This window comes from Rhizobium hidalgonense (assembly GCF_002914525.1).
GTDB classification, from domain to species: Bacteria; Pseudomonadota; Alphaproteobacteria; order Rhizobiales; family Rhizobiaceae; genus Rhizobium; species Rhizobium hidalgonense.
On the sequence record NZ_LODW01000047.1, the window covers coordinates 1 to 56166 of the forward strand.

A 56166-nucleotide genomic window follows, 5' to 3' on the forward strand; every position below is an offset into this window, starting at 1 on the left:
GGACGTCGAGCAGGCGATATCGGCGCGCATCAACGCCTATGCCCACGCGCATGACATTCTGCTGCAGAAGAACTGGCTGTCTGCGACCATGGACACGATCGTCGGGGCGGCCGCGAGCAATCTCGGACTTGAGTCGGTCTCAGAGCAAGTGGTCCGCCAGGCACACTGAACCCCCAGGCCGCGTTAGCGTTCGCCCTGGTGCTACACGAGCTTGTCACGAATGCGACGAAGTACGGCGCCCTGTCGGGGGATTCCGGGGTGGTCGAAATCGAGTGGTCCCTGCGTCGAGAAGCGGGCGGTGATCGCCTCGACGTCCGGTGGCGAGACCGCGGCGGCCCGACTGTGGAAGCTCTGAAAAGGAGGGGCTTCGGCTCCCGGCTCATCTATTCCAGCCTGTCTGCTTTCGGAAATGTCGCTGTTGATTATGCCCCGAAGGAACTGATACTCAGCCTCGACGCATCGCTCCAGAGCCTGCAAGATCAAAATTGCTCCGACTCTCCGACGTAGAACAGCGTGGTGCCGACCCTACAGATCAGGGTCCGTACAAGCGAGAAAGATGACGCCAACCACTCCGAACCACTGATGGGATTCTTCGCTAAGGCTTAGTGTCCGGCGAAGACCGTTCAGTGGAAGGTAGGCTCGCTCGCGACGCGATGCGTTCTTGCGCGGGCGTTTTTGGCTGCCATAGACAACGCATCCGCTATTCTTTCGGGGCAGGTCGGCTTGCTGATGGCAGGTCGCCCCTTCGGGTTTTCGATAAGGCCGGGGTTCACGGTAAAATACACCACCCCAAGTCCGAATCCAGAAAAGAGGGCTCGGGCGATCGACGGCCCGGTGAGCCCATCCCCCAGCCGGACGTCGATGATGGCGATGTCGGCCACCGAGCCGAGCTCCAGCGCCTCAGATTTGTTTCCCGCGATGCCCGCGATTTCGAATCCGGCGTCGATCGCGACATCCTCGATCGCCAGAGCAATTCCCAGTTCGTCTTCGACTATGAGCAGGCGCATGTTTCGTCTCCGGGGATGGCTCCAAAATCGGCACGGCACCCTCTGGCGTCGTCAATCGAAAACACTCCCCACCACAACCGGTTCCACGCGTAAGACTTGAGTCGCAGCCATCCCCAACCTAGGTCCGAGGTCGTCCGAGACCCGCCGACGACATGCAGGCGGCGCACCATGAGGCATGTTCATTTATAAGAATTCTGATATCTTCCGCGTTCGAACGGGAGTGAGCGTTATGTTTACCGCGAGTTTGATTCCGGAAGCCTATTACTGGGCGCGTTCAGCAAAGCACTTCGACGGGAAGCTCACTGTTGTGCAAGTCTCGACTGTCTTCGGAGAAGATCCCATCTATTGGACCCTTGCACTACTGGGCACAGACCAGCACGCAATGCCTTGCGATTTCGAGATCATCGGACCATTGGTGCTCCCGGACGAGAATCCCATGCGGCATGCCGCCGAGTAGTGTGTTCCTCCGGCTGCAGGCGAACGCCATCGCGAAGGACTCCCACGTCGGGCGATGAGAAGAGGGCAGCACGACTGAGTGGACCGACGGTCTCGCCCGGTCCGGGCTCGGGAAGCGGTGGCGGGAAGCTCGATCTAGTCGGGAGGACTCGGTCCACCTTCGGCGACGTTGACCACCAAGGTTCGGTCATCGGTTCCTGTGACGACGAAATCGACCCGATAGGTCTCGCCGCCATATGACAGCTCGACGCCTTCGCATGACCACCGGGCGACGTTCGGATCAACGTCGAGAAGACAGGCAAAGTCGCGGGAGTCCTGGCTCCGTAAGAACAGAGGCCCGGCGCGCTTGATAGTGGCGAGCGGATTATAGAAGCGAGGAGGCTGGTTCGCGGGACGACATCGCCCGGCGGCCTCTCGTAGGGAATGCTCTTCATGGCACCCTCGAAACACTACGGAATGGCGGACGCCGAACTATGTCCGGCAGTCGGTCAACGTGTCAGTGCCCAGGCGTAGCGAGCGATGTAAAACACGATAGCGAGAACGGATAGAGAACGGAAGACGCGGCGTCAAGGATCTTTCACCAGGATCGATTTTTTCTTTCACGCGAGTTGGTCCTTCTTCTCGCCGCGCCAATAGCTGTCGATGATATGACGACCGTTGCCCAAGATGCGCTCGCCCAGTTCGGGGTCGCCTCCTTGCAAGGTCTCGGGATCCCCACCGCATAGACGGACGAACGCAACCTGCTGGACGGTGAAGGTGAAGTAGTCTTGGTGGGTGGGTTCGAAGGCCAGCCTGGCGTCCCTGATGCCGTTCTCGACCTCGGCAGCAGCGTCAGAGATCGCCTTGAAGACGGTGTCGAGCATCCTGCGTTCGGCCGCCTCCCTTATTCCGAGGAAGCGTCTCTGATCGGGTGATGGCGGCGTGCAGGTGTTCTCGGTCATCGTCATCCTCTTTCACGTCAATCAGATATCGCGAGCCTCGTGAAGCACGCGCGGTGGCTATGCTTGCCTGGTATCGCGCACCGGTTTATGAATGCGCCTCCAAAAACCAGAGCATCGGAGAAGTTGGTGGCAAACGGCACGGTAAAGTTTTTCAATCAGGACAAGGGCTTCGGCTTCATCACGCCGGACAACGGCGGTCAGGACGTCTTCGTTCACATCTCTGCCGTTCAGGGCGGATCGCTCCGCGACGGCCAGGCTGTCAGCTACGAGCTCGGCCAGGATCGCAAGACCGGGAAGTCCAAAGCCGAGAACGTCCGGCCAGCCTGATCGCGGCCAACAAAAAAGGCCGGGGCGAAATCGCACCGACCTTTCATTCGTCTACCTATCCCTGCCAGTACATCCGTGGTCAAAGCAAGTCGACGAGGCATCGCGAGCGGCACTATTTCCAGCGCTCATCAGCTATGCCGATGGACGGTATGTAGTGGCGCAATCTGTCGATATCAAGGCAGATGTCTCATCTACCTGTTCGCTGACGGAGCGCCGCCGTTCCCTGGACTTCGCCGCGCTCCTTGCAGCGCGCAGCTCCTCGATCGTCGGCTGCCACCATCCATCCCCGCATTCTCTCGTATTCTCCCGGCTGCGCTCTCGCCGGCCACGTATGAACGAGTTCTTCAAGCGTCGCCGCCCTCCGTCCGGCCCAGACATGCTCGTCGTCCGCATCTGGATGATGCTCGGCAACAGACCGGCCGCTCCAATGGCGGGAGATCGTCGCTCGGGACAGGCAGACGCTTCCTCCGTTCGGACGTCCTGCGCTTTGTCTTCGCCTCTTCTTCCGTACCGTTGCGCGCCCTCCTCGGGATCGACGAGCTCGCCTGTTGTCTCTGTCAGGACGATAATCCCGTCGACAGTCGTGGCGTAGTCCGTTGATCACGGACGACTTGCGGAGTGCTTTAGGCACCTTGTAACCTGCTATTTTCTTCGGAATGCTGTTTTTCTTTGCCATTTCGACCTCCCTTCCCGCGAGCCAAAACGCCCGGTCATCCGGATCGTTTTCCTGTAACCGCAGCAATCTTGGGAAACTGAAGGAAAGACCAGAGATGGCCACTAAATTGAACGCGAGCTTCTCGTTACAGATGGTTAGGAAGGTTGCTCCCATGGTCCGGACGGTGAACGGGCAAAGCGCTGACTAAAGCGTTTTTGAGACTACAACCCCAACCCTCTTCAGGCCCCATAGTCGCAGCAATTCAGCTGGAGCCGAGATCTCTGCCGCGATGACGTAAGGGTCTCCGGAGAATCTCGAGCTCGTGGCGTCTGGCGTCTTGATTGGGAGCCCGTGCCCCATGTTCCTGACCGAATAGAAAGCTAACTTCAGACCGTCTGCGGCCCGCCACGACTGCAATCTGCCCCATGGTTTTTCCTCCGCACGTCCGCTTCTGTCGGCGATGCCCTGGACTTCGAGCCACTGAGCGACGCATGCAAGGGCGTTGGCCGGGTTCACGGTCCGATCGTCCATGCCCTGCCAGATGGCTATCGGCGGCCACTGCTTGATCTCGGAGGAGATTTCCGTGACGGGTCGCCCCCAGCCACCAGGCGGGGGCGTCGCGCCCGACTTCATCGCTCGTAACGCGGACATCGCATCTCGGGCCGATCCGAGGGGCATGCCGGCGATGATCGCGGCGCCTGCAAACAGTGCCGGATAATTGGCAACGAGCGCGCCCGTCATCGCCCCGCCTGCAGACAGACCTGTGACAAAGATCCTCGAGCGGTCGATGCGATGTTTTTCGCATGCATGTTCGATCATCTGCCGGATGGAGAGCACTTCTCCTCGGTCTCTGGCGACGGCGCTCGGGCGGAACCAGTTGAAGCATCGCTGCGAATTATTGGCGCTCCTCTGCTCGGGATAAAGGAGAACGAAACCGCGTTCCTTTGCGAGCCTAGAGAAGCCGGCGGCACCATCCAGGCTTTCGGGTGTCTGCCGGCAGCCATGAAGGACGACCACAAGCGCCGGGCGTTTCGGCAGCCGTGCTGCCGGCACGAAGGTTTTCATGATCAGCCGGCCGGGATTGCTTCCAAACGCGGTCGTCTCGACCAGAACCGGTTTCGCGGCACGCGGTGTCGGCCTCGCGCGTTTCGCCTTGTTTCCAGGCGCCTTGAAGGCCTTCTCGAGCAGCCTGCTGAACTTCTTCTGGGATTTGAGGGCACGCGCCAGTGTTTTGCCGAAGCCGAACTTCATACGCCCGTCGCCTCGAGCCGCGACAACTGCGTCCGCAGGCCCGGCTGCGCGGCTTTACGACTTGCATCCTTCAACAGGAACCACTGCGTCTTGCGAAATCCCGCTTCAGGAAACGTCGCGGCAATCCTGGAAACTTTCAAAAGATGAACGGTGACCGTGTAGCGGTTCGTACTACTGTCCTTTTGATAGGCAAAGCTGCCGACGGGGGTGCTGTCGACGTCACCGATGAACGCCTCCCTCAAGGCCGTCGCGCTACTCGTTTCGCGGCTCTCGATATGGCCTTTCGGAACGCCCCATCGACCGTTGCGTCGACTGCCGACCAAAAGCACTTCGAGACGTCCCTTCGCATTTCGTCGATAACAGATGGCGCCTGCCTGCGCGACATCGAGGCCGGTGTCATCGGTCAGAGCTTGGTTTTGTGTTGACTCCTGCACCATGAACGGCCTCCGATACGGCTCGCAAACTAGGGTGATGACACTGGCGGGTCCAGTTTTTTTCGTCTTACATTTGCGAAACTTGAACATGCCGCGGGGTTTCGGCGTTGGCGATGGTCAATCGAGAGATGCCAAGTTGTCCCGCCAGGCTTGAGACATCCCACCCTACCACTCGGCCCCGATCTGAGCTCGAGTAGGAGGCTTTTCTTCGCCGACGTCAGACGTGTGCGTTTCCTGTCCTCAAACGGTCGGGACGGTGCCACCGTCGACCACCAGCTCCGTGCCATGGATTGAGGAGGCGCGTTCGGACGCCAGGAACGCGATGGCTTCGGCAACCTCATATGGCTCGGCCCCGCGTCCGATCGGGATTCCGCCGATCCAGCCCATAACGGCTTGCCGCGCTTCCTCGTACGTGCCGCCATTGGCAGTCTGCATACTCTTCACCAACTCGACGGCACCCTCTGTCATGATCCAGCCGGGGCAGACGATGTTGACCCGCACACCCTTTGAACCGAGTTCTTTGGAAATGGACTTGCTGTAGGTCCTCAGAGCCGCCTTGGCGGCGGCATAGGCCGTGGTCGACTCGGGAAGGGGCAGCACCGACTGAGTCGAGGTAATGTGCACCACCGCGCCATTGCCCCGCTCAATCATCTGCGGGATCAGCAGGCGATCAAGACGAACCGTCGCTAGAAGGTTCAGGTTCAGTTCCGAGAGCCAGATTTCGTCTGTCAGCGCGACAAAGCCGCCGGGCGGCATGGCCGATCCCCCGAGATTGTGGGCCAGAATATCGATCCCGCCAAAACGCTCTAGCGCTGTCTTAGCCAAGGCTTCCCCGCCCTCGGCTGTAGTGAGATCCGCCTGGACGAACTCGGCGCCTTCGATGGGCTCAGCGGCTCCTCGGGCTGCAGTAATTACGCGAGCGCCGCCAGCCACGAAACGTTCCACGGCAGCGCGGCCTAGGCCTTTGGTGCCGCCGCTGACAAGTACGCGTTTTCCGGCGAATTCGGTCGGATTGGATTGCAGGCTCATATGGTTACCTCCAGAAATTTGATGGTGTCGTTTTCAAGCTCGAAACGGTAGGTGAAGCGGAGCGGGCTGCCCGGGAAGTCGCCATGCGCGGGGCCTTCAACTACGATCTGCCGACCTTCGTGGCGAACCGTGTCGGGAGTGAAGATCGCCTTGACCGGGATCACAGCCTCTTCGATCAGCTTGCGCACGGCGGCACGGCCCTGGAGGCGCTCTCCGACTTCCACGAAGACCGCGTCCTCAGCGAAGGGTTTCAACATGCCTTCCACATCGAGGCGTGCGTTAGCCTCGACGTAGGCAGCGATGGGTTCGGGCAATTCAATAGGCATTCAGCGGCTCCCTTGACATGATCACGTCAAAGTACGGATTAATGCCTCCTGCGATAACCGGGCCAATCCGGGACGTCGCATTGCGAAAAGCGGGACAATAGCAGAAGCAGTCTATCCAAATTTGATGCCGGCTTTGCGATTACGATGCATTCCGCCGGAGCGGGCCGCATTTCGCGACCCGGAAGCCGTCCGATAGGATGTTAGGCGGGATAATCGAGGATGAGACGTTACGAAAAGGGGGAAAAATGACGCGGTCCGCACTTGCCGATCTTGATGCTGTTCTTAGCATCGCACGGCTCGGGTCGTTCAGGGCTGCCGCCTTGGACCTCGGCATATCGACGACAGCCTTGAGTAATTCCATAGCGAAACTCGAACAGCGCCTCGGCATACGTCTGTTCAACAGGACGACGCGAAGCGTATCGCTCACCGATGCGGGAAAGACGTTCGTCGAGCGGGTCGGGCCGGCGGTGACCGACATACACGACGCCATGCTGGCGGCGCAGTCGCTTCAGGCAGTTCCCACGGGCACATTGCGCATCAACGCATTTGCCACGGCAGCTCGCGAAGTGATGGAGCCGCTCATCCTTTCGTTTCTGCAACGCTACCCACAGGTGCATGTCGATCTGGTCACGGAAGGGCGGATCGTCGATATCGTCGCGGCCGGTTTCGACCTCGGCCTGCGGCCTGCCGACCTGGTCCCGGCCGATATGATCGCCGTGCCTCTGGGCCTGAAGCGCAGCAATGCCGTCGTCGCCTCGCCGGAGTTCCTCTTCAAGCACGGTAGGCCCCTGGTTCCAACCGACCTTTACCGGTTTCGCTGCATCCGTGCGCGTCTTCCCAACAACGCGCTGTTCCGGTGGAAATTCGAAAAGGACGGGAACGCGGTACAGATTGATGTGCAGGGCTCTATCACGCTCGACGAGCCGAGCTTGGTTAAAATAGCTGCGTGGCACGGAGTTGGATTGGGATACGTCATGGAAGCAGACGTGCGCGAGGACATTGCGGCCGGCCGGCTTGTGCGCCTTCTGGAAGACTGGACACCAGCTCTGGCACCGTTGGCATTATATTATCCCGGAAGGAAAAACCCACCAGCTGCCTTCACCGCGTTTATCCAAGCTGCCCGCGAGTTCGCAAAGGCGTGAAGTTCTGGCGAACAACGGTCGTTATTCCAAGGGTTGGTCGACCGGCGGATTCCTAGCTCTTGTGGCATAAAGTCGTTATTTTGGAACATCCGCTGCTTCTGGTTCCGCCATTAGCTGCCGACCAAGATGGCTCAGCGCGCAAATTGCTGTATGTGATCTGCTCCTGCTCAAAGTCATGCCAGTCGCACGACGAAACAATCAGCTTTTCTACCAGACCACCCCTCTGGAAAAATTGTAAACTTCGTGCTACATATCCGACCAATCTGTAGTGCGAAGGTGGCAAATGCCGACACCTCATAACCCTCCGGCCGCTGTGCGGCGCGCGCTGCGCAAACTGGGCGCAGACATCCACGACGCACGTCGACGTCGCCGCCTGCCTATGGCGGTAGTAGCCGAACGTGCCTTCACCTCACGCTCAACGCTTCAAAAGATCGAGGCCGGCGACACCAATGTCAGCATCGGCATCTATGCAGGCGTCCTCCAGGCACTCGGCCTGCTAGATGGGCTAAGCCAAGTCGCCGACATCAGTAACGACAGCGTCGGCCAGGCTCTGGCCAGTGCGGAGTTGCCCAAGCACGCTCACCCAAAGCGATCGCCGGGATCGTCACGCGATGGCTGATTTTGAAATTCATCTCAACCTTCACGGCCGCACACGTCCAATCGGGCTGGCGCGGAGCAATCGCGTCCGTGGTGCCGAAACGATCATGTTTGAGTATGACCGTGCCTGGCTAGAGGACCCCGACCGCTTCTCGCTGGAGCCCGCTCTAGCTCTGAGCCGGGGAGCGTTCGCCCCACCCGCCGGCCTCGCAACATTTGGCTCTATTGGCGACTCAGCACCCGATACCTGGGGCCGACGTCTCATGCAACGCTCGGAAAGGCGCATGGCTGAGCGCGATGGCCGGGCCGTTCGCACGCTGGCCGAAAGCGACTATCTGCTTGGCGTCGCCGACGAGACACGGCTCGGCGCGCTCCGGTTCCGCTGGGTTGGTGACGAGGAATTCCAGGCGCCGATCCGTGCCGGCGTCCCCGCCCTCATCGAGCTCGGCCGCCTGCTGCAGATCACCGAACGTATTCTGCGCGATGAGGAAACCGACGAAGACCTCCAACTTATCTTCGCGCCTGGCTCCTCGCTTGGTGGAGCGCGTCCGAAGGCTTCTGTTATCGATCAACATGGCCATCTCTCGATCGCCAAGTTTCCTAAGGAAACCGACGACTACAGCATGGAGACATGGGAAGAGGTCGCTCTGCAACTGGCTGAACAAGCCGGCATTGTCACGCCCCTCCACAAGCTCATCGACGTCGCCGGCAAGAAGATCATGCTCTCGCGTCGCTTCGACCGCGATGGTACTGTCCGGATCCCCTTCCTGTCCGCGATGGCGATGATGGGCGCAAAGGACGGCGAGCGTGGAAGCTATCCGGAGATCGTAGACGCCTTGGCCGAACACGGCGCGCAGGGAAAGACCGATGCGCACGCGCTTTATCGCCGCGTCGCCTTCAATGTGCTGATTTCCAACGTCGATGACCACCTGAGGAATCACGGCTTCCTGTGGCTCGGCAAAGCCGGCTGGTCGTTGTCCCCTGCCTATGACCTCAATCCAGTGCCTACTGACGTCAAGGCGCGCGTCCTGACGACCAACATAGATCTTGATGAAGGCACCTGCTCACTTGATCTGCTGGAAGAAACTGCCGGGTTCTTCGCCCTCACGCTCGCCCAGGCTCGCGCAATCATTAAGGAAGTCGCGACCTCCACCGCAACGTGGCGCGAGACCGCAAAGGCGGTCGGCGCGCGGTCAGCCGAGATCAACCGTATTGCCAGTGCGTTCGAGCACGATGATTTGCAGCGAGCGCTAGCCCTATGACGAGAACCTTCCTATACAGTTTCGATCCGTCCTCGGCCAGCCCGGGAGCAACGCGCGAAGCTTGCCCCAAAGCTTCGGCGCTGTGCCATCTGGCGTAGTGAACCTGCGAAGTCTGAATGACGCACGGTTCGTGAGAGATGCGCTGACCTCCCCCAAAAACGTGGTGATTGTGGGTGCCGGTCTGATCGGAGGACGTGGCGTCAACGCTTGCGAGCATCGGATGTCGTGTAGCTCTCGTCGAGTTTCAGAAGTGCGTCATGGCTCGCTCATGCTCGCCACATATGGCTACGGAGATCGAGCGCCTCCATCGCACCGCTGGCGTCGAAATCACCTTGAGGCCGGAATAGATCCACGTGAAGGCGGGCCGACTAGTAGGCGTTACACTTACGAACGGGCTAAGGCTGGACCGATCCTAAACAGCAAGCTGTTCCACAGCAAAGGACAGATCTTGGGGCCGCCTTAATAAAGCTTTTGGGAAACGCGCTCCGCCATGAAATCAATGAAGGCACGAACTGTCAATCAGCGTCCAAAATTGGGTCTGACGCAATCTCGATGACATCAGGGCGCTCCGACAATACGTGCTTCGAGCAGATCCAGCTTTCCGCGGCCGTACATCTGCCGCTTGATGAGTTTGAGCTTGGTGATCTGGCCCTCAGTCTGGCCGTTCGACCACATCGAAGTTATTGCATTCTGGACCGCTGCCCGGTCGCGGATGACGCCGTTGGCGAATGACGCGACCAGGCTTCTTGCCGCGCGGTCGATCCAAGGTTCCAGATTATCTTTAGACTTGCTGCGCAGCATTTTGTGGAAGCTCTCGACGACATCCCTGGCCTCGACAAGATCCGGTAGCCTCTCTTCGATGGCGGCGACTGTCATCGTTTGAGCCGTGGTCAGGTTGTTGCGTTCAAGCGTCATCAGGCGGACGATAGTGCGTGCGGCCGGCGCATGTCCGAGTCCGTTCTCGGCCTTTTCGGCACGCCTTCGCCGCGTTGCCCATTCGGTGACAACACGGAGACCGCCGCCGAAGCCAGCCAACCGAAGCTGCCGCCAAAGTTCAGCGCCGTTCCGCAATCCGGCGTCCCATTGCGCTTCAAGCCAAGGGAGATGCGGTTCCAGGGAAGTTTGCCGGATCCGAAAGATGTCGGTCCGCTGACCACGGACGACACTGCGAACCAGCTTTCGGCTGTGCCCGGTTCTGCGCACGATCTCCTTGATGGATACGCCTTCGCTGACGAGACCACGGATGACGGCGTTTGCCTCTTCACGCCGCAGATATCCCTCATATTGCAGTCGCTCGGCGGCTGTCAGAAGCTTTGGATTTACAGTTGCTGTGCCGATTGCAATGCGGACCTGCCGCATCGACTTGCGAACGGCGTCAAGAAAGGCGTGGCTGGCGTTTTCCATCAGATGCCAGCGGTCGGCGACCTGTTCGGCGTGTGGCAGGGCTTGTGCAGCGGCCTGCGCATACCCGCCGCCGCGGTCTCGTGCGACGATTTCGATCTGCGGCTGCTCGACCAGCCAAGCCTTTGCGGTCGAGGGTTCTCGGTCGGGCAACAACGCGATCGTCTTTCGCCGTTCCAGATCGCAGATGATAGTGCCATATCGGTGATTGCGACGCCACGCCCAGTCATCAATGCCGATGACGGCTGGCGGCGGCGGTGGTGGGCGATCATATCGGCGAACGGTTCGAAGCAGCGTGTCATTGCTAACCGGTAACCCGAGACGATCTGCGAACCGTGCTGCTGGCCGACCACCCAATGCCAAAGCGAGATGGTGAACCAAGGTCTCCAGGCGCGCTGTCCGGCGGGCCATGGGTCGGATCACGCCATTACCGAAACGCTCGGCGAAAATCTTTCGGCGGCAATGGACGACATTGCAGACGAAGCGTCGGACCGTCAGGTGCAATTTGATCCTTCGGCCCGCACACGGCAGATCGGTAATAATCCGAGAATAGCGACTATGAACACGATGGGAGGTCGTGCCGCATTCGGGACACCTGCAACCTCGGGACTGACCATGTGCGGTGACGACGATCACATCGGGTCTGTGATGCACTGCCTCCACGTTCAACTCGGCAGGGATTAAATCGGAAGGCTGAAAATAGGCTCCCATGGCGCTGATTCTCCTTCAAGAACCAGGCCAGTAGAATCCGAAACATCATCGAGAATGAGTCAGACCCAAAATTGGACGCCGATTACCCCGCCAAGGGGGTCAAATTTGCACGCCGAAACACACACGCGAGGCGATCCGAACGATTGTCGAAGCCGAGGCACTGGTTGTTGGGTCACCAACCTACAAAGGAAGCTATACAGGTTTGTTCTAACATGTCGTAGATCTGCTCGATCCGTCAGACTTGCGGGGTAAACCGATCGTGCTAACAGCGACGGGCGGCGGGGATCGGCATTCCCTCGTTGTCGAGCACCAGTTGCGCCCCCTCTTCGCGTTCTTCGAGGCTTTTGTTCTGCCGACGGCGATCTATGCCTCAGCTCGTGATTTTAGCAACGGCGCACCCTCACCCGCCATCCTCGACCGCGTCGACCAGGCGCTTGCGGAAGCGTCCTTGCTTTTAAGCGCACGCTCGATCTCGGCTGCAATAGCGGCTGAATAGGCCAGCCTTGCGTTGGTTTCATTGCCGTAAAATTTGATGCCACGAACTCGACGACCGGTTTGCAGGCTCGCCGGCGAAACGAAGGCGGTGACCTGCGAGCACTTCAGCTCCATATACGAACCGCGGATGTTGAGATCGGCGATGCCAACATAGCGACCTATTATGTGGCTACCGAGATATTCCTTTGATGAAAGCGCAATGAATGCCCGAAATCCCGATCCGCGCTCGCAGGCGATCTTCTTTCCTGAAGCGGTCGATTTAGACAGACATTCTATTGCCGAGAACAAATTTGTATCGCTCTGGCCGGATAAAGAATTCCGACCATTCGGCGCAGGCGCCGTGATCAAAATATGAGGTTCGTTCGAGGACGAGCAAAACCGCATTCGCGGCAGCGCCGATCACGGATGAGATGCGAGGCGGCACTGCGCGCGCGCTGATGGCGATCTCGGCGGAGACAATATCGGCGCCGGCTTTGTCCTTGAGGAGCGCATAAGTCGGCCGTTGTTCGGCCGTTTTCAAATCCAGTTCCGACATGATGACGGGCAGGAGGCTTCGACCCAAGGCAATGGGCTCGTCGTCCACCATATGAAGACGCTCCAACAGCGCGCATTTTGCTCCGAACAACGAGACAAACGCCGGCGGCGTTTCAGTGGTGGTCAGTTCGACGATCCGCATCGTGGCATCGAAGCCCTGCACTTTCAGCGACTCGTGGAAACTGCGCAGGGTATCGATCTGATGGCGGACCTGCTTGCCGGCCACAAAAGTCCCCTTGCCTTTCCGGCGCTCGATCAGCCCGTCCTTATCGAGTTGATCGAGCGCGAGGCGGACGGTGACGCGGCTGACTTCGAAGCGCGCCATGATCTGCGCTTCCGACGGCAACCGCCCGGAGGGCTCGAATGTCCCATCGGCGATCTCGCGACGAAGGCGATCGGCGATCTGGAGATACATCGCCACCGGGTTGTTGCGTATCAGGCTCATCTATTTTCCATCGGGGTTAAAAAGACCACGGACTCTTGCGGCTTTGGAATAGCGTTCTCCTTTGCCGCCGGACAAGGAAAGGCTCCACGTTGATAGCCTGTATTATAATGTATTAAAACTGCGGGCAATTCCAACCCCAGACCGTTCGAACGCAATATGGCATCTGTTTCCCCAATTCGGCAGCATTCACCCGGCGCCACCTTCTCGGTGAATGGCATGGGTTTCGCCTATCCCGAAAGCCGACGCAGCATATTCGAAAAATTTTCGCTGGAAGCCCGTCCAGGAGAATTCGTCGCGATCCTCGGTCCGTCGGGCTGCGGCAAGTCGACACTGCTCAATCTATTGTCGGGCTTCCTGCGCCCGCAATCGGGTCATATCACCATAGACGGCGCGCCGGTTGCGCCGGAACATTCCGCACTCGGCTATGTCTTCCAGTCGCCCCACCTTTTCCCCTGGCTGAGCGTGCTGGAAAATGTCCGCTTCGGCCTCCGTATGAATCGCAGGGGATCGCCGCAAGAGCAAAGGGCGATCGCCCTGCATTTTCTGCGGCTTGTCGGCCTGGAAGAACAGGCGGAAGAGCCACCTCACCGATTGTCGGGCGGCCAACGTCAACGCGTAGCACTTGCGCGCTCGCTAGCGCTTGAGCCACGCCTTCTGCTCATGGACGAGCCTTTCGCAGCGCTCGACGCCATGACGCGCTCAGCCCTCAACGACGAACTGCTCCGCATCTGGTCGAGCTTGGGCAAGACCGTGCTGTTCATCACGCATGACATCGACGAAGCGATCTATCTGGCGGACCGGGTCCTGGTCCTCGGCCTGCCTCCGGCCGGCATCACGGCTGAAGTGCCAATCGGTTTGCCGCGTCCTCGCGACCAGCGAGCCACGCGAGCCAATCCTTTGTTCGCAGAACTGCGCGAACGCCTCGCCGAGCAGATCGCCATGGTCATGACCAGCAATCAACCCGCTACCTGAAGGGGACATCCGATGAAACGCATTCTACCTGCAGTCCTTTTCGCACTTGCTGCTGCCTGGCCCGCCGCGGCGCAGGAATCCCGGCCGCTTCGGATCGGCTGGGTCCAGGCCATGGCGAACGCGCCGGCTCTCATCGCCGAAGAGAAAGGCTACTTTCGGGAAGAGGGTTTGAACGTCGAGCTCAAGGGCTTTGGCGATGGCCCCGTCATTCAGCAGGCGGTGGCGGGAGGGGAAATCGACGTGGCCTATATCGGCGCCCCGCCCGTCTATCAATGGGCCGCGCGCGGGCTCGAAGCGAAGATCATCGCCAAGGTGAATTATGGCCAGGCAGCCTTGATCGCGAGGGCCGACGGCTCGATTCAGTCGCTCTCAGACCTCAGGGGCAAGAAGCTCGCCGGCGTCAACAGAGGAAGCGGCATGGACGTGCTGCTGCGCGGTTTCGTCCTGAAAGAGACTGCCGGTCTCAATCCGGACACTGACCTGCAACTATCGCAGATGCCGGTGGGCAACATGAACGCAGCGCTTGATACAGGCGTGGTGGATGCAGCCTTTTCATGGGAGCCCTTCATCAGTCAGTCGGTGCTCCGCGGCACAGGCCGTGTGGTCTTCGACGTGAACGGCGCCCTGCCCGGTTATCCGTGGTATGTCGTGGCAGCACCTGCAAAAACGCTGAAGGAGCGTCCGGACGATCTCGTCAAGCTGCTGCGGGCCAATGCCAAGGCCATCGCCTTTCTCCGTGAGCAACCAGCAGAGGCCAATCGGATCATCGCCCGCAGTTTCAAGCTGGAATCTGTGAAGGCTGCGGATGGAAGCGTCGTTCCGCCGGAAGCGATCGTCGCAGAAGCCAGGAAACGCCTTGGCTGGTCCGCCGAGATCGAACCATCCGACCGCGCCTTCATCCAGCGGCTCATCAATTACTCCGTCGATCTCGGCATTCTCAATAAGCCATTGAACGTCGATGACATCATTGACGACAGTTTTGCCGCGAAAGCGGCCGCTCAGCAGTGAGATCCGATCGATGAAGACATTGACAGCGCGGCGGCGTTTTCCGCAGCCGTCCTGGCGCTGGGCAGCGCTTCCCTTCCTGCTTGCCGTGTGGTGTCTCGCAGCCAGCAGGGTTCCGTCTTATGTGCTCCCACAGCCCTGGGAAGTGGCAGCCGAGGGACTGCGCTGGATCCAGTCCGGCGAACTCGGCCGCCAGTTTCTGGCCAGCTTGTTGCGTGAGTTCGGCGGCTTCGGAGCGGCGATCCTCGCGGCCCTTCTCATCGGCGTGTCTGCTGGACTCTGGCGGCCCTTCCGTGAGTTCGCCCAGCCGCTGCTCGCTCTGTTCATGGCGATCCCACCAATCGCCTGGGCGCCGCTGTCGCTGATCTTCTTCGGCCTCGGATATCTCTCGATCGCCGTTGTCATCTTCATCGCGTCGGCCTTTCCGATGGCGGTGACGATCCAGGAAGGCGTGCTGTCGATCGGCAGTGGGGAGGTGCGCGCAGCGCGCATCTTGGGCGCCAAACGGTTTCAACTGCTGGCCTATGTGTATTTTCCTGCCTCCCTCCCCTTCCTGACCGCCGCTTTGCGCATCGGCTTTGCCCAGGCGTGGCGCGCGCTGGTGGCGGCTGAGATGATCGGCGCCTCCCAAGGGATCGGCTGGATGGTCGCAATGGGTGGGCAGGTCGGCAATTCGGCGCAGGTGCTTCTCGGCATCACGCTGATCGGACTGACGGCGTGGCTCATGGAGAGCCTCGTATTTCAACGGATAGAGCGCCGCTACGAAGGCTGGCGCGGACAATAACGGACTTTTCCCATGACAGAGACTTTGCAGCACAACGCATCCGACGCCGCACATTCCCCAGCCGGCCTTGCCGCCTACTTCGACACGCTTCCGTTCCTCGGACGGCTCACCTGCCAGAGACAGACGCTGACCGCCGGCGAGTGGACCGAACTGGAACTCGTCTATGAGGTCGGTGCTGTCGGCCTTGCCGATGGCGCATGGCTGAAGCTGGCCTTCAAATTCTATTCCGATTGGGCACTGTTCCAGACAACGGATCCGACGGGCGCCAACTATGTTTCTGCCGAATATCATGCCGGTCCGCTGGTTGCCGGTCAAAGTCCGGCGACGGTGCAGGCGCTGAAAGTACGCTTCGACCAGAAGGGACACGAGCGTCCTTTCCAGAAAGCCGTTATCATCGATGTTGTCGATGGTTATATCAACCCCGGCGACAGGATCGTCATTCGTCTCGGTGATCGACGACAGGGCGGCGCCGGTACTCGGGTGCAGACGTTCGTCGAGAAAGCATTCCGGTTCCGGCTGTTCATAGATCCGCTGGGCAGCTCGAAATTTGCTGAGGTGCCGGGCGACTGCAAGCTCGAAATCCTGGCCGGCCAGCCCCACGCCCTTCAAGTCATTGCGCCGCGCCTTGTTGGCCTCGGCGAAACCTTCGATGCGATCGTACGCGTCGACGACATATGGGGGAATACCTGCCGCGACCGCGATCTGCGGGGCACGATCGTAGTCACCGCTCCGGACGCGACCCAACGCACGCAGCCGATCGCGCTGGCTGCCGATGACTGGACATTCGCGCGCATTTCCGGCCTTTCCTTCACCGAAGCCGGCGAGTCGAAACTGGAAGCACGGCTAGACGACGAACCTTTCGTCGCCGCAACCGTCGCCTATGTGCAGAGCGAAGAAGGCGCCTTGCGTCCTCTTTACGCGGATCTGCACGTCCATTCCGACGACACGGTTGGAACCAACGACGCGACGTACAACCTCACCTATGGACGAGACATCGCCGGGCTTGACGTGGTGGGCTACACTGTCAACGACTTCAACATCACCGAAGTGAATTGGGACAAGGCCGTGGAAATCATCCATGGCCTCAACGAGCCCGGCCGCTTCGTCTGCTATCCGGGCACCGAATGGTGCGGCAACTCCGCAGCCGGCGGCGACCGAAATGTTGTCTTCCTACGCGACGGCAAACCGCGCTTCCCGTTTGACAACGAGGGTCGGTCTCTTCGCTCTTTCGAATGGAACGAGACGACGGCCGGAACGATCCGACCCGGTGTGTGGCCTGTAGACCGGCTCCATGCCGCCTATGAGGATGATCCGGAGGGCCATTTGCTGATCCCGCATGTCGGCGGCCGACGCTGCATTCTGGATTGGAATCATCCGGAACTGGAGCGGCTCATCGAGATTGGCTCCGCCTGGGGACAATTCCATTGGCTTTACACCGAGGCGCTCGCGCGGGGATACAGGGTCGGCGCCTCCGCCGCCAGCGACGAGCACCAAGGCCGATGCGGCGGCGGCGCACCGGCGACCGGAACGTTCGGTTCGCGCGGCGGTCTGACGGGCGTCATCGCCGACCGCTTCGATAGGGCCGGCGTCGGCAGTGCGCTCAGGGCACGGCGCACCTTCGCCACGACCGGTGAACGCAGTTTTGCTGTTCTGTCCCAGGGAAAACATTTCATGGGCGAGGTGTTCCACGCTGAACCTGAGGCGCCACTCTCCTACCGTCTGCTCGGCCATGCCGGCTGGGAAGAGATTCAACTCTATGATGGCGATCGCCTCGTGTGGAGCCGCGATCTGCATGCGGAAGCTGGCCTCAGCGAACGCAGCGTGCGTGTTCGTTTCGGTGGCGCCCGCATCAAGGATCGCTACCGGGCAGCCTATTGGAGCGGCGCGGTCGCCGTGACCGGCGCGGCACTCCTGGCTGTTGATGGAGTCGGGTTCGACCATCCTGAACAGAGCGTGTGGCGCACGGGACTTGGAAAGCTCGGCTTTAAAACGGCAACGCACGGCGATGTTGACGGTATCGAGCTCAAGCTGTCCGACCTAAACAACGCTCACATCACGATTGTCGCCGACCTTCATGGCTACAGCAAGATCGGCGACCCGCTTCAGCCGCCACCGCATGTGCATGCGCCCGAAGCAAGGCTGGAAGTAAATGGGAAAGACTTGATCTCGAAGGGCTCGGTCACCCTCGATCTGCCGGGCGTCGAGCTGCGTCTTGTCGTGGAAAGGGTTACCGACCAACCGCTGCCGAGAGATCTTGCGGGTGAGATTTCGCTCAGCAAACTCGAACTCGATCCGGGACGAGAACATCCGTTGTTCCTGACGGCGCGTCAGCGCGACCAATCCCGCATCTGGACGTCTCCATTGTTCTTGATGCCCCATAGTTGATGCTGCTGGACTTCGTCGTGTCCCTATGAGCAAACCAGTGGCTTGATTGTCATGGTAAGCATGGTTAGAACAACGCCTACCGTGCAGGAGCTCCGGCACGAACGCAGAACAAGAACGCGGTTGAGGCGACGCAGGAAGAGCGTCGTCTGCGCAAGAGAAAACGAGGGCGGCCTCCGCGGGTTGCTCTAGCCGCTGACGGAGGCGGCACCACGAAGTGCCCAATAGCGACAGATCGCACCCGCAGCCGGTTTTTTCACGCTGATTTGGAGTTTTAAATGGATCAATTCGCTACCGACAATACCTCCGCAGCCGCTCGTCGCCGTGAAGCCAGGATTGCGAAAGGCTACAGCCTTGAGGACCTAGCCGTCGCCACCGGACTTACGGTCGAGGAAATCACCGCAGCCGAGGAACCCCTCCAGATCGTGCCTCAGCACCACCTCGAGCGCATTGAGCATGTGATCTCGTAGCCCATTCTCGCCGGCAAGATGTTGCCGCGCGACTTCCCCAAGGTCAAAATGGAGAAGATCGTTCATTTGGGCAAGCCGATCTGCAATCTGCCACTGTGAAGGATCATTCCAATACCTTCCTTTCTGATCGACGAAAAGCTGAGTATTTCTTTCTGTCTCGGATAGAAGACGACCTCTAGGGCTCAAAGCACGAAGGTCGGCATGATTCAGTTGGCCTAAAATATCGCGTGCTGCCTGTACCGCATCGTCCGTGAGCTTCTGGCAAAGCTTGATGACTTGAGCCACGATCAGAGCCTGGCGACGGCTGGCGTTGAAGTCGCTGGCAAGCCAGGCCGGCGTTGCGTTGCCCTCCCGGATCATCTGGTCCCACCGTCCAGATGACACGCGCGCCTGCAGTTCCGGATCGATCTCCAGCCGCCGCAGAAATGCTATTCGCTCGGTCAGCCCGACGAGGTTCGACGCAGCCGGCGCTTCTGGCGCCGAGCGCAGCCAGTGAAAGCGCGTCTGGCCGATCGACGGGTCAACCTCTAACAGCCTACCCATGATTGAAGCCTATCGAGTGGGATGTCTTCAATCAGAGTTCTTTCTGCCCGGCGCCGGGCTATGGCACGGCCGGCAACGCCGATCCGTTCGATCGTGTCCATCGCCGGCAGAAGAGCTCCGCGTTCGCGAAACGCGGCGACAACGAAACTGGCTATCGCAGCACCGTCGCCGCGCCATATGATCCCGACGGGTTTCTTCACGGCGTGCATAGAGTGCAAATTCGTCTGGAGCGGCGCCGATCTGATCAGCAACATACTTCAGCATGGCGCGAGGTGGCCGCCTTTTAGGTCAACAGTTTTCGTTGGGCCGTAGGTTCAAATCCTGCCCCCGGTGCCATCGAACGACTTTACCGGATCAAGGACCGTAAAAGCACCTTACCGGATTTAACCGCACCTAACCCCGTCGAGAGCAGGAAAAGTGTAAGACTTACTCCATCGCTGCACTCGTAATGCAAGGCATGGAGGAAGTCATGAGTAAGGGGAAAGTCGTGGTGCTCGGATCTAACGCGACCCGCATCGAGACCAAGGGCGGATATTGGGGAAACACGGGCCAGTATCTCAATGAGACGGTGGTCCCGGCAATGGCCCTGATCGCCGCCGGTTATGAGGTCGTGCTCGCGACCCCGGACGGCACGCCCCCGACGATCGACAAGGCTTCGGATGCCCCCGCACATTTCGGCGGCGATGTGGCCACCTATGAGCACGGCAAGGTGTTCTACGCGGAAGACCCATCGATGAAGGCGCGCACCCTGCGCTCGGTCCTCGACGAAGGGCTGGACAATTATGCTGCCATCTTCATCCCCGGCGGCCAGGCGCCGATCGTCGATCTGATGCAGGACCAGGAAATCGGCGAGATCCTGCGCCATTTCCACGAGCATGAGAAGCCGACCGCGATGCTGTGTCACGGACCGATCTCATCGGTCGCGGCGATGCCCTATGCGCGCGAGTTCCGCGCGGCGCTAATCGCCGGCGATCCCGAAAAGGCGAAGGAATGGGCCCAGGGCTGGCAATATGCCGGCTACAGGATGACGGTGTTCGAGAAGGCCGAGGAGAAGGTGATCGAGGACACCATTCTGCACGCCAAGATCTATTTCGACATGCCGTTCGCGCTGGGCCTTGCCGGTGCGATCGTGGATACCGGGCCGGACTTCGAGCCCTATGTGATCGAGGATCGCGAGCTGATCACCGGTCAGAATCCGCGTTCGGATCATCCGATCGCCGCGGCCCTGATCGCCGCATTGGACCGGAAGCGCGCTGCAGCGTGACACGGCAGTGGCACCGTGGCCGCCCCGAAGCTGCCCGACAGCGATGGCTATCTCGCCGGCTCATCAACTACCGCTTCATGGCCAACGGCGTGTGGAGCACCGACAAGACAGTTAAAGCTCCGCGCCTCAGCCGGCTAGGCGCAGCTCATAGATTGATGGAGACACTGATGAAACGGTCAATTTGGGGATTACTCGCTGCCATGATTACTCTTGCTCCTGTCGCCTCCGCCGCCGCGGAGAAACCAGTCTCGATCGTGCTTGTGCATGGAGCGTTCGTCGACGCCTCCGGCTGGCAGTCTGTCTACAACATGCTGTCAGCGGACGGCTATGAAGTCCTGGTCGTCCAGAATCCCACGATCACCTTGGATGGCGATGTCGCGGCGACCAAAAAAGTCATCGCGAATGCCACGCATCCAGTGGTGCTTGTCGGCCACTCCTATGGCGGGGCCGTAATCACCGAGGCGGGTGGCGACACGAAGGTCAGGAGCCTTGTCTACATCGCCGCCTTTGCACCGGCGGCGGGAGAATCGGTATTCGATCTGGCAACTGCACCACACCCCGGCGAAGAGGGGGCTCCGCTGCTCCCGCCGGAAGGCGGTTTCATCCTCGTCGATCCGGCGAAGTTTCCGGCCGCCTTTGCCGCCGATGTCGATATCTCGACGACGCGGTTTATGGCTGCAGCTCAGGTGCCATGGGGGCTAGGGTCTATTCAGACCAAGATAACCAGCCCAGCCTGGAAGCAGAAGCCGAGCTATTTCATGGTGACCGCGCTGGATCACATGATTCCACCTAGCGGACAGCGCTCGATGGCCGCGAGGGCTGGCGCGAAGGTCATCGAAATCCAGAGCAGCCATGCGGTGATGCTGTCGCATCCCAAAGATGTCGTCGACTTCATCACTAGCGCTGCGGCCGGGACAAAGTAGCTATGGCACCCGGAGTACTGCCGCCGCGCCGCGACGAGTGGAGCAAGACGGCCGTCTTGGATCAGTGCGAGGAGATTTCCTCCAAATATTGGAACCGGCCTCGCGCTCAGCCTCAACAAGTTATGGAGATGACAATGAACCGACTGATCATTTCCCTGATGCTGGCAACTGTCAGCATCGCTCCCCTTTCCCAAGCCGTCGCCGCTGCCAAGCAGGTTGCGATCACCCAGCAGGTGCCGGAAGTCGTGCACTATCGTTCGGCCAAGATCGATGGCGTCGACATGTTCTATCGCGAAGCCGGCCCGGCCGACGGCCCGGTCGTCCTGCTTTTGCACGGCTTCCCAACATCCTCGCACATGTTCCGCAACCTCATTCCGTTGCTGGCAGATCGCTATCACGTCATCGCACCCGACTATCCGGGCTTCGGTCAGAGTGATGCGCCCGATCACACCAAGTTCGCCTATACCTTCGGTCATTATGCAGACATGCTCGATAGGCTGATGACCCAGCTCGGCGCCAAAAAATACGCCATGTATGTCATGGATTACGGCGCACCGATCGGCTACCGTCTGGCTCTCAAGCACCCGGAACGGGTGAGCGGGTTGATCGTCCAGAACGGCAATGCCTATGAAGAAGGCCTGCGCGAGTTCTGGGATCCGATCAAGGCTTACTGGGCCGACGATTCGAAGGAGAAGCGCGAGGCGCTCTCCAATCTGGTGGTCATCGAGACCACCAAGTTCCAGTACACGGACGGCGTCAAGGACCTCACCCGCATCAGCCCCGACAACTGGGTTCACGATCAGGCCTTGCTCGACCGGCCGGGTAATACGGATATCCAGCTCGACCTCTTCCACGATTACGGCACGAACGTTCCGCTCTACCCGCAGTTCCAGGCCTTCTTCCGCGAACGCAAGCCGCCAACGTTGATCGTCTGGGGCAAGAACGACAAGATCTTCCCGGAGGTCGGCGCACATCCTTACCTGCGTGATCTTCCAGACGCTGAAATGCACCTCCTCGACACAGGTCATTTCGCCCTTGAAGACAAGCTGGATGAGATGGCGCCCCTCATCCGCGATTTCCTCGATCGCAAGATCGCAAGGCATTAGTCGAGAGTCATAGCCACGCCCCGGCGGTCATTTCAGGCGGACACTGCAACACTTCCGCTCACTTTGGACGCAGGCCAACCGGGGCTCGGGTATTAGCTGCCGTCGCCTTGATTGGCTCATGTCGGAGATTGAAAGGCTTCATCCATGTCATCTCACGTTAAGATCACCGCAATCCTTACCTCTCGGCCAGACAAGGCCGAGAAGCTGCAGGCACTGCTTGTCGGGATGGCGTCGGATTGCCGAGCCGAGCCGGGCAATCTGCGATGGGATGTTTGGCAGGACCAGTCTCGTCCCGACCGCTACGTTCTCGATGAACTGTATATGGATGGCGCAGCCGTCGCAGCACATCGTGAGACCCGCCACTATAAGAACTATCTCGCGCAGATCGGGGATCTGGCAGACCGCACGGCGTTGGTGCTGAGTCCGATCGAGATCGGGCATGAGCGTGTGTAGCACTATACTTGCGAGATCGGGACGCGCCTTCCAGAGGCATACCACGGCAAATGCATGCTTAATCTCACCCTCGATCTCCGATACCTGAGAATGGGAGTGCTAACCGCTATGCCATGAGGAACCAGCGATGAACTGGCACCGGGTGCCATATAAGAAGGTCATCTCGGTGAGCTGGAGATGTTCTATCGCGAGGCAGGTGCTGAAGCAGCGCCTATTCTGCTGCTGGTTTACTATCGCCTGTATCTTATCGCGACTCTAGAAATACTGCATCTCTCTTCGCTACTATGTCGCGCTACAGTACCACCATCTGCCCTCAAGGAGCATAGCCATGTCCTTTCCAGTAATCCACCGCGTCGTCACCGGACATGATGCCGATGGCAAGTCTATCGTCGCGATCAACGGCCTTCTACCAACAGTCGTCGAATTGAATGCTATTCCCGGGATGATCTTCCATGAGGTTTGGGAGACGCGCGGCACGCCGGCGCAAGTGGACAACGGTGCCGATCCGACCACCGGCGCGCTGATGCACCAGCCGCCGAAGCATGGCACCCGCATCCGTTTCGTCGACATGCCGCCAGACGCCGAATACCTCGCGGATGGCACATTGCAGATGAAGGAGCTGTTCAACGAGGTCAACGATCCCGGCGGCTTGACTGTAAAGGAAGATTCGCCGCACGCGATGATGCACCGGAGCGAGGCGGTTGACTATGGCCTCGTTATCGAGGGCGAGATGACGCTAATGCTCGACGATTCCGAAGTGCTGCTCAAGCCCTACAGCGTCGTAATCCAGCGCGGCACCAACCACGCTTGGGCGAACCGCTCTGGCAAACCGTGCCGCATGTTGTTCATCCAAATAGACGGACAATATGAGCCGCCGATCGCTGCGGCGCTTGCGCGTCGATAGGCCGGTGCCGATGCTCGGCTCTTGCGCGGGCTGGGAGAATTTTTTAACAGGGGATCGAAGGCAGGCCGCTTCGAGGTCGGATCAGGGGCGGGCTAGCCTCGCTGTCTCCCGAGCGTGTGAGCGAGGCAACCAGGTCAGCGGCGACAGCAAGATCATATGTCTCGAACCCCTCGATGAATTCGCTGAATATCGGCAATAGCATCTTGTAGGCATCGTCGGCCCTTGACCCAGCGCGCCAGAGTCGTGCGAGGTCATTGGCTGCACGCAATTGCCACGACAACGCACCTATTTCCTGTGCAACCGCCATCGACTTGATGAGTTGCGCCTCTGCCCGGTCCGCCTGGCCTCGAGCAAGCAGAATGGAGGCTTGGACTCGCAAGACCTCGGGCAGGCACCACAGGTCATTTTTTGCATTTGCCCGGTCGAGCGCGGCTCGGATCGTGGTTTCCGAGTCATCAAGACGACCTTGCTCGGCCTGGAAGTCCGCCAGGATGCCCAGGTAGAACGGCAATCGCGCCAAATGCTTCGTTCTGTGAAAATCCGCAATGGCTCGCTCGAGGTTCTCGACCTCCTCATCCCGGGCGGCGCTTTGCGCACATGCCAATGCCGCACGATAGAACATGGCGACCGGGCGCCGGACGTCGAATCCGTGCCGCCTAGCCTGGTCATCAAGCATGGTGACATAACGATCACATTCTTCATAACGTCCTGTCCAATAGAATACCGGACAGACCCACGAGAGCGCATTGCCCAGTGAAAGGTGATGCTTGGTCTTGGACGCGTAGTCGACTGTTGCCCGCGCAGTGTCCAGGGCGGTGTCCGGTGAGCCCGTCAACCACTGGACATGCGACAACACATTCGTCACATCGACGATCCTATCGGACAGGTATCGAACGTGCCACCTTAAGCGTTGGGTATCGTTGATCTCTTGCAGATTGAGCTGGTGACGACGTTCGAAGCGTTGCCGGACGTCGTGGAGTTGACCGGAGAAGAGATTGCCGATGCCGAGGGCTGCTTCCGCCTCCAAAACGGCGGAAGGGACCTCCGCGGCTGCAACCGAGGCGAAAGTCTCAAGCGTGCGAACGGCAGCTTCATTCTCGCCACTGAACAGTTCGAATACTCCGATCAGCCGAAGGCAACGAACACGGCAGTCGGTGTCGCCAATCTGAACGGCGATGTCCAACGCGCGTTGCATGGCATTTCTCGCCTGAGGCATGAGGCCCTGCGTGAACATTGTAGCGCCACCAAGCCATACCTGAAGCTTCATCTCAAACACGCTCCCGGCGAGTCCCGCCGGGCCAAGCTCTTCAATCGCATGCGAAACATGAACGCGGCATTCGTCGGTGAGCGACAGATGGTTCCAGAGTAGGAGCCCGGCGACGGTCAGCCGGATGAGCAGAGACCGATTCGCTGTATCCTGAGCTGTCCAGGCGAGCGCGCCGCGCAAATCGTCGAGGACGCGCCCATAAGCGGCTTCCCATTCAAGGGCCGGTCGTTCAGCCCACTCGGCCGTGGCCCGCTCGAGCACCGTGCACACATGTTCCGCGTGGCGTTGGCGAATGATCTGATCCTCGCCGCTGACCCGCAGTCGTTCGAGACAATAAGCTCGCGTTGTCTCAAGGAGACGATAAGCAACCCCGTCGGTGTCGACATCAAACGCAAGCAAAGACTTCGCCGCAAGCTGTGCCACGGCGCCAGCCGTTTCGGCGGAAGCGACGTTCGAAACTGCCGAAGCGCCTTCGATATCGAAAAGACCTGCGAAAACGGATACAGCGCGTAGCAGCGCTCTCTCGCTTTCCGTCAGCAGGCCGTAGCTCCAGTCGAGCGTTTCAATCAGGGTGCGATGCCGCTCCGGGCCCGCCCGCCGCCCGACAAGAAGGCGGAATCGATCATCGAGCTGCTTCAGCAGACCGTCGACTCCGAATGCATCGATGCGCGTTGCGGCAAGTTCTATTGCAAGCGCCAGACCATCAAGTCTTCGGCATATCTCGGCAACGGCCGGCGCATCGACGTCCTGCAGCTCAAACAGTTCGAAGCTGTCGGTTGCTCGGTCCACAAAGAGCTCAACAGCAGGAAATGACAATGCTTCGTCGGCGCTCAGCCGAGACGAGTTCGGTGGCGCGCCTAATCCCGGCAGCCTTCGCACGCGTTCCCCTTTCACTCGAAGTGGTTCTCGGCTGGTGGCGAGGATCCTCATGCCGGCAACTTCAGCCAGGATGCAGTCTGCGCAGGACGCCGCAGCGTCGATGATGTGTTCGCAACTGTCGAGCACGAGCAACATCTCGCGATCGCGCAAGGATTCACACAGGCTGGCAAGAGCGTCTGCGGAATGGACCGCGAGACCGATTGCTGTCGCGATGGCGTTGGGCGTTAGGGTCGGATCCTTCAGTAGCGCCAGATCAACAAGCCAGACGCCATCCTTAAACGCCTTAAGTTCGTGCTCTGCGACAGCGAGCGCTACAGTCGTCTTTCCGATACCGCCGGCGCCGACGACCGACACCAAACGCGATTCCTTCAAATCTCGTCGAATAGCACCAATCGTATCTGCCCTTCCAAACATCGTCGATGTCGCAATCGGCAAATTGTGATTGCGTGGCGTTGGCGAACGAAAGGGCGCTGCAAGGCCCGATGATCCATGTCTCTGGACGGGAGAAGTGAACTGATATCCGCGCCCAGTCACGGTCGCGATATATTTCGCGGCGCCGGGTCCGTCCCCAAGCGTTCGCCGCAACGCCGCCATGTTGACCTTGAGGTTACCTTCGTCAACGATGATGTTTGGCCAAGCGCGGGCCATTAACTCGCGTTTGCTCACAAGTTCGCCAGGCCGCTCGACTAGCGCCGTTAGGATGTCCAGAGCGCGGCTTCCTATCCGAACGGGCGCCTCGCCTCGTAAGAGCAGTTGGCGTTCGGGAATTAGCACGAACGGCCCGAAGGAGTAAGACCGCGAAGACCGGTCAGCGAGGTCGCTTGTCATAGTTCCTTTCCTTCGAAAGTTCTCACTTGGTAGGCATGAAAATTTAAATAGCACTTCGGTGAGCAGTCATGCAGGGTGCAAACCAACATCTCGCCATCTGGAGCTGTGCGGCTCATGAGGCCATTCGCGTTCGCCCTGTGAGTATTGATATGATAAACCCGGTCGAACCACTAAGCAGGGCCACGGAGTACGTTACCAATAAAATGGCACGGGGAAGAAGTATTCATAATATCTCGATGAAATGAACCCAGAACCTTCCGTGTTTTGGTAGGGCTGAATCGTATCAAAAGCGATTCAACTACAATAGTCGTCCTATGGCGTTTTGACTAGATTTCTGGTGGAGCAGATGCATGGCTTTATTGAATGTCGTAGCTCGAGGAACCAATGTTCCGGCACGCTGAAGGCTGGACTAATGGATTAGAGAATGAATGATTACATGAAGAAAAGTAAATAACATGACGTAATAATAGAATATTTATGCCACAAATTTCAATTTTTCATTGCTTGGGATCGCACGCACGAACTATGCCACTTCGCCATGCCGGCGCGCTTCTCAGGCATATAGTTCCAGCGATCATAGTTCTTCGAGCTGACGGCTTGCAGCGCATGGTTCTGAAGCCGGTCGCGGATTTCTTTGGAGACGCCGGCCTTGCCCGCAAGTGTCTTGAACGTCCGGCGGAGATCCCGGTTCGCAGCATGGGGGATAACCCCACGGTCCCGCTGGCACCAGACGAAGCTGTAGAACGTCGCATGGCTCACCGGAATCGACGGATCCTTTGCCGAAGGGAAGTACCAGCCGTACTCGTTCGGCTTGATCGACTCGATGAGTTCAGCGGCGAGAGAGGGAACGGGTACTGCATGCGGCTGCAGGTTCTTGGTCTTCGACCAGTCGATGATCCGTTCCTTGGCATCCCACTGGTCGACATGCAGGCGGGCAACCTCTTCGACGATACGCCGCGCCAGCGCCATTTGCATCAAGGCTCAGGCGCGCTCATAGGTAAACGAAGTCAGCAGCGTCGTCACGAAATTGCTCGCCCGTTCCTTGACCAGGACTTCAGTCCATTCATTGGTGCCGCGCAGCCGCAAGTCCGTGTAAATGCTGTCCACGGCTGCCTCTTCGATACGCTTGATGTGCGTCTTGAACGAAGCCTCGCCGCCACCGTGATACATGTCCCTGATAACCATCCGGAGAATCTCCTGAATGGCGATCTGCCAAGCCGTATTGATCGACTGGAGTTCCTTGATATCGTCCGCCATTCAAGCTTCCTTCAGGATGAGTTCACGGTCGGCCCGGTGTGGGGTCCAGCCGGCCCGGGTGCGTTTTGCAACAAGAACGGCCGTTGCTGAGGCCCGGTCGCTGCGTTCCCTGGAAAGCCGCGCCTTCGCGAAGCCGCAAGGTCTTTGCCTGTTGCGATTGGACGTCGGATTCGAGTTCCTCGACCGCCTTGTTTTTTGCGAAGAACTGGCTCTGGACGTTGCCGAAGGCAATCTCCGCCCGCTGGCGGGATTTGCTGAATGTCTCTGTCATGGTTGATCCGATACTGAGGCTCGTGAGGGCGAGCGAAAACAAAAAGGCCAGGCAGATCGCCTGGCCTTGAATGGATAACGTGCTTCCGACAGTGCCAGTACATCCGTGGTCAAAGGGAAGCAGATATCGATTTAAGCGTTCTGGAGATTGCAAGCGGACATCTTGCCCGACTTGTTGTCCCGCTCGAGATCGAAGCCGATCTTCTGGCCTTCGACGAGTTCGCGCATTCCGGCGCGCTCGACGGCGGAGATGTGAACGAAGGCGTCAGCGCCGCCATTGTCAGGCTGAATGAAGCCGAAGCCCTTGGTGGAATTGAACCATTTAACGGTGCCAGTGGTCATAATGAACCCTTTCATAGCATTATTGAAGAACCGCAGCGCCAGGGCGATACGGATGGTTATAGCGATTTTTGAAAGGGAAGTTCGTTCAAGGCGCGGTGCCAATCGCGCGGTAACCAAAGTTCAGCAAGCAAATCTCGATGACTTACCTATAGCCGATGCGGATCCTGCGGTCAACGAAAAGCTTTCGCGCTGAATATTGCTCCCCTTGAGGTTGCATCCGTTTTCCGCTACGTCAATGCAAGATCCGGGATCAGCTGTAAATGATGTTGACCAAAACCGTAGTCGTCTGCGCGGCGGGCCGAGACGAGTTCAATGAACGGAAGTAGCGTGATGTCGCCCACCGGCGCCAAACGACCAGGCGGGCTTTGCTCATAACGAGAGTGATGATCGCCGCTGCTTCGGACCACTCAGAATTGAGGGTGCCAGCGAGTTGATCGGCAGCAGCCCGCTTGACATCGAACTGCCAACTCGATGATGTCGTCCGAGGTTTTGACGGGCGGACCGCCACGCTCTGCCCATGTAATGGTCACATCCCTCTCATCATCGCTACCGGAAACGTCCAAGGTGCCGGCCGGCACGGATAGGTGCGCCATATTTCAGCAAGTTGGTTGCAAGTTCGTGAATAACGGCGGCGAAACCTTTCGATGGGACCAATGACTTGACTTGGGTAGAGCAGCCGACGTCATCTGCAGCTATTCGCCTATCTCGACCACCTTGACCGACACGTCCAAACCCACGAAATCCTCCGGCGTTCCCGTATATCCGCCGGTAACAGGCATGATCTGTCCATTGCTGCGGGCAAATGCTACCGGAATAAGACATGCTTCTCCCACACGCCGGTGGGTGGGATCAAACGCGATCCAACCGGCGCCTGGAAGATAGACTTCCGCCCAGGCATGTGTCGATCCGCTGTCGTCGACAGATGCCTGCGGGTCGTAGACGTAACCGGAGACAGCGCGCGCACCAAACCCCAGGCAACGAGCAGCTTCAATGAAAAGCGCTGCGATGTCCCTGCATGAGCCACTGGCCAGCTCCAGTGTTTGTTGCGGCGACTGCGTGCCTTCCTCGTCTCGGATGCGATAGCTGACATTTGTCAGAATGCCAGCATTGATGTCCTTCAGGAGCGAAAGCGTGTCGGTCGGGCGGCTGCCCACGAACGCTCGCGCCCAATCCGCCACACGATTACCCGGAGAGGTCGCGGCAGCAAATGCGCCGAGGTCGGTCTTGTCGTCGGTCGAGTAGGTGAAGGGATAAGCATGCGCCGAGATGTCTATATTGAAGACCGGCCACCGGTCGGCGGTCTGCTCGACTACGGCTGCACTCGAGATCGTCAGTTCGGAGGTCGGTTCAGAAAATGCCACCGTCGCGATCGTGTTGCCGAAAACGTCCTTCGCCCAGCCAATCGATCCGCTCACGGAACAGTCAATGCTGAAACACAAGGTTCGAAGCTGTTTGTCGGTCCGGGGCGACAGGATCAGGCGGTGGGCAAGCAGTCCGACGGCCCGGGAGTAACGATAGGTCGTTCGATGATTGATCTGAAGTTTCGTCATGATTTCCGGCCGTCAGATTTCAGTCCTATCCCAGCCTGGGCCAGCGAAACGGTGCTCACAAAGTGCTTCTGGCTTGCGGCAACGAAACTTCTTCGCGATATCCGGATTCAATAAGGAGCTTGAAGCAAGTCATTAGGGGCTTGGTAGCATACGGTTTCCTGACAAATCTAAAGCGCTGCGGCAGCAACGACTGTCGCAGATTTACGACCCCCGACGTCATAACAATCGCTAGCTTTGGCCATCTTGTATGAACGCGTACCGCGAGCTGGACACCATCTAGAGGGCCTTTCATATTCACGGAGGTGAATACGAGACTGATATCGTCCCGATTTTCTAGGATCTCCAACGCATCTGCGCCATTGGACGCCTCGGCCGTCCCATAACCAGACGCTTTACACGCAGCCACCGCTTCTGCGCGGATGCTCCGGGCCTCTTCGACTATCAGGATCACATGTTTTTGATCATCACCGTTGAACAAACTTGGCTCCCGGCAAAAGAGTTTCGCGACGAGAACTATCAAATCATTAATGTTGCGGTGCAGCAACAACATAAAGCGCTATACGTCTCGGAATTCAATCCTAGCTGGCGCCTCGACAGGCCGATCCCTTGAGCGCATCCGCGTCGTCGATCCCGCTCCTGACAGGCGGACGTTAGCTGCGATCATGACGCGGGTAACAGCCCTGCTCACCACCGTTGCCACCAATTCCGCCTGGGCTCCGATTTCATTTTGAACCACGACCAGAACGACCCGCTTGGGACTTCAGGGTTTAAAAGCATGAAGAAGGAGATGCGCTCCGGGTCACCCTGGCAAGTGCCTGACGGTTGGTGGCTCCGGCGCGGCGTCTCGACGACTATGGCCGCGAATTCGACTGTTCGGCTCAGGCAAAACCAGCTTGCCTGCCCGCCCGCGTTCGCTAGGACGATAGCTGATTAGCATTGCAGCGGAATTCCTTGCCGGGATTCGAACTTGGAACGGCGCGTCCAGAAATTCCTCCTCGATGAGCAATATACCCTGGAGAAGGTCGCATCCATTATTGCAACCTCCACGGCCTTCACCGGGTGGAAATGATGAGGATAGAACCTGAGCACCCGCCAACGCATCCCGCGCCTTGAACAGGATCGAACCGATCATCGTGTTTTACGGAAGCACCTGATAGAACACAGACCGCTGAGTATGAGCTGCCGGGCACATCTTATAGAGAACGACAACCCAGATCCGGCATATTCTCGTGCTCGGCGCAGGAGGATAGTCTTCCGCAGATCTTATGCGCATAACCTTGGCCCCATGTACGGCGCTGCGCCGCGACGCGGGGAAGTGCGAGGACGCACCAAGCTGCCAACCGGCGAGATCCGCATCTGCAGCGCGGCCTGTCATTTACTGCACCAGTTCGATCTCGCCCGGCTTCCAGGTTTTGTCAAACCATGGCTCGAGCGGGCCATAGAGACGAAGAAGAACGTTCCAGCCCTTGCCAGGAACTGTCTGGACCCAGTTAGCCTCATGGCCTTCCGGCGCTGTCGGGCCGAACCAGACGTCGACTGAGGAGTCCGCGTTGATCACAATGTCTTTCTTGTCGCTGCCAATGCTGGGGAATTGCTGGTCCGTCTGCAGCATCGAGCGCGTCTGATTGTCATACACGACGAACGACCAGAACTCCTTTGCCGGAATGTTTGGCGGCAGATGGATCTTATAGGTCTTGCCGCCATCAAACGGCTTGCCGTCCTTGTCGGTCGTGGCACCGGCGTATTGCGAACCGATGCCGACGTGCTTTATCGCCATGGCCGGCGTGATCCCCGTCGCATAGTAGTGGAAGAGGACACGGGCATCCAAATAACGAACGCCGGGCTGCATAAGGAACTCGTAGCTACCACCGACAAAGCCGGTGAACCAGGCGCTGCCCGGATAATAATAGGCGTCCTTCATGCGGGTTTTGAACGTGATGGTCCGGGCTGTCGCATTGCCGACAGCCACGGCTTCAGTGAGGATCTTCTTCATCCGCTCGTCGGGTGCGAAGGTTTTGCCCTTTTCAATACCGATGGCCGCGAGCTGTCCCAGCACCTCCGGGTGATAGGCCTCGTTCGGCTCGTATTGGACAATGTCGTTTACTTCCTCGTAGAAATGGAAGTCGTTGGCATGGATGGTGTTGTACTCCTTGCCGGAGACGTTGATGATCTTCATCTGCGGCGGGTTGTCAGCTTCAGAAAGGGGGTAAACCTTGGCGAACTTCCTAGTTTTTTCGACCGCGGTCGCGGTGCTGCCGTTCTCGAGGAAGCCGCGCCAAAAAAAGAGGTTTCCGTAGGTTGACGTCCGCAATACGAAATAGCCATCCGGTATCTCGCCTTTATAGCCTGGCGGCAAAAGCAGGTATTTTCCACCCTTGCCCTTGTCCGGACCGGCATTGCCGACGTCGCCGACATATTCGAACCAGTGATTGTCGATCATGCCAAGGATATTGGGTGGCGTCTCGATGACCAGCGGACCGGCCTTGGTGTCCAGCCACATCAGATTGTAGATGCTTTCGGTGTTGCCGGTCAGGAACAGCGAATGCGAATCCATGAGATTTCCAAAGATCAGGATGGTCTGGTTGTTGTCGGCGCCCTGGCTGGCCAATCCAACCCTCATGGCTTCAACCGATGCGCCGGGCATGGCATTGAGAAAAGCGTCGACGCCTCGCATGAGTCGAGATTGTCATAGATCTTCTCCGACGTGGCGTGATCCGGGAAGCCATCGAAAAAGTTCAGCTTGCCAAGCCTCGTGTCCACACTCTGCGGCGTGATGATCGAATTTGGTATCGGTGTCGTCATTTTCATCTTCGGCGCCGTCTCGGCAGAAGCGGTGCCCAAGCCCATCAGCACAACCGCGGTGGTGGCGCAAAGAAGGCTCGTCATTCGTGCGATCGCAGTAAAGCCGGTCAGTTTCAGGTCGCGTTTCATCACCGTCCATCCTTTATAGCGGTCCGTGCTGAGCGGCACCCGATCCGGCACCGTGCATCAGCAGGTTGAGGATTATTACGCCACATGGACACCGGGCGGTCGCCACGCGCCCTTGCCGACGGGCAGAATTGAAGGCGCTTCCGTTTTCGGCCAGTAGAGCCGCATGACCGTATAGATCGGACCGTTCGGCGCCGGCAGCCAGTTCGATTCCTTCTCCGCGCCCGGCGACTTGTGCTGCACGTATAGCGTCAGCGATCCGTCGGCGTTCTTCTTCATGCCCGGCAACATCGGCGAGTTGATGAGGTAGCGATTGACCGGGTTCTTGATCAGCAACTGGGTCTTGCCATCGTACATTGTCACAGACCAGAAGGCGTTGACCGGCGGCAATTGATCCGCCGCGAAGGTCAGCGTGTAGTTGTGCTTGCTGCCGTCGAGCGGCTTGCCGTCATCGTCGACTCGCGTGAGGGGATAGACCGCCTCTTCCGAATCGTTGCCGTAGATGCCTGCCTGGGCGCCCGCGGCGCGTTTTAGCCAGTCGCCATTGTAGAACTGGGCATCGCCAAAGAAGGAGTTGACCTGCCATCCATTGAGCGACACGCCGCCTTTCGCGACGGCCTCGTCGATTTTTCGTTCGCCTTGCTTCATTCCGACAAGAATTTCCGCCTTGTGCTCAATAGGGAGATCCTTGAAGCTGAAGGTCTTTCCTGGACCGATCCCGATGCGCGCAAGCTTCGCGCGGATATCCTTCTCGCTCTCGAGCGCAGGCGCGAACTGCAGGCAAAAATCGAGATATGCGAAGAAGTTCATTTTCGCGAGTTTCTTGTCGATCTTTGGAAAATTCACGGGTGGCGGAGCGGAAGGCGCCGGCTGCTTCAGATAGGCGGAAAGCGGCTGGGCCTTATAGCCGGCTTGCACCTTCATCACGTTGTCGATATCGCCCGGATCAAAAAGCTGAGTGCGGAAGAGAACGAACGAAAACTGTGTCGTCGACTGGAACACCTTCTTAACTCCGGCGGGAGTAACTCCCTTCCACTCCGGCCCTACCACCATGTAGTCGCCAGCACCGCTTCCAGTGGCGCGACTGCCAATATAGCCGTAGTTGAATGTGTTACCGTCGATAAGCTGGACAGAGTAGTAGCGCTTTGGGTCCACCGGCGGGACCGAAACCACCATCGGCTCCGCCCTCAGGTCTACCCACAAAATCGAATAGGGCGTATCGCTGTTCGGCGTAACGACGGCGGTATCTTTATACGTAGAGACATGGGATAGGTTCTTGATCTGATTGAACGGCGCCTTGAACTGCCCCGACTTCCGATCAACGGCAAATTCGTACATGGTGCCGTAGTTCAGGACGATCGGCAGACCGTAGATGAAGCCTTCCTCGGCAATGTCCTTTGCTTCCATCAGGCTTGGCCAATCGGCGCTGCTTTTTGCGTTCGCCCGAGTGAGTTTCACGGTCGTGGCGACGAGTGCGCCCATCGCAGCAGAGCGAAGCAGGGTACGTTTCGTAAGCATCAACAACTTCCTTCCGATTCATCGCGGCCAGCGCCTGTAAATTGTGGGAGAAGTTAAAGCGACTGCGGTGGCTGACCGAAGCCCGCCAGGCAAACGCACCCGGTGCCGTTCATCGCTTCGAGGCACTTCGGCGACTGTTTGATCACTGCGGTCCTTTCAGCTTCGGACTCTTGAACGTCTTTTCCGCGGAGGCTTGACCGCCGCCTGCCGCGGACGCCGGAATAGCTGGAACGAGTAACGAGACTGATCTTTTCAGCGCTGTCACAATGTGCCCCATGGTTGAGCGGCTCCCCGTCTCCGGCCCGCTTAGGGAAGAAGCCTGCCCTAGAGGATCGGAAAAGCGCAAGTATGTTACCGTAGCATACCAGTATGGAGGCAACTTCAGCGCCAGCGAGCATTATCGTTCCTTTCTTTTGATCCTTGGAAGTCCACGAGAGTGAATGCCTACACCCACGAGCAGACGCGGCGCGGCGAAGACGAGAACTGCCTCATGGCGCCTCCTCCTCCACTCGCTCGCGCCGCGCCTGCAGTCTGTCGAACTTGCCGAAGTCGGTCATGATGCTAACCAGCACGCTTCCCGTCCAACCGAAAGTGAACAGACCGGACATTGCGATGATCGGGCCAAGGAGACGCCACCGATCTGGAAGGGTGACGTTGCCCTCCCCCAGCGTCGTATAGCTCTCGAGGACATAATAGTAACTGTCGCGCATCGAGGGGATGATGTCCCTCACATAGAGGGGGACCGCCCAGATCAGGGTTTCGGCGAAATGCAGGAGCGCCAACGCGGCGATTGTCACCGACAGCATCAAGTTCAGCCGCCAGTGCGGCGTTACGCTGGTGACGCGCGCCCATGATTTGCTGAACTGAAGGCTGATGCTCCGGATACCCACGCCGTGCACGAAGATGACGACGATCAGAAACACAGTGCCGACGAGGATTTCGAGTACTGGGTTCGGATTCGCTAGATGGTCCAAACTACCTCCTCAGTCCTGTCACCGCCGGTGAAAGGCTCTTGCAAACCTCCCACCGGACCGAAACGAGCACAGGCATGTTGCTTGGGGCCGGGTTCTAGTAGCAGGGAGGATAGGGATAATATCCGCACGCCGGATGCGGGTAGTAGTAAGGACGCTCGGAAGCGACAGCCGCGCCCATCGCTGCCCCTGCGACGACGCCTGCGCCGTATGCTCCGGGATGAGCGTACCAGCCGCCACGCCAAACCGCTGCACGCCCAGCACCCCCGACGGCGACACCCCCGTATGGCCCGCGTGCCGCAAACCAGTCGATGAACAGCGACGCGGGACCATCGGCACCTGCGAGATCACCTTCGAGGACGGCGACCTCGAAGGTCAGGTTTCCACCCTCCAGCTTCGGCGTCTTCAGGACGACGACCGCATCGGCGACGCTATCCCCCTTGCCGCTCAAGACCGAGATCGTCGCGTTCGGAGGATCCTTGGCGAAACTATCGGGGCCTTCATCCCACTGCTTGATGAACTCGGAGGTCAGGACATGACCCGCCGACCGCACCGGGCGGTCGGCGAACACGATTGATGTTGCAGAGATGGCGCTCATGGTGAGCTTACCATTCTCGAGCTTTGCACCTCCAGAATTGAGAACGGCGAGCGACGGCACCATCTTTGACTTGGTTGCGCCGATGGTCTTCTGTGCGGGTGCTGAAATCGCGTCCTGTGCAAGCGCCGGAGACGTGATTAGCAGGCAAGCAGCCACTGCGATGAAGCATGAGCCGGAAATTCTAATCATTAGTCCTACTCCTCTTCTAGCTGAGGGACACTATTTCAGAAGTCCCAGATTAATCAGTTGTACCCGCCTGTTGTCAGCCGATTCAGGGTGGCCGGGATCAATCGGCCACTCTTCACCGGCTCCTACCGAGAACAGGCGAGCGGGTGAAACCGCAAACGTGGTGGAGAGGGCCTCGTTGATCGCGTCGGCCCGTTTCTGGCTGAGTTCAAGATTGCGCTTGGCGGTTCCGGTCGCGCTCGAGTGTCCGACAATGAGGAACTTGTACCGGAACAGATCCGGATGGTGCAGTGCATCCGCAATCAGCCCGACGGTGCGGTAGGATTTCGGCTCGATGGCTGTCGAGTTGTTTTCGAAATCGATCTCGACGATCAACTGCGAGAGTTCTGACAGCTTGCCCCAATTGGGCAGCGCCGCGACGCCTTTGCCGACGTTGGCGTTTGCTTCTTCCACAAGCAGAGCGACATCGACGGCAGGTGCCGCCGACTTCACCTGTCCGAGCGTGCTCATGATCTGACTGTTGTCGAGCTGCTGGGCGGAAGCGACGCACGGAGCCAGAAGCAGGCCGAGTGCCACCGAGATACGAAGGCCTTGAACGATCATCCTGATTCCCCTTTCTTTGGCCATGGATCAACGCCATCCGGCGTCGGTGATTGCCTGGTTGCATTCCTTGTTGTCGACGCGCTTCGTCTCGACGAGGCAGGAGAGAATGTTGCCGTCGCCCTTCACGCCGTTGCAGTACTGCGAGATGTCGTGCTGGCAGACCTTGAACACCGATGCCTGCGCCTCCTGGCGTTGAGCGATCGACGTCATGACGCTGCCAAGGGTCGAGGTGCAGCTCGGGGAGACTTTTGAAGCGTTTTTCTCGAGGCAGGCCTGGATGCGGCCGTTTCCGAGGTTCTGGCCGTTGCAGAACTTCTTGATGTCGGAGCCGCATTCCTTGGCCAGGGTCGTGACCGCATCGGCGTAGCTGATCGTGTCTGCCCAACCCGCGGCCGTCATGGACAGGAGGGCGGCGAGCGCCGTTCCTGCGAAGTTGCCAACTCTCTTTGTCATCAATGTTCCTTTCTTCGAGCGATTGATCTGAAGTGGTCATTCTTTGATGCGCAGCGACGGCTATCGTAGTGGTGGTCTCAATGGCACGATGGCTGCTCTGTCGAGCGCCTGCTCGATCTCGATCCGCATACTGTCGATCAGTTCCTGATACTCGGCGATGCGCTCGTCCCGCTCGGGGGCAGACGATCCTTCCCACTGCTGCTTCTCGTCATGCGCGGTCAGAAAGTCGTCGCAAAGGTCGCGGAATCCCTCTTTGCGGGCGGCGAGTTCCTCGATCGCCTTGGCGCGCTCCTTGAAGCAGCTCCTTACGAATCCAACACCGTTCTCCATCCGGTCGATCCATTCGCGTACGTCGCCTCACGGCGGACAAGTTCAAAACATGATGACCCAGATTTCTCCCGTGGCAGCGTATCTTACAGTAGCAAACGGCCTCGACGCCGGACCGCCGCTCAACGCAGCCCCCATCCCAGAAGCAGAATGCCGCTCGCCGCCGTCCAACTGCCGACCACCCGCATCGCAATGCGTGTCCAATTCCACTTTGCTTTCAGCACGGCAGCCGAGACGAAGGCGATCAAGACGAAGACGAGACCGGCCGACCCAGTGAGTGCGGGGAAACCGTCGCGGGCGGCCGAGTACGCCGAGCCGAAATTGTAACCTTCGAACGCACCGAGCAGCAGGGCCAGCGATCCCGTTGCCAATGCCGGCATCCGAATGTCGGCAGCCGCAAGACCTCCCAGGATCAGCAACGGCAGACTTTCAAAGGCCGGATTGATGGCGAGCGGGCCGAACAGCATTCCCACAAGGCCGATTGCGACCCATGCAACCGGCAGGACCAGAACCGCGGTTCGCGCGTTCGCCACCCCCCCAAGTCCGGCGAGAACACCAAGCGCGACAACAGGCAGAATGGCTTCCGGCGACATCGCGAAATGCGCGACCCCGTCGTAGATCGGCCCCAGCCCGGTATTGACGAGATGAGCGCTGGCCTGGACCGGAATTGTTGCAATCCCGATCGACGCCCAAACGGAGCGTATGCGACTTTTCCTGCTGGCCACAACCTTTGTCATGCCAGTGCATTCCATAGGAATAATGCGCCGACGGCTCCGACCGCGCCGCCTGCCGCCCTGACGGTGATCCTGCCCCAAGGCCACTGGTAGAGCAGTCCGATGACGATGCCAACGCCGTGCAACAGCCCGGTCGCGATCACGAAGCCGAGGCTGAAGAACAGTGCGTTTTCTCCGAGCGGCAGTTCGGCGCCGTGCGCGTAACCGTGGAAGATCGCAAACGCCCCGACCAGGATCGCCGCCGCGAACAGCGGCGGCCGGGTTTCGGTCAGGACGGCCGCCCCGAGCAGGACGCCCGACAGGGCGATGCCAATTTCGATGCCGGGCATAGGCACACCCAAAAGGCCTAGAAAGCCGCCGAATGCCATGACGAGGGGAAAGGTGATCGGCAGCATCCAGATGGCAGGTTTCCCCAATTGCGCGCCCCACAGACCAACGGCGATCATCGCCACGACGTGATCAAGCCCGGTTATCGGATGGAGGAACCCGATAGCGAAACCTGACGCGCCGGCCGTCCCGACATGAGCCTCGGCGACCCCGGCAGAGAGCAGGAGTGCCGTCGCGAACAGCCCCACGCCGTGGAGTGCTGAACATCTCATGCGGTTCCCCCCAACATTGCAGCGATGCGATCAATCGTCCAATAGGCGCCCAAGATCCCGACCACGTAGGCGGGCATCAGTTCCAGGGCGCGCGGCAGTCTGATCTCGATCGATTTCAAAGCAGCGACGAGCAGGATTATGAGCCCCACGAAAACCAACTGGCCCGCCTCGACGCCCAAATTGAACATCAGCAACGCAAACGGGATGTCGCCCTGCGGCAGGCCGAGCGCCGTCAGTCCGCTCGCAAATCCAAAGCCATGCAACAGCCCGAAGGCGAAGGAGACAATCCATGGGTGGCGGATCGTAAAGCTCGTCTGTCCACGCCACACCCTGACGATCTCGGGACCGAGAAACAGGATGGACAGTGCAATCATTGCGTTGAGCGGCAGCGCCGGAACCGCGACCTTTCCCAGCGTCGCTACCGCCAGGGTGATGGAATGGGCGACGGTGAAGGCGGTGATCGTCTTCACCAGAATCCACCGCGAGCGGACGATGAAGAGCAGACCGAAGACGAACAGCAGATGATCGATACCGAGAAGGATGTGCTGGAAGCCGCTCAGGAAGTAGACTCGGGCCGCGGCAAGTGGACTGCGGTTGGCGGCGAAGTCGATCCATGGCTGGGAGGGATGGATCATCGTCGTCTCGACGGTGCCGTCCAGCAGGTGAACGCGGACCAGCACGTCGGTGATCGTCGCCTGTAGCCCGACGAATTCGACACGCTTACCTGCAAGGCCACCGCCATCCGTCTCGATCACCCGCGTCTGGACAAGTGAATCCGGAAGCTCGCGCTCGGCCGGCTCCGTCACGTTGCGCACGCTCGCGGGAAACCCCAGGACGATCGGGAGCCGCATGCCTGACAGCATGGGCGTGCGCCAAACGACCTTGTAGCGGTTTGGCGCCATCTCATCGATTTGCAGATATGCGGGCCGTATCTCGTGGGCGCAGGCGGCTTCAACGAGCGCAAGGACGGAAACGACGACGCCGAAGAGCATGCGTCCGAGAACCGTGGACAACATCCGCCCGCCCCTCATTGCGCCGACACCTCAAGCCCGAGGTTGAACCCAGGGGGCACCTGTAGATCCTGAAAGTCGGCGGCCTCGATGGGTGGCACGACAACCGAGTAGCGCACCCGCATTTCATCGAGCGCCGAGTTCTTGATCTCGCGGTACTTGTCGTCGATCCAGCCCGCCTTCACGTTTGGCATCACCTCGGCGTAGGTTGGGATCCGACCTGGTTCGATCGAGTCGATCCAGATGAGATGCCACCCGTAACCCGATTTGACCGGTCCGGCCCATTTTCCCGGAGTGAGCTGGAAGAGAGCCTCGGAGAATTCCGGCCCGAACTCCTTCGCCATCTGATCGGGAGTGGCGTCGCCGTAGAAGCTCTGGAACATGAAGGGATCGCCGATTGCGGCGGCTTCGCTGGATTCCGGAGACTTCCCCTCGATTGAAGCCAGAGCGGCTGCGGCCGCCTCCTTGGTTTCTTTCCCGTGCCGGTCCGTCGAGAAATAGAGATGTCGAAACGTCGCATGTGCAGGGAGCGCGAAGGTCTCCGAATTCTTCTCGAACCAGGCCTTCAGCTCCGCGTCGGTCGGCTCCTGCAGGGCGGCTACGTCGCTGGCCAGAAAGTCCATCTTCTGCGCCAGCCTGCGCTTGACCACCTCGTCGTCGCGATCGAGCCCGAGGGAAACAGCTTCGCGGAAGAGGATCTCCTGCGTAACCTTCTGATCGACGAGACCGCGCACCTGTTCCGGCGTCGGGGTCGACCTTCCCTGCGCCAGCCAGCTTATCGCCAGTTGCCGAACGTCGTCCTTCGTCAACACGATCCGGTTTGTCGTCGCCACGTCATCCCGTGCCGGCGTCAGCAATTGATAGCCTCCAAACAGCAAGGCTCCGGCGGCGACGAAGTGGAGCAGCGGTTCGCTGAGAAGTCGTCGAAATCTCCCCGAGGCGTTATGTTCGCCTCCGTCTGAATTGCCGAACGGCTCAGGTCTATCTGGAGGCAGTTTCACTGGCCCGCCTCCTTAGCGAATGACAGCCTGGACTTCGTAGTTCGCGTAGCCGAATTCATTGCTTCTGGCGGCCACGTACTTGTCGCTGGACGTATAGACCGTCAGCTCGAACGGAGTTCCATCGATCGTCGTGATGATGTGGCCGTCCTTGATTGCATAATCGGCCGACGAACCTGACGTGCTCGGATGCATGATCTGCAGAACGTCGTCCGCGCTGGGTTGACCGCCGTTCAGCTCGGTTATGACGCGCTGACCGTGCTCCCCGAATAAGACATCGAAATTCTGGTTGGTGACCCTGTTGCGAACTTTCAACGTCTTGCCAACAACGAGTTCCTTCAGTTGATCGTTGGTGAGCGCGACTGCTCCTGCCTTGGTCAGATCTTCGACCGTCAGGCCGCGCTCCGCCTTGGCGACGGCCGCGGGCGTCGGGGTGTACCAGATCGGCGACGTCCAGGCGCGTTCCTGAACCGTCGCCGCCACGCTGCTCGGGGGAAGGATGCCAAGCTTGACGGCATCATACGTGCTCCAGCGCGGCGTCGGGATCTGCAAGACACGCGAATAATAGAATGCGTGCAGGCTTGGGTCGAACTCCGGATCGGTCCACACCGCCTTCAGTTCCACGGCGCCGATATCGTTGGTGTAGGTCGCCTTGGTGATATCGACGGTGCTTCCCACCGGAGGGAGTTTGCCGGTAACTGGATCGGGCTGGCGGCTTCCTGCCCAGGCGACGTCGAATATCTTTTCGAAAATCTGGCCCTGCTTGGTCCAGCCCTTGACGATCTGGATACGATCGAGATTGGCGTCGTCGGGGTCCTTAACCGCAGCAACGATGAAGGTGGGAACCTTGTCATCGGCCGCAGGAAGATCACCGCCCATCGGGACGCCGCCGGCGTATGCGGTTTTTGCCCAGTCCGCGTTGGCAAGAACTCCTTTGTCGTAGTCCCAGCCGCCAAACATGCGTGCCTGGATCCGCACGCCGCTGGTGGCATAGACCTCCTTGCGTTGCATCGCGTTGAAGATGGAATCACGCGTGTTCTGTTCCGCCCAAACGACGGTCAGGCCCGAGGTCCCAGTCTCCATGATGTTCATGCCGGACGCAACTTTGCCGGCCAGTCGTGCGGCCGGCGTCGCGTCGACGAGCCCGTGATCGCCGAAGAAGTTGGACTGCGAGTAAGCGGTGACGGTGTTGTGCGAGTCGCCTGCTCCGACCACCCCGAACTTGTAGGGATTGTAGCCGCGGGTCGCCTGCAAAGCCAAACCGTTCTCGTAGGCTTCGCGCGCGTAGCTTCCATGCAGCTTGGACGTGCTGTTGTCGATCCCGATCAGGTAATTCATGATCTCGAAGTTGGCGAACTCGTCGTTCGGCGAGAGATCAGGATGCGTCTCGGAGGCCCCCTTTGCCTGCTTGAGTTCCGTCAGCGGCTCGTTGGTCATGCGTTGTTGCGCCCAGGCGGCATCGAGCGGATTGCCCTTGCTGTCGACGTCAGTCGGAAACATGATCCCGTTGGACAGGTTCGCGTTGTGAGAGATGGCCAGCACCTCGTTCCCGGCCTTGCGCTGGCCGTCCATCCACGTCCAGAGGTCTTCGGGATGGTCGGATTCAAGTGCGGAGAATGGTGCGGCAGGAGCCTTCGCACAGTCCTTGAAAAAGACGTTGCGGTGCATGTTCTGGTTATTCGGCATCGACGTCCACTCGTACGAGCAGAAGGCGGTGAACTGGCCGGGCTTGTTGTACTTGTCGGCGATGGCAATATTTTGCTTCCACACCGACCCAACAACAGCCGGATCCACCAGCTCCGTGAGCGGCTTGTGGCTTGCTATGCTATCCGCCAGAAACTCGAAGATTTTCGTGGCGCTATTGTCTTTGCTGACCTTTAGCTTCGCGGCAACCGGGAGCTTGCTGATCGGAGATGTGGGATCATTGGCAAGACGGACGACGCCAACATATTCCGAGTGATCGGTCACGCCCTGAAAATCGAGGGGTGTCTTGATCTTCACGTCGAAGCCCGCCGGGTGTTTGATGGTCTGCCCCATCGAGTACTGGTACGCCTCTTCCGGCCCAGTCACCGTATTTCCGATGATATAGGCGTCTAGCGACCAGCTCGTGTGCTGGTGGGTCTGCCCGAAGTATGCGTGCCGTTCCTGGGCGCCAGCTCCGGTCGCAGCCACTGCGAGGATCGTTGAGGAAAGCAAAATTGTAACCCGGTTTGACCTGCGCATGTCTTGCCCTCGATTGCTATTTGACCTTGGGGACGAAAGTTCGCGTCAAGCTGTGAACGGCTAGAGCGAAAGCGCAAGTATGTAACGGTAATATACGGGACCCCCGCACGTAGTCCGCCACGATTAGTCCCGCGAAATCGGCGGGCGTGCCACTGCTATAGCTGACGGACGTCGGGCGACCTTCCAGCTAATCTTGATGGACGATGACCCGTTTATGCAGTAGGTTGCATTCGCAAACGGTAATATAGCAGAAAAATGTTCCTCAAGAGCGGGTGAGGTGCAGGCCGTGCAGAACAAGTTGCAATCGGGGCGCGAAGATGCGCCGTCTCCGTCACGGCCTGAGCCGGCTCCGGATGATATCCGTTTTCAACTCGATCGCATCATCGCCAGTCCGGAATTCCCGCGTGTCGGCCGCAGTGCCGCATTCCTGACCTACGTGACGGAAGAAGCGCTTGCCGGCCGTGCAGAGCGCATCAAAGGCTACACGATCGCCGTCGAAGTCTTCAAGCGCAGCGAAGCTTTCAAACAGGACGATCCGGTCGTTCGGATCGAGGCCGGCCGTCTCAGGCGTCTGCTGGAACGCTACTACCTGGTGGCGGGGCAGCATGATCCCATAAGGATCGATATCCCTAAAGGTGGATACGCGCCTTCCTTCGTCTGGAATGAAAAGGCGGACGACGCCGTCGCCCACGATGTCGATATACCCGTACCTCGACGGTCGAGCTTCGGGCTGCAGCACCTGATGCCGGTCGGTTTCGGAGTTGGCGTTATGCTCGGCCTCAGCGTTGTCGCGATCGGCCTGTTCGCTCATATGCTTGCAGGCCAATCGAAACCGCTTCCATTTCCTGAAGGGCCGACTCTCGTCGTCGCTCCGTTCGCCGATCTTGGCGACGGGCCACAATCGGAACTCTACTCGGTCGGGCTGACCGAGGAATTGCTGACGGCGCTTCCTCGCTTCAAGGAGGTGCACGTGTTCGGGCGGGAGACATCCAGATCGCTGTCGCCTGGCGTGCCTGCCTCGCAGGTGCGCGGAGAGCTTGGTGCCCGGTTTCTGCTAGCAGGCGGCGTGCGTGTTTCAGGCGAGCGAGTCCGGGTGACAGCACGCCTGGTCGAGACCGATACCGACAAGATTCTCTGGTCCGCCACCTACGACGATGACACTCACGTCCGCGACTTGTTCAGCATTCAGTCGGACGTCGCGAACAAGGTTGCGACTGCAGTTGCCCAGCCATATGGAATCATGGCTCAGGCGGATGCCGTCAATCCTCCCCCTGACGACGTTGGGGTCTACACCTGCACGCTGGGCTTCTACGCCTATCGTGCGCACTTGACGGTAGACCAGCATGCGGACGTCCGCAATTGTCTCGAGCAGGCCGTCGAGCGATATCCGTCCTTCTCAACCGGATGGGCGATGCTGTCGATCATCTATCTCGACGAGGAACGGTTTCGATTCAACACGAGGTCCGGCACGCCGGCGGCGGTCGAGCACAGCCTGAGCGCCGCTCGACGCGGGGTTCAACTGGACGCGGGCAACACCCGCGCGCTCCAGGCTCTGATGACCGCGCTGTTCTTCAACCAGCAGGTCGCCGAGGCGTTGAAGATCGGCGAACAGGCGTTGGAGACCAATCCAAACGATACTGAGCTTCTGGGCGAGTTCGGTACGCGTGTCGCCCAGAGCGGGCAGTGGGAGCGCGGGGCAGCCCTATTGGACCGCGCGATCGCGCTCAATCCGGCTGCCGGGGGCTACTATCACGGAATGCGCGGATTCGCAGCGTACATGCTTCATGACAAAAAAACTGCACTGATGGAGATCAGTCAGGCCGACCTGCAGAAGTTCCCGCTCTATCACGCGGTTGCGGCAGTCATCTACGTGGACGCGGACATGATGGACGACGCCCGCCGCGAGGCCAGGCGGTTCAACGAGATGCGTCCGGATTTCATTCCGAACATCGTCGCCGAGCTGAAATCGCGCAACTTTCAGCCTGCGGATCGGGCGAGAATGATCGCAGACATCAGAAGGGCCGGTCTGCCTGCAATGGATGAAGTCGAGGCGTCGATGGTCTTGCCGACCAAATGGCCGCCGGTTTCTGTGCCCTAGGCTGCGACCCCAAAGATCGCCGTCGCAGCACAGAACATACCAGAAGTTACGGGCGTTCCGTGCCTTCGGGAGATAGTTTTCTTGCCCGGACCGGGCTGTTTGGCTTCGGATGTGTTGAGTTCAATTGAGGGTGATCGGTGGGCAGCATTGGTGGTGGGGTGGCGTCGGCTCCAAGGAGCTGGTTTCGATGGTTCGCTGGAGGTGTCGTGGTCGTGCTGCTTCAAGGATGTGGCGGGCATCCGAAGAACGTGCTCACTCCGGTTGCCGACACCTCTCCGCAGTCGCCGAAAGTGGACATGCTGATCGCCACCACTCGCACCCGTTCGATCGTGCCGGGTGAAATGTTCAATGGCGAACGCGCGCGAACCCCCGCGTTCGCGGACATGACGATATCCATTCCACCGAGCAAGGTTCGCAAGGAAGGACAGGTCGCCTGGCCGAGAAGATTGCCGTCAAATCCGGCTACCGACTTCGCCACCGTCAGGGCCGACGACCTCGACGTCGGCGAAGCCAAGAAATGGCTGAGCGCGAGCGTTAGGAAGACCCCGGACGGCAGCGTGCTCGTCTTCGTTCATGGCTTCAACAACCGGTTCGAGGATGCGGTCTACCGCTTCGCGCAAATCGTCCACGATTCCGGCGTCCATAGCGCGCCCGTCCTGGTGACGTGGCCCTCGCGCGGCAGCCTGCTTGCCTACGGCTATGACCGTGAGAGCACCAACTACACACGCAACGCGCTGGAGACGCTCTTCCAATATCTCGCAAAAGATCCCGAGGTGAAGGAGGTGTCGATCCTTGCGCACTCGATGGGCAACTGGCTGGCGCTGGAATCGTTGCGCCAGATGGCGATCCGTAACGGGCGTCTGCCCGAGAAATTCAAGAACGTGATGCTCGCGGCACCCGACGTCGACGTCGACGTCTTCAGCCAGCAGATCGTCGACATGGGCAAGCAGCATCCGCAGTTCACGCTCTTCGTATCGCGCGACGACAAAGCACTGGCATTTTCGCGCCGTGTCTGGGGCGACGTCTCCCGGCTTGGTGCCATCGATCCGGAGCAGGCGCCCTACAAGAAGGAGCTGGAAGACAACAAGATCATGGTCATCGATCTCACCAAGATCAAATCCGGCGATAGCATGAACCACGGCAAGTTCGCCGAGTCGCCTCAGATCGTCCAGCTCATCGGTCGGCGCATTTCGGAAGGACAGACGCTGACCGACAGCCACGTCGGACTTGGCGATCAGATCCTGGTGGCGACCACCGGCGCTGCGACCGCGGCGGGCAACGTGGCGGGGCTGGTGCTGGCTGCACCCGTCGCCGTGATCGACCAGGACACGCGCGACAACTATGGAACCCACGTCGGAAGCCTGGCCGGTGCAGACGCCACACGGTCGGTCGCCTCCGGGAATTGCGACCAGACGCGACCGACGACGAACTGCAAACGCTGATTTTCGCGGACAGAGGATACGGTAAGATACATGGTCATGACGAGCTTTTTGCAGCATCATTCCGACAGGGACGCAGACGGCGATTCGGGGCAATGCCGTCTCAGGCAAATGAGGGGATACATGCGAGTTAAATGGTTGCAGGCGGCCGCCTTGTGCGTCGGCCTCGGTGTCACGTCTTCGGCGTATGCGGCAGACATCGCGCCGGGTATTCCGGAGGCCAAGGTGGTTCAGAGCGAAAGCGGCTGGACGTATACGGTCGCGCCCTACTTCTGGGCCGCGGGGCTCTCCGGAGACATGGCGCAATTCGGCTTGCCGGAAGTTCACATCGACTCCGACTTCGGGGACATCCTGGACAACCTCGACTTCGCCTTCATGGCGGCTGGCGAGGCCCGTTACGACCGTTTCAGCATCTTTGCCGACATCATGTACACCAAGCTCGGAGCGGACGCGAACACGAGAAGGGGCATTCTGGCCGACAGTGTCGACGTAACCTCGAAAACCTTCGCAGGATTGCTCGGGGCCGGATATTCAGTGCTCGAAAACCAGTCAGGGCACCTCGACATCGTCGGCGGCGTCCGCGTCTGGTCTGTCGACACGACCATCAGCTTCAACGGGGGGCTGCTCGGCGGGCGTGAAGCGGACGACGGTGCGACCTGGGTCGACGCCCTCGTCGGTGTTCGGGGAAATTACTTCTTCACGCCCGAAGTCTACGTGACCGGCTGGGGCCTGGTGGGCGGCGGAGGCGCCGATGTCGACTGGGACGTCTCCCTGGCGCTCGGCTACAAATTCACCGACACGATCTCGGCCGTCGCCGGCTACCGCGCAGTCGGTGTGAACTACGATAACGACGGGTTCGTCTTCGACGTCGTCGAGCAGGGACCGATCATCGGCGTGGCGTTTCACTTCTAAGCCGCAGCCTGCGTGACATCTGGGTTCGTTAATGGGGGCATCGCAATGAACCGCATGACCTATCGGACGGTGGTTGCTGTCCTGGCGCTTGGGCTGGGAGCGGGAGTTGTCCATGCTCAGTCGAACGAAGACCTGGCGAAGAAGCTCTCCAATCCGATCGCCTCGCTGATCAGCGTTCCGTTCCAGTTCAACTACGATCATGGCTACGGCCCGGACGATGGCGACAAGGCGACGCTGAACATCCAGCCCGTTATTCCGTTCGCAATCAACGAGGATTGGAACGTCATTTCGCGCACGATCCTGCCGGTCACGTGGCAGAACGACATTGCCGGGCCGTCCGGAACGCAGTTCGGCCTCGGCGACATCACCCAAAGCTTCTTCTTTTCTCCTTCGAAACCTACGGAAAGCGGCATCATCTGGGGTGCAGGCCCAGTATTCCTCATTCCTACGGCGACGGACGAGCTCCTCGGCACTGGCAAATGGGGCGCGGGACCGACGGCGGTCGTCCTCAAGCAGGACGGACCATGGACGTTCGGGATGCTCGGGAACCACATCTGGTCGTTCGCGGGTCAGAGCGATCGGCCGGACGTGAGTTCGACGTTTCTCCAGCCGTTCGTCTCCTACACAACCAAGGACGCCTGGACGTTCTCGCTGAACACGGAATCCACTTATAGCTGGGAAGCGAACGACTGGTCTGTTCCGATCAACTTCACAGTCGCCAAGCTGATCACCATCGACAAGCAACCGATCAGTCTGACGGCTGGAATCCGGTATTGGGCGGAGGCGCCGGACAACGGACCCAATGGCCTGGGCTTCCGAGTAGCGCTCACATTCCTGTTTCCGAAATAGGTCCTGCTGTCGCGAAGGCGGGCGACAACCCGCAAGTCCAAAAGGGAGATCACTGATGAACGTTCTCAAACCGACCGGCAGCTTGCTCGCGACGATATCGATTTTAACGCTGGTCTCCGCGCCGATATTCGGCCCCTCGCCCGCGGAGGCGAGACGGGCAGCGGCCGCGTGCGGACCTAGAGGCTGCGCTGCGGCGGCCTGCGGACCACGCGGTTGTGCTGCCGGGGCACGAACAGCACCTGGCTATCGTCCGGTCCCAGGTCGTGGCGTCGTGGTCGTCACGCCCCGTCGCTACTGGAGACCGGGCGGCGCGATCGCTGCAGGCGCCGCGATCGGTTTCATCGCCGGCGCGGCGGCAGCCTCCGTAGCGGGCACGCCTCCCAAGCCCGGATATTGCTGGTACTACACCACTCCTGCCAAAACGACCGGCTTCTGGGACGTATGCCCCTCGTAGCGCGACGGGGCGAAGCCCCAGTGAAAACTTTGCGGGCGGTTTTCTGCTTCACCACCGAACTGAAACGCCTCGGCCTCGGCCTCCGGGGTTAGGAGCGAACACCGGACAGCGACGAGTGCTCGAGATCGAGGTCGATTGAACTTCAACTGCGGAGGAAAACGCCATGAAGCGCATGTCGATCGTCATTGCCGCACTGGCGGCCATCCCCACCATTGCCCATGCAGAAGATCCGATCATCGGAAACTGGAAAACGGAGCTTGGAGACACCACCGCGATCACGTCCTGCGGCGGCGGCTACTGCATCACGCTCAAGTCCGGCAAGCATGCAGGTAAGCAGATCGGCACCTTCAAAGGCAGGGACGGCAGCTACGAAGGCCGGATCACCGATCCCGACGCCAACAAGACCTACGACGGCTCCGTGACGGTCTCAGGCAATGCCTTGAAGCTGAAGGGCTGCGTCCTGAAGGTCGTCTGTGAATCGCAGACCTGGCCACGACTCTAACGCGATTGGAACTGTTAAGGCAGGGAGATTTGGAACACGGGTTCCATCTCGGGTTCGATGCAGCCGATTTTGAAACCAGCGCCTTGATGGGACTCGACTGCAAACCACCTACGTGAATAGCTATGTGCCTACCAAATTCTTATCTCCTTTGCTCGCCTGCCGGGCTGGTTCCCTTCGATCCATTATGCGATTTTCTTAGCCCAGAACGTGAACACCATATCAACAAGTCAGGCAGTGGCCCCGAAAGCACGCGGTGCCACGAAGGATCCTCCATTCCGGAAGTGCCAATGTTGTCTGGGTCGAACCGACCCTGATCGCCGAGGTCGAGTCGTGATCGTTTCAGCTGCACGAAGACCGGCGGCAACTGAAGGGCCTGCACGCGTCCTCTGATCGAAAGAAAAAAGGGCGCCAAAACCGACCCCCTTTTCAAGAGATCTGCAGCGGCTTCCGCCATCTCCTGATTTCTCGACATGGAAGGTGTAAGTCCCGCTGACATGCTTGTCGGCGCGGACGAGCGCATCCAGTCTCACCATACCAGCTCCAGGCGTTGCTTTGATTTCGCAAAGCTGCGCCTCTTCAGATTGGCTGGCAGTTGTCATGGCTGCAACCGCGCCGACGGGAAACAGGACCAGCGCGAGTATCGCCATCAGGCGACGTGGATGTTGGATGCTATTTGGCATGGGCCGTCTTCCCTCATGGTCTTCTGTTGCGCCCCTTGATCTCATTTTACGACGTCACATTATCGCGCAGCCGCTTACGGGCAGGCCTGGACGAAGGCCGCGACATTGCCGTTGCCGCCCTGGCTGACATTGGCGCTGCAGCCATGGCCGACCTGAACGCCAGCCGCGATGTTGCCATTGCCGTCCTGGGTCAGGATGGTCGTGTGGTTGGAGCCAAACTGGCCGATGCCGGCGACGTTGCGGTTGCCGTTCTCCCCAGGCTCGCGGCAACAAGAGTGACGGTAAGGGTCTTAAACACATTGCGGGTCATCCTGATCTCCATTTGCGAAACCGCTCACACTTTTCGGCATCATGCTCTAGCCACGATGATCAACTTTCGCATCTTCAAGCTGAATCTATTCGGAATTGCCCGTTCAGTTGTCGTTCAGTCGTTGCCGATACTCACATCGTTGGCCATGGCGCGAACAATATGGCTGGTCGAACTCCGCCGGTCGCGCGCAGGAAGGGTACGCAAGCCGGATCAGAACCTACCAGAGCGGTGGCTACAACCGGATTGTTGGCCGTCAATATGGTCGCCATAACCTTTCGGCTGTCGGTCAGGAAGGCAATGACAACTATGACGCCACCTATCAAGCCTTGTCTGCGCCGGCCTATGCCGGCGGCCGGATCTCGTTCAGCCTTGCGCCGGACAATGCCGAGGATGCGGGTCTTTTCTCATCTGGGCTGCGCGTCTATTCGCTCTACCGCGGCCTAAAAGACGGCGACATCCTGCAGTTGGGCCGGGGTAACGCAGCTCGCATCGCCCAGTTCGGCCGCGGCAACCTCGGCTTCATCCAGCAACGGGGCAACGGTCATTCCGCAACCTTGCGGCAGAATGGCAACAACAATGCCTATGGCATTTTCCAGTATGGGCGACATACTGAAACCGACGTGGTGCAGGATGGGGATAACGGCAGCGGTGCAACCTTCAGCTATGGCTAGTAGGGCAACTCACAGCAGTCGGAAGGCGATGTCACGTCCTTTCGTCCACCCCTGGACAGGGCGCTTGCCCGCAATTCATACCTCGGAACATCGGCCGGTCACAAGACAAATCCGACGTGTATCGCCGCCAGTCAATCATGGAACCGCCACCTCGCCGGAGGTTTCTTGCTCACATCGGACGCTACCGGCATCCCGCTGGCACTCCCGAACCGGAGGTAACTATGAAAACGCTGATCGTCTCCATGGGCCTGTTGGCTGCAACCGTCTTTTCGGCCTTTGCAGCGGAACCGGCCAAAATGGTCGATACGAAGATGGGTAAGATCCTGGCAAACGCCAAAGGAATGACACTCTATACGTTCGACAAGGACGCCATGGGCAAATCAAACTGCGACGATGCCTGCTTGAAGAAATGGCCGGCCTTCCACGCCGCCGCCAAGGCCAAGGCGGAAGGCGAATGGTCACTCGGTAAGGCGGCCGATGGCAAGGAGATGTGGGCTTACCAAGGTAAGCCGCTTTACACCTTCGCCGGAGACAAGAAGCCTGGCGATATGACCGGCGATGGCGTCGGCGGCGTTTGGCATGTCGCCAAGTAGCCCAACGCACGGGAGCCTTTCAGGGCTGAATTGAAAGGATTGAGACTGGGATGAGGGCGATGAACCATCCGCGTGCACGCCCCTCCCGGTCCGACATCGAGACAATTACCCCTTCACCGGCGTTCCGGAACCGGCGTCAGCGCCCCAGCCGATGCGAGGTGTAGCAGAAGCACGGGGTTCGGCCATTCGAGCAGCGAAGCCGGTCCGCTGATCATCGTCAGTAGCCGCCGAGAGCGGCGATCGTCAGGTTATACAGGCCCGAGAACGGGCCGGTAATTGATATGGGCTCAGATCGTGGATCCGCCGATGAAGAAGAAATTCGAAGCCACTCGAATGAACATTTGACAAAAATCCTAATGTGAGCGGATTCGAGCTGTAAACCCATGCATGAATAGCAATGTGCCTATAGTCAGGATGGCATAGGCCTCCTGCCAATCCTCCCGGCGCATTGGAGCGCTGGACCCGATCACAAGTGAGCGCGCGAAAAGAACACCACTGTCGTCAGTAAGGCGACCGCGAGGGTTAGCATCCGGACGACCGATGCCGGCAGCCTTCGTCCGACATGTGCTCCGATCCACCCGCCGATAACGGCTCCGATCGTCATCGGAATGCACTCCTGCCATACGATTGCGCCGGCCAGTACGAAGACGACGACGGCGACCGCGTTTGCGGCAGTTACCATCATCATTCTTGTCGGATTCAGGCTCTTGATCTCCCCGCCCCCGAGCGCGCTCCATGCCGCAAGCATCATAAGGCCCACCGCGCCGCCAAAATAACCGCCATAAAGACCGAGAAAGAATTGAACCGTTGCGAAGGACAGAAAATTCGGACGTGCCTGCGTCCGCAGCTTTGCGCTGAGCCTCGGACCTGCAGCCAGCATCAATGTCGCCACCAGCAAAAGACATGGCAGGATCCCATCGAAAATCCTGGATGGGGTTAGAAGCAATAACACGCTTCCGGCCACACCACCCACTACTGTCACGATAGCGATGGGCATGACATTGATGCCGCACACACTCCTGACCCCGTCACGGTAGACCCACGAGCTGGTCACACCGCCTGGAAACAAGGCCAAGGTGCTCGTCGCGTTTGCGGCAACCGACGGCACTCCGACCGATATCAACGCCGGCAGGGATACGAACGACCCGCCACCGGCCAACGCATTCATGCTGCCTGCCAACAAGCCAACGAGGAAAAGAAGAATAATATCGTACATGTTCAAATCGCCTTGGAACCCAAGCTTGATTTCCACCGAGACGCTTGTCCAAAACCGCGGCCGGGGGGCGGGTTGGGTGCACCGACGCTTTACCCCCCTGCCGGTGACGGGGCAATCTTCGCCATCACGGCAGGAAGCCCGACGATCCGGCGCCAGCGGGACCAATCTCGAATTTGAACTCTCCGTTGCTCTTGAAGCCTCGATAATTGATGCCGTTTGAGTTGGGGAGGTTGTACAGTAGCCATCAGCCGGCGCTGCTTTTTTGGTAGGCAATCGCAGAGACTGAAAGTAGTGATGGATGGAACGTGCACTGCTCGCCTTGAAACAGTTCGAACCAACAACCCTTTGATTCTCAGCATCGAGAGCAAAGCCTAGCTCGTTGGCAAAGAGTCTGGCCATTCCTGCGCGCCATGGAGGACGCGAAGAATGCGGACCGCTGTTTCGGTAATTGCATACGCCGCGACGTACGGCGTGCCGTTAATTACCAGTTCGCGGGTGCCAGCAATTCTGCCAACACGACCGCTCGCGGGAAAATCTACCAACCGACGGACGGCAGCAACGATCCGTTCATCGACCAGAATGGCGGCTGAGGGATTTTCTGCTTCAATGTATGTGAAGATGGCATCGCGATCCGATAGCGCGAACGCCGACCAGGTAAGCTTCACGATTTGCGAGCACCCGCGTTAAGGCGGGCTGCCGCTCGACGTTCAGCAAAATGTGCCTCGACTTCATCATCCGAAACGTCCGGTCGAGTATCGTTCAGGGCTTCAAGTACCTTGGTGCGAAACCAAGCGTCATGGGCCTCACTGCCTGAAAGAAGCTCCAGCGGCAGCGCACCCTCATTGGCCGTCCGGGTGAGTAAGATCCGAACCGCGTCCGATACCGTAAGCCCCATATTTCCAAGCACTGCGGAGGCACGATCCCGAACCTCGGCATCAATACGAGTTTGTACCAGTGCATTTGCAGCCATAGCTATCTCCACATTTCGGTGGAATGATAATGCAAATGAATGACAAATGCCATAGCGCTTTAGACCGCCGTTTCTTTTAGTTGCTCTTGAATGTATCTGAACCGACGAGCGTAATCTCAATCGTATAGGATAACGCTTATTTATGGAACTCTTGAGACTGAAATAACAGGAAACAGTGGCGATGAACTCTCTCCCGCCACCGCGATATTCTGATTTTCAAAGGCCCGAAGCGCGGCCTGTCTTAGCTCCAGGCGTGCAGCGGCGGCTTCTCTCCATTGAGGAAATACTTGCCCAGGATCGAGTATTTCCACCGCACCGGATCATGCAGCGTATGCGTCCGGGCATTGCGCCAGTGGCGGTCGAGATTGTGTTCGGCAAGCGTCGAGCGAGTGCCCGCCAGTTCGAACAGCTTGTTGGTCGCCTCGATAGCGATCTCGGTCGAGAGGATCTTGGCCCCGGCCGTGAAGATCTGGGCTTCCGCCACGGTATCGGCATTGGGATCGGCAACCGCCCGGTTAATCGCAAGTCCGGCTTTCTCGAGCAGTGCCTGCGCCGCATGCAGGCGGAGCTGGAGGCCGCCGATCGCCTGGATCGTGTAAGGATCATCCCAGGCGTGGTCGAGACCACAATCGATCCAGGCACGGGACTTAGTGCGGACGAAGTCGATCGTCTCCTTGATCGCTGCCGATGCGATGCCGGTATCGACGGCAACCTGGATGATCTGGAAGATGGCGCCGTCCGCCGTCGGCTTGTCATAACCCTTGTATCCGGGCACCAGCCACGCCTTGTCGACCTTGACGTTGTCGAGGATGACGGTGCCCGAGAGCGTGGTTCGCTGGCCGAAGCTCGACCAGTCGTCGATGACGGTCAGACCCGGCGCATCGCGATCGGCGATCGCGTACCAGGCGCGGCCTTCGTCATCGAGCGCCACGATCGGCACCTTGTGGGCAAGCAAGGCACCGGACGAATAGAATTTCTGGCCGTTCACCACCACGTGGTCGCCATGATCGACAAACCGGGTTTCGAAATCAACTGCCCGCTTAGAAGCAGAAGTCCACCGTCGGACGCCTCCCTCGCTCTCAAGATGGCTGATGATGTTTTCAGCCAGCACTTTTTTCCTTTCGGAAAGTAAGGAGTAACGCCTCGGACGGAACTACAGAGGCAGAACGATAAGATCTACATATCCAGCCCCTCGGCCGTATGATCCAGACGCCTACCGCCGGCAAGTTCGATGCAATCATCTCCAGCATGTCGGCGACGGCCAAACCGAGGGATCATCGCCTTCAGCGATTCTACAAAATTAGCGCGATTGGCGGCAACCATTGTCACCGCCAAGCGCAGACGGCGGATCTGGCCTCCCGACACGGGGTCTCCTTCTGCCCTACATTGCAATTCGAATGCCGCGCCCCATATGTCTATCGGAGCGGAACTGCGAAGGCGCAGCCGTTCGCGGATGATGGTGTTACCGCATCGGTAGCACACTGGCAGGCTGATCAGCCCTGCCGCGCCTCCAGGCGAGACTGCCTACTACTTCCCCAATAGCATGTTCTGCTGCAGCCCGAGTGGATCGGGCATTATCAAACCTCCGGGAGAGAATGCGTGACACTGACCTTTCCGAATAAAAGCCGCAGTTTTGATGAGAGCCGGAATGGGGTCCGCTTTTCCGGTTATGACGGCATGTTCGAAGTGCGGTTTTTAGTCGAAGCCAACGCCTTGCGGATCGCGAGCCAGCCCGGCCGCTCCGAGGACGAGTGCCTGAGAGCCTTCGACACGGCGCGCGAGATCATTCTGGAGGCGGCCACCCATGCCTACGGCCGCGGCGGAAAAGACCGATATATCCTGACGGCGCAGGATATCCGCCGGTAAACTTCTACAGCCGCAAAAGGGCGTGCAGGAGCCAATGTCAGTCGATAGAAAACATCTCAGTGTCGCAGGCCGCGTGGCGACCCGCTGTTTCGACCCGGGCGATCTTGAATCGGCCGTCTATAGTGCGCTCGCCCATGCCGGCGATCTCGACCCTAGCTATATCTTCGTCACCGCGCGCGGCCGCGACATCACGCTGGCCGGATGGGTGCATTTGAAAGCGGAGGTGTCACGGGCTGAGGAGATTAC

Annotated in this window: 53 protein-coding genes and 10 pseudogenes (1 of these 63 only partly in view); 28 read left to right on the forward strand and 35 right to left on the reverse strand. The window is 59.3% G+C overall.

The genetic code is table 11. The annotated features are described in order from the left end of the window. A pseudogene (locus ATY29_RS08945) lies at positions 1-507 on the forward strand (sensor histidine kinase); the annotation flags it as partial. A 116-nt stretch (positions 508-623) separates the two neighbouring features. Here ATY29_RS08945 and ATY29_RS08950 read toward each other — a convergent pair. Next, on the reverse strand, positions 624-1007 hold the full coding sequence (locus ATY29_RS08950) for a response regulator (RefSeq protein WP_097536073.1): 384 nt from the start codon (positions 1005-1007) through the stop codon (positions 624-626). 229 nt (positions 1008-1236) lie between these two features. On the opposite strand from ATY29_RS08950, the gene ATY29_RS08955 reads away from it, so the two are divergent. Further along, positions 1237-1464 (forward strand): hypothetical protein, encoded by a 228-nt coding sequence (locus ATY29_RS08955; RefSeq protein WP_097536355.1) that lies wholly within the window; start codon positions 1237-1239, stop codon positions 1462-1464. A gap of 598 nt (positions 1465-2062) precedes the next feature. Here the strand turns inward: ATY29_RS08955 and ATY29_RS08960 are convergent. Beyond that, the gene (locus ATY29_RS08960; RefSeq protein WP_097536357.1) at positions 2063-2404 is read right to left on the reverse strand and encodes a hypothetical protein; all 342 of its coding nucleotides are present in this window, start codon (positions 2402-2404) and stop codon (positions 2063-2065) included. A gap of 126 nt (positions 2405-2530) precedes the next feature. Between ATY29_RS08960 and ATY29_RS08965 the strand changes: the two genes are divergently transcribed. After that, entirely contained in the window at positions 2531-2731 is a 201-nt protein-coding gene (locus ATY29_RS08965) for a cold-shock protein (protein ID WP_113431182.1), read from the forward strand. 132 nt (positions 2732-2863) lie between these two features. On the opposite strand, the pseudogene ATY29_RS37585 reads toward ATY29_RS08965, so the two are convergent. The 5 genes and pseudogenes from ATY29_RS37585 to ATY29_RS08990 all read right to left on the reverse strand — a co-directional run. Further along, a pseudogene (locus ATY29_RS37585) lies at positions 2864-3252 on the reverse strand (hypothetical protein); the annotation flags it as partial. A gap of 338 nt (positions 3253-3590) precedes the next feature. After that, positions 3591-4637: an extracellular catalytic domain type 1 short-chain-length polyhydroxyalkanoate depolymerase gene (locus ATY29_RS08975; protein ID WP_097536077.1), complete on the reverse strand. Its 1047-nt coding sequence runs from the start codon at positions 4635-4637 to the stop codon at positions 3591-3593. Further along, positions 4634-5074, reverse strand: coding sequence for an NUDIX hydrolase (locus ATY29_RS08980; protein WP_097536359.1), 441 nt, complete (start codon positions 5072-5074; stop codon positions 4634-4636). Before ATY29_RS08980 ends, ATY29_RS08975 begins: the two co-directional genes overlap by 4 nt. 237 nt (positions 5075-5311) lie before the next feature. After that, a complete protein-coding gene (locus tag ATY29_RS08985) occupies positions 5312-6100 on the reverse strand; it encodes an SDR family oxidoreductase (RefSeq protein WP_097536079.1) in 789 nt (262 codons plus the stop codon). Next, positions 6097-6426 (reverse strand): nuclear transport factor 2 family protein, encoded by a 330-nt coding sequence (locus ATY29_RS08990; RefSeq protein ID WP_097536081.1) that lies wholly within the window; start codon positions 6424-6426, stop codon positions 6097-6099. Before ATY29_RS08990 ends, ATY29_RS08985 begins: the two co-directional genes overlap by 4 nt. A 245-nt stretch (positions 6427-6671) precedes the next feature. Between ATY29_RS08990 and ATY29_RS08995 the strand changes: the two genes are divergently transcribed. From ATY29_RS08995 to ATY29_RS38505, 4 genes are all read left to right on the forward strand, one after another. Further along, positions 6672-7568 (forward strand): LysR family transcriptional regulator, encoded by an 897-nt coding sequence (locus ATY29_RS08995; RefSeq protein ID WP_097536361.1) that lies wholly within the window; start codon positions 6672-6674, stop codon positions 7566-7568. A gap of 283 nt (positions 7569-7851) precedes the next feature. Then, positions 7852-8187: a helix-turn-helix domain-containing protein gene (locus ATY29_RS09000; protein ID WP_003567985.1), complete on the forward strand. Its 336-nt coding sequence runs from the start codon at positions 7852-7854 to the stop codon at positions 8185-8187. After that, a complete protein-coding gene (locus tag ATY29_RS09005) occupies positions 8180-9427 on the forward strand; it encodes a type II toxin-antitoxin system HipA family toxin (RefSeq protein WP_097536083.1) in 1248 nt (415 codons plus the stop codon). The genes ATY29_RS09000 and ATY29_RS09005 overlap by 8 nt, the downstream gene beginning before the upstream one ends. 194 nt (positions 9428-9621) lie before the next feature. Further along, positions 9622-9774 (forward strand): NAD-binding protein, encoded by a 153-nt coding sequence (locus tag ATY29_RS38505; protein ID WP_097536085.1) that lies wholly within the window; start codon positions 9622-9624, stop codon positions 9772-9774. Between the two features lie 211 nt (positions 9775-9985). On the opposite strand, the gene ATY29_RS09015 is transcribed toward ATY29_RS38505, so the two are convergent. Further along, positions 9986-11539 carry an ISL3 family transposase gene (locus tag ATY29_RS09015; RefSeq protein WP_097536087.1) on the reverse strand — a complete coding sequence of 518 codons (1554 nt, stop codon included), beginning with the start codon at positions 11537-11539 and terminating at the stop codon, positions 9986-9988. Positions 11540-11672: 133 nt separating this feature from the next. Between ATY29_RS09015 and ATY29_RS09020 the strand changes: the two are divergent. After that, a pseudogene (locus ATY29_RS09020) lies at positions 11673-12035 on the forward strand (NAD(P)H-dependent oxidoreductase); the annotation flags it as partial. A gap of 258 nt (positions 12036-12293) precedes the next feature. Here the strand turns inward: ATY29_RS09020 and ATY29_RS09025 are convergent. Then, positions 12294-13013, reverse strand: coding sequence for a GntR family transcriptional regulator (locus tag ATY29_RS09025; RefSeq protein ID WP_097536090.1), 720 nt, complete (start codon positions 13011-13013; stop codon positions 12294-12296). A gap of 156 nt (positions 13014-13169) precedes the next feature. Here ATY29_RS09025 and ATY29_RS09030 point away from each other — a divergent pair, with 156 nt between their 5' ends. The 4 genes from ATY29_RS09030 to ATY29_RS09045 are packed head-to-tail and all read left to right on the forward strand — an operon-like array spanning position 13170 to position 18159. Further along, entirely contained in the window at positions 13170-13985 is an 816-nt protein-coding gene (locus ATY29_RS09030; RefSeq protein WP_244597379.1) for an ABC transporter ATP-binding protein, read from the forward strand. Between the two features lie 12 nt (positions 13986-13997). After that, entirely contained in the window at positions 13998-14993 is a 996-nt protein-coding gene (locus tag ATY29_RS09035; RefSeq protein ID WP_097536094.1) for an ABC transporter substrate-binding protein, read from the forward strand. Positions 14994-15003: 10 nt separating this feature from the next. Next, the gene (locus ATY29_RS09040; protein ID WP_097536096.1) at positions 15004-15774 is read left to right on the forward strand and encodes an ABC transporter permease; all 771 of its coding nucleotides are present in this window, start codon (positions 15004-15006) and stop codon (positions 15772-15774) included. Positions 15775-15786: 12 nt separating this feature from the next. Continuing rightward, on the forward strand, positions 15787-18159 hold the full coding sequence (locus tag ATY29_RS09045) for a hypothetical protein (RefSeq protein WP_097536098.1): 2373 nt from the start codon (positions 15787-15789) through the stop codon (positions 18157-18159). Positions 18160-18859: 700 nt separating this feature from the next. Here the strand turns inward: ATY29_RS09045 and ATY29_RS09055 are convergent. Further along, a pseudogene (locus tag ATY29_RS09055) lies at positions 18860-19445 on the reverse strand (DUF4158 domain-containing protein); the annotation flags it as partial. Between the two features lie 193 nt (positions 19446-19638). Between ATY29_RS09055 and ATY29_RS09060 the strand changes: the two are divergent. The 5 genes from ATY29_RS09060 (at position 19639) to ATY29_RS09080 (ending at position 23819) form a co-directional block, all read left to right on the forward strand. Next, entirely contained in the window at positions 19639-20433 is a 795-nt protein-coding gene (locus ATY29_RS09060; RefSeq protein WP_097536363.1) for a DJ-1/PfpI family protein, read from the forward strand. A gap of 167 nt (positions 20434-20600) precedes the next feature. Beyond that, positions 20601-21356 carry an alpha/beta hydrolase gene (locus ATY29_RS09065; protein WP_375164727.1) on the forward strand — a complete coding sequence of 252 codons (756 nt, stop codon included), beginning with the start codon at positions 20601-20603 and terminating at the stop codon, positions 21354-21356. Between the two features lie 134 nt (positions 21357-21490). Beyond that, complete coding sequence (locus tag ATY29_RS09070) at positions 21491-22462, forward strand: alpha/beta fold hydrolase (protein ID WP_097536104.1); 972 nt, start codon at positions 21491-21493, stop codon at positions 22460-22462. Between the two features lie 144 nt (positions 22463-22606). Next, positions 22607-22915 (forward strand): putative quinol monooxygenase, encoded by a 309-nt coding sequence (locus tag ATY29_RS09075; RefSeq protein WP_097536106.1) that lies wholly within the window; start codon positions 22607-22609, stop codon positions 22913-22915. Positions 22916-23243: 328 nt separating this feature from the next. Beyond that, positions 23244-23819 carry a cupin domain-containing protein gene (locus ATY29_RS09080; protein ID WP_097536108.1) on the forward strand — a complete coding sequence of 192 codons (576 nt, stop codon included), beginning with the start codon at positions 23244-23246 and terminating at the stop codon, positions 23817-23819. Between the two features lie 43 nt (positions 23820-23862). On the opposite strand, the gene ATY29_RS09085 is transcribed toward ATY29_RS09080, so the two are convergent. From ATY29_RS09085 to ATY29_RS09115, 7 genes and pseudogenes are all read right to left on the reverse strand, one after another. Then, positions 23863-26793 (reverse strand): ATP-binding protein, encoded by a 2931-nt coding sequence (locus tag ATY29_RS09085; RefSeq protein WP_244597380.1) that lies wholly within the window; start codon positions 26791-26793, stop codon positions 23863-23865. 475 nt (positions 26794-27268) lie between these two features. After that, positions 27269-27747, reverse strand: a pseudogene (locus ATY29_RS09090) (site-specific integrase); the annotation flags it as partial. A gap of 27 nt (positions 27748-27774) precedes the next feature. Beyond that, complete coding sequence (locus tag ATY29_RS09095; protein WP_097536110.1) at positions 27775-28050, reverse strand: hypothetical protein; 276 nt, start codon at positions 28048-28050, stop codon at positions 27775-27777. Next, a pseudogene (locus tag ATY29_RS09100) lies at positions 28051-28321 on the reverse strand (hypothetical protein). It abuts the gene before it with no gap. Between the two features lie 131 nt (positions 28322-28452). Next, the gene (locus ATY29_RS09105) at positions 28453-28662 is read right to left on the reverse strand and encodes a cold-shock protein (RefSeq protein WP_003588915.1); all 210 of its coding nucleotides are present in this window, start codon (positions 28660-28662) and stop codon (positions 28453-28455) included. A gap of 692 nt (positions 28663-29354) precedes the next feature. After that, the gene (locus ATY29_RS09110; protein ID WP_097536112.1) at positions 29355-30212 is read right to left on the reverse strand and encodes a transglutaminase family protein; all 858 of its coding nucleotides are present in this window, start codon (positions 30210-30212) and stop codon (positions 29355-29357) included. A 55-nt stretch (positions 30213-30267) separates the two neighbouring features. Further along, on the reverse strand, positions 30268-30663 hold the full coding sequence (locus ATY29_RS09115; protein ID WP_244597384.1) for a response regulator: 396 nt from the start codon (positions 30661-30663) through the stop codon (positions 30268-30270). Positions 30664-30669: 6 nt separating this feature from the next. On the opposite strand from ATY29_RS09115, the gene ATY29_RS36815 reads away from it, so the two are divergent. Continuing rightward, a complete protein-coding gene (locus ATY29_RS36815) occupies positions 30670-30822 on the forward strand; it encodes a hypothetical protein (RefSeq protein WP_165779415.1) in 153 nt (50 codons plus the stop codon). A 765-nt stretch (positions 30823-31587) separates the two neighbouring features. Here the strand turns inward: ATY29_RS36815 and ATY29_RS09120 are convergent. The 12 genes and pseudogenes from ATY29_RS09120 to ATY29_RS09175 all read right to left on the reverse strand — a co-directional run bounded on the left by ATY29_RS09120 (position 31588) and on the right by ATY29_RS09175 (position 43360). Continuing rightward, positions 31588-33098: pseudogene (locus ATY29_RS09120) on the reverse strand (DUF1254 domain-containing protein). 120 nt (positions 33099-33218) lie between these two features. Beyond that, the gene (locus ATY29_RS09125) at positions 33219-34658 is read right to left on the reverse strand and encodes a DUF1254 domain-containing protein (RefSeq protein WP_097536114.1); all 1440 of its coding nucleotides are present in this window, start codon (positions 34656-34658) and stop codon (positions 33219-33221) included. A 488-nt stretch (positions 34659-35146) separates the two neighbouring features. Beyond that, complete coding sequence (locus ATY29_RS09130) at positions 35147-35632, reverse strand: ion channel (protein ID WP_097536116.1); 486 nt, start codon at positions 35630-35632, stop codon at positions 35147-35149. A gap of 94 nt (positions 35633-35726) precedes the next feature. After that, a complete protein-coding gene (locus ATY29_RS09135; protein ID WP_097536118.1) occupies positions 35727-36416 on the reverse strand; it encodes a hypothetical protein in 690 nt (229 codons plus the stop codon). A 30-nt stretch (positions 36417-36446) separates the two neighbouring features. After that, positions 36447-37016: an OmpA family protein gene (locus tag ATY29_RS09140; RefSeq protein ID WP_097536367.1), complete on the reverse strand. Its 570-nt coding sequence runs from the start codon at positions 37014-37016 to the stop codon at positions 36447-36449. 27 nt (positions 37017-37043) lie between these two features. Further along, positions 37044-37472, reverse strand: coding sequence for a cysteine rich repeat-containing protein (locus tag ATY29_RS09145; protein ID WP_097536120.1), 429 nt, complete (start codon positions 37470-37472; stop codon positions 37044-37046). Between the two features lie 57 nt (positions 37473-37529). Next, positions 37530-37799 carry a hypothetical protein gene (locus tag ATY29_RS09150; RefSeq protein ID WP_097536123.1) on the reverse strand — a complete coding sequence of 90 codons (270 nt, stop codon included), beginning with the start codon at positions 37797-37799 and terminating at the stop codon, positions 37530-37532. A gap of 119 nt (positions 37800-37918) precedes the next feature. Then, positions 37919-38533 carry a HupE/UreJ family protein gene (locus ATY29_RS09155; protein ID WP_097536125.1) on the reverse strand — a complete coding sequence of 205 codons (615 nt, stop codon included), beginning with the start codon at positions 38531-38533 and terminating at the stop codon, positions 37919-37921. Further along, the gene (locus ATY29_RS09160; protein WP_097536127.1) at positions 38530-39129 is read right to left on the reverse strand and encodes a HupE/UreJ family protein; all 600 of its coding nucleotides are present in this window, start codon (positions 39127-39129) and stop codon (positions 38530-38532) included. The genes ATY29_RS09155 and ATY29_RS09160 overlap by 4 nt, the downstream gene beginning before the upstream one ends. Further along, positions 39126-40160: a HupE/UreJ family protein gene (locus tag ATY29_RS09165; protein ID WP_097536129.1), complete on the reverse strand. Its 1035-nt coding sequence runs from the start codon at positions 40158-40160 to the stop codon at positions 39126-39128. Before ATY29_RS09165 ends, ATY29_RS09160 begins: the two co-directional genes overlap by 4 nt. Further along, positions 40157-41140: a peptidylprolyl isomerase gene (locus tag ATY29_RS09170; protein WP_375164737.1), complete on the reverse strand. Its 984-nt coding sequence runs from the start codon at positions 41138-41140 to the stop codon at positions 40157-40159. The genes ATY29_RS09165 and ATY29_RS09170 overlap by 4 nt, the downstream gene beginning before the upstream one ends. A gap of 12 nt (positions 41141-41152) precedes the next feature. Continuing rightward, positions 41153-43360 (reverse strand): DUF3604 domain-containing protein, encoded by a 2208-nt coding sequence (locus tag ATY29_RS09175; RefSeq protein WP_097536131.1) that lies wholly within the window; start codon positions 43358-43360, stop codon positions 41153-41155. 286 nt (positions 43361-43646) lie between these two features. Here ATY29_RS09175 and ATY29_RS09180 point away from each other — a divergent pair, with 286 nt between their 5' ends. The 6 genes from ATY29_RS09180 (at position 43647) to ATY29_RS09205 (ending at position 49614) form a co-directional block, all read left to right on the forward strand. Continuing rightward, a complete protein-coding gene (locus ATY29_RS09180) occupies positions 43647-45458 on the forward strand; it encodes an adenylate cyclase (RefSeq protein WP_097536371.1) in 1812 nt (603 codons plus the stop codon). A 212-nt stretch (positions 45459-45670) separates the two neighbouring features. Continuing rightward, on the forward strand, positions 45671-46900 hold the full coding sequence (locus tag ATY29_RS09185; RefSeq protein WP_097536373.1) for an alpha/beta hydrolase: 1230 nt from the start codon (positions 45671-45673) through the stop codon (positions 46898-46900). Positions 46901-47020: 120 nt separating this feature from the next. Beyond that, on the forward strand, positions 47021-47809 hold the full coding sequence (locus tag ATY29_RS09190) for a hypothetical protein (RefSeq protein ID WP_097536133.1): 789 nt from the start codon (positions 47021-47023) through the stop codon (positions 47807-47809). Between the two features lie 54 nt (positions 47810-47863). Continuing rightward, on the forward strand, positions 47864-48658 hold the full coding sequence (locus ATY29_RS09195; protein WP_244597385.1) for a transporter: 795 nt from the start codon (positions 47864-47866) through the stop codon (positions 48656-48658). 55 nt (positions 48659-48713) lie between these two features. Continuing rightward, complete coding sequence (locus tag ATY29_RS37595) at positions 48714-49112, forward strand: hypothetical protein (RefSeq protein ID WP_097536137.1); 399 nt, start codon at positions 48714-48716, stop codon at positions 49110-49112. A 163-nt stretch (positions 49113-49275) separates the two neighbouring features. Then, the gene (locus ATY29_RS09205) at positions 49276-49614 is read left to right on the forward strand and encodes a DUF2147 domain-containing protein (protein ID WP_097536139.1); all 339 of its coding nucleotides are present in this window, start codon (positions 49276-49278) and stop codon (positions 49612-49614) included. 443 nt (positions 49615-50057) lie between these two features. Here the strand turns inward: ATY29_RS09205 and csgH are convergent. Both csgH and ATY29_RS09215 read right to left on the reverse strand, forming a co-directional pair. After that, positions 50058-50294 (reverse strand): annotated as a pseudogene (csgH, locus tag ATY29_RS37600) (curli-like amyloid fiber formation chaperone CsgH); the annotation flags it as partial. Between the two features lie 74 nt (positions 50295-50368). After that, positions 50369-50548, reverse strand: a pseudogene (locus ATY29_RS09215) (curlin); the annotation flags it as partial. Between the two features lie 382 nt (positions 50549-50930). Between ATY29_RS09215 and ATY29_RS09220 the strand changes: the two are divergent. Together ATY29_RS09220 and ATY29_RS09225 are read left to right on the forward strand one after the other, a co-directional pair. Beyond that, on the forward strand, positions 50931-51275 hold the full coding sequence (locus ATY29_RS09220; RefSeq protein ID WP_097536141.1) for a curlin: 345 nt from the start codon (positions 50931-50933) through the stop codon (positions 51273-51275). 221 nt (positions 51276-51496) lie between these two features. Then, entirely contained in the window at positions 51497-51868 is a 372-nt protein-coding gene (locus tag ATY29_RS09225) for a COG4315 family predicted lipoprotein (protein WP_097536143.1), read from the forward strand. Between the two features lie 466 nt (positions 51869-52334). Here the strand turns inward: ATY29_RS09225 and ATY29_RS09230 are convergent, their stop codons facing one another. From ATY29_RS09230 to ATY29_RS09245, 4 genes and pseudogenes are all read right to left on the reverse strand, one after another. Further along, positions 52335-53084: a sulfite exporter TauE/SafE family protein gene (locus tag ATY29_RS09230; RefSeq protein WP_097536145.1), complete on the reverse strand. Its 750-nt coding sequence runs from the start codon at positions 53082-53084 to the stop codon at positions 52335-52337. 371 nt (positions 53085-53455) lie between these two features. Then, positions 53456-53749: a type II toxin-antitoxin system RelE/ParE family toxin gene (locus ATY29_RS09235; RefSeq protein WP_097536147.1), complete on the reverse strand. Its 294-nt coding sequence runs from the start codon at positions 53747-53749 to the stop codon at positions 53456-53458. Beyond that, positions 53746-54054 (reverse strand): type II toxin-antitoxin system RelB/DinJ family antitoxin, encoded by a 309-nt coding sequence (locus ATY29_RS09240; protein WP_062578764.1) that lies wholly within the window; start codon positions 54052-54054, stop codon positions 53746-53748. Before ATY29_RS09240 ends, ATY29_RS09235 begins: the two co-directional genes overlap by 4 nt. A gap of 241 nt (positions 54055-54295) precedes the next feature. After that, positions 54296-55099: pseudogene (locus ATY29_RS09245) on the reverse strand (acyl-CoA dehydrogenase family protein); the annotation flags it as partial. Positions 55100-55653: 554 nt separating this feature from the next. Between ATY29_RS09245 and ATY29_RS09250 the strand changes: the two are divergent. Both ATY29_RS09250 and ATY29_RS09255 read left to right on the forward strand, forming a co-directional pair. Next, a complete protein-coding gene (locus ATY29_RS09250; protein WP_097536149.1) occupies positions 55654-55920 on the forward strand; it encodes a DUF1488 family protein in 267 nt (88 codons plus the stop codon). A 34-nt stretch (positions 55921-55954) separates the two neighbouring features. Then, on the forward strand, positions 55955-56166 hold the 5' portion of the coding sequence (locus ATY29_RS09255; protein WP_097536151.1) for a BON domain-containing protein. Its footprint extends 55 nt past the window's final position; only the first 212 of its 267 coding nucleotides appear in the window; the start codon lies at positions 55955-55957; the stop codon falls past the right edge of the window.

Bases quoted from the DNA above. Each gene is read 5' to 3' on its own strand.
- ATY29_RS09125 (WP_097536114.1), bottom strand. From the start codon at position 34,658: ATGCTTACGAAACGTACCCTGCTTCGCTCTGCTGCGATGGGCGCACTC.
- ATY29_RS09105 (WP_003588915.1), bottom strand. From the start codon at position 28,662: ATGACCACTGGCACCGTTAAATGGTTCAATTCCACCAAGGGCTTCGGC.
- ATY29_RS09035 (WP_097536094.1), top strand. From the start codon at position 13,998: ATGAAACGCATTCTACCTGCAGTCCTTTTCGCACTTGCTGCTGCCTGG.
- ATY29_RS09240 (WP_062578764.1), bottom strand. From the start codon at position 54,054: ATGGCTGCAAATGCACTGGTACAAACTCGTATTGATGCCGAGGTTCGG.
- ATY29_RS09025 (WP_097536090.1), bottom strand. From the start codon at position 13,013: ATGAGCCTGATACGCAACAACCCGGTGGCGATGTATCTCCAGATCGCC.
- ATY29_RS09045 (WP_097536098.1), top strand. From the start codon at position 15,787: ATGACAGAGACTTTGCAGCACAACGCATCCGACGCCGCACATTCCCCA.
- ATY29_RS08950 (WP_097536073.1), bottom strand. From the start codon at position 1,007: ATGCGCCTGCTCATAGTCGAAGACGAACTGGGAATTGCTCTGGCGATC.
- ATY29_RS37595 (WP_097536137.1), top strand. From the start codon at position 48,714: ATGAACGTTCTCAAACCGACCGGCAGCTTGCTCGCGACGATATCGATT.
- ATY29_RS09110 (WP_097536112.1), bottom strand. From the start codon at position 30,212: ATGACGAAACTTCAGATCAATCATCGAACGACCTATCGTTACTCCCGG.
- ATY29_RS09060 (WP_097536363.1), top strand. From the start codon at position 19,639: ATGAGTAAGGGGAAAGTCGTGGTGCTCGGATCTAACGCGACCCGCATC.
- ATY29_RS09225 (WP_097536143.1), top strand. From the start codon at position 51,497: ATGAAAACGCTGATCGTCTCCATGGGCCTGTTGGCTGCAACCGTCTTT.
- ATY29_RS09000 (WP_003567985.1), top strand. From the start codon at position 7,852: ATGCCGACACCTCATAACCCTCCGGCCGCTGTGCGGCGCGCGCTGCGC.
- ATY29_RS08985 (WP_097536079.1), bottom strand. From the start codon at position 6,100: ATGAGCCTGCAATCCAATCCGACCGAATTCGCCGGAAAACGCGTACTT.
- ATY29_RS08955 (WP_097536355.1), top strand. From the start codon at position 1,237: ATGTTTACCGCGAGTTTGATTCCGGAAGCCTATTACTGGGCGCGTTCA.
- ATY29_RS09135 (WP_097536118.1), bottom strand. From the start codon at position 36,416: ATGATTAGAATTTCCGGCTCATGCTTCATCGCAGTGGCTGCTTGCCTG.
- ATY29_RS09075 (WP_097536106.1), top strand. From the start codon at position 22,607: ATGTCATCTCACGTTAAGATCACCGCAATCCTTACCTCTCGGCCAGAC.
- ATY29_RS09150 (WP_097536123.1), bottom strand. From the start codon at position 37,799: ATGGAGAACGGTGTTGGATTCGTAAGGAGCTGCTTCAAGGAGCGCGCC.
- ATY29_RS08975 (WP_097536077.1), bottom strand. From the start codon at position 4,637: ATGAAGTTCGGCTTCGGCAAAACACTGGCGCGTGCCCTCAAATCCCAG.
- ATY29_RS09015 (WP_097536087.1), bottom strand. From the start codon at position 11,539: ATGGGAGCCTATTTTCAGCCTTCCGATTTAATCCCTGCCGAGTTGAAC.
- ATY29_RS09230 (WP_097536145.1), bottom strand. From the start codon at position 53,084: ATGTACGATATTATTCTTCTTTTCCTCGTTGGCTTGTTGGCAGGCAGC.
- ATY29_RS09070 (WP_097536104.1), top strand. From the start codon at position 21,491: ATGAACCGACTGATCATTTCCCTGATGCTGGCAACTGTCAGCATCGCT.
- ATY29_RS08995 (WP_097536361.1), top strand. From the start codon at position 6,672: ATGACGCGGTCCGCACTTGCCGATCTTGATGCTGTTCTTAGCATCGCA.
- ATY29_RS09160 (WP_097536127.1), bottom strand. From the start codon at position 39,129: ATGAGATGTTCAGCACTCCACGGCGTGGGGCTGTTCGCGACGGCACTC.
- ATY29_RS09140 (WP_097536367.1), bottom strand. From the start codon at position 37,016: ATGATCGTTCAAGGCCTTCGTATCTCGGTGGCACTCGGCCTGCTTCTG.
- ATY29_RS08960 (WP_097536357.1), bottom strand. From the start codon at position 2,404: ATGACCGAGAACACCTGCACGCCGCCATCACCCGATCAGAGACGCTTC.
- ATY29_RS08980 (WP_097536359.1), bottom strand. From the start codon at position 5,074: ATGGTGCAGGAGTCAACACAAAACCAAGCTCTGACCGATGACACCGGC.
- ATY29_RS09095 (WP_097536110.1), bottom strand. From the start codon at position 28,050: ATGGCGGACGATATCAAGGAACTCCAGTCGATCAATACGGCTTGGCAG.
- ATY29_RS09030 (WP_244597379.1), top strand. From the start codon at position 13,170: ATGGCATCTGTTTCCCCAATTCGGCAGCATTCACCCGGCGCCACCTTC.
- ATY29_RS09205 (WP_097536139.1), top strand. From the start codon at position 49,276: ATGAAGCGCATGTCGATCGTCATTGCCGCACTGGCGGCCATCCCCACC.
- ATY29_RS08990 (WP_097536081.1), bottom strand. From the start codon at position 6,426: ATGCCTATTGAATTGCCCGAACCCATCGCTGCCTACGTCGAGGCTAAC.
- ATY29_RS09085 (WP_244597380.1), bottom strand. From the start codon at position 26,793: ATGACAAGCGACCTCGCTGACCGGTCTTCGCGGTCTTACTCCTTCGGG.
- ATY29_RS09190 (WP_097536133.1), top strand. From the start codon at position 47,021: ATGCGAGTTAAATGGTTGCAGGCGGCCGCCTTGTGCGTCGGCCTCGGT.
- ATY29_RS09165 (WP_097536129.1), bottom strand. From the start codon at position 40,160: ATGAGGGGCGGGCGGATGTTGTCCACGGTTCTCGGACGCATGCTCTTC.
- ATY29_RS09065 (WP_375164727.1), top strand. From the start codon at position 20,601: ATGAAACGGTCAATTTGGGGATTACTCGCTGCCATGATTACTCTTGCT.
- ATY29_RS09175 (WP_097536131.1), bottom strand. From the start codon at position 43,360: ATGCGCAGGTCAAACCGGGTTACAATTTTGCTTTCCTCAACGATCCTC.
- ATY29_RS09005 (WP_097536083.1), top strand. From the start codon at position 8,180: ATGGCTGATTTTGAAATTCATCTCAACCTTCACGGCCGCACACGTCCA.
- ATY29_RS09040 (WP_097536096.1), top strand. From the start codon at position 15,004: ATGAAGACATTGACAGCGCGGCGGCGTTTTCCGCAGCCGTCCTGGCGC.
- ATY29_RS09195 (WP_244597385.1), top strand. From the start codon at position 47,864: ATGACCTATCGGACGGTGGTTGCTGTCCTGGCGCTTGGGCTGGGAGCG.
- ATY29_RS09080 (WP_097536108.1), top strand. From the start codon at position 23,244: ATGTCCTTTCCAGTAATCCACCGCGTCGTCACCGGACATGATGCCGAT.
- ATY29_RS09155 (WP_097536125.1), bottom strand. From the start codon at position 38,533: ATGACAAAGGTTGTGGCCAGCAGGAAAAGTCGCATACGCTCCGTTTGG.